53 protein-coding genes and 1 pseudogene (2 of these 54 running past the window's edge) are annotated in these 56,559 nt (G+C 72.5%); 23 read left to right on the forward strand and 31 right to left on the reverse strand.

From position 1 onward, the window contains the following. A protein-coding gene (locus ACIRL2_RS39720; protein ID WP_395869129.1) for an FAD-dependent oxidoreductase crosses the window boundary here: on the reverse strand, positions 1-275 show its 5' portion. It extends 913 nt beyond the left edge of the window; 275 of the gene's 1,188 nt are visible here — the first part of the coding sequence; the start codon lies at positions 273-275; its stop codon lies off the left edge, out of view. 192 nt (positions 276-467) lie between these two features. On the opposite strand from ACIRL2_RS39720, the gene ACIRL2_RS39725 reads away from it, so the two are divergent. Then, positions 468-1,676 carry an ATP-grasp domain-containing protein gene (locus ACIRL2_RS39725; RefSeq protein WP_402238961.1) on the forward strand — a complete coding sequence of 403 codons (1,209 nt, stop codon included), beginning with the start codon at positions 468-470 and terminating at the stop codon, positions 1,674-1,676. Positions 1,677-1,709: 33 nt separating this feature from the next. Further along, a complete protein-coding gene (locus tag ACIRL2_RS39730) occupies positions 1,710-2,498 on the forward strand; it encodes a family 16 glycosylhydrolase (RefSeq protein WP_395869133.1) in 789 nt (262 codons plus the stop codon). A gap of 34 nt (positions 2,499-2,532) precedes the next feature. Here the strand turns inward: ACIRL2_RS39730 and ACIRL2_RS39735 are convergent, their stop codons facing one another. The 7 genes from ACIRL2_RS39735 to ACIRL2_RS39765 form a co-directional block, all read right to left on the reverse strand. Continuing rightward, positions 2,533-3,372: a polysaccharide deacetylase family protein gene (locus tag ACIRL2_RS39735; RefSeq protein WP_402238963.1), complete on the reverse strand. Its 840-nt coding sequence runs from the start codon at positions 3,370-3,372 to the stop codon at positions 2,533-2,535. Next, entirely contained in the window at positions 3,369-3,713 is a 345-nt protein-coding gene (locus ACIRL2_RS39740) for a hypothetical protein (protein WP_402238966.1), read from the reverse strand. The genes ACIRL2_RS39735 and ACIRL2_RS39740 overlap by 4 nt, the downstream gene beginning before the upstream one ends. Then, positions 3,710-6,556, reverse strand: a complete 2,847-nt coding sequence (locus tag ACIRL2_RS39745; protein ID WP_402238969.1) for a glycosyltransferase family 2 protein — start codon at positions 6,554-6,556, stop codon at positions 3,710-3,712. Before ACIRL2_RS39745 ends, ACIRL2_RS39740 begins: the two co-directional genes overlap by 4 nt. Then, complete coding sequence (locus ACIRL2_RS39750) at positions 6,553-7,896, reverse strand: hypothetical protein (RefSeq protein WP_402238971.1); 1,344 nt, start codon at positions 7,894-7,896, stop codon at positions 6,553-6,555. The genes ACIRL2_RS39745 and ACIRL2_RS39750 overlap by 4 nt, the downstream gene beginning before the upstream one ends. Further along, a complete protein-coding gene (locus ACIRL2_RS39755; RefSeq protein ID WP_402238973.1) occupies positions 7,893-9,368 on the reverse strand; it encodes a glycosyltransferase family 2 protein in 1,476 nt (491 codons plus the stop codon). Before ACIRL2_RS39755 ends, ACIRL2_RS39750 begins: the two co-directional genes overlap by 4 nt. Next, complete coding sequence (locus ACIRL2_RS39760; protein WP_395869145.1) at positions 9,365-10,174, reverse strand: glycosyltransferase family 2 protein; 810 nt, start codon at positions 10,172-10,174, stop codon at positions 9,365-9,367. Before ACIRL2_RS39760 ends, ACIRL2_RS39755 begins: the two co-directional genes overlap by 4 nt. Before the next feature lie 328 nt (positions 10,175-10,502). Next, positions 10,503-11,807: a DUF5685 family protein gene (locus tag ACIRL2_RS39765; protein WP_395869147.1), complete on the reverse strand. Its 1,305-nt coding sequence runs from the start codon at positions 11,805-11,807 to the stop codon at positions 10,503-10,505. Between the two features lie 134 nt (positions 11,808-11,941). Here ACIRL2_RS39765 and ACIRL2_RS39770 point away from each other — a divergent pair, with 134 nt between their 5' ends. The 3 genes from ACIRL2_RS39770 (at position 11,942) to ACIRL2_RS39780 (ending at position 15,266) form a co-directional block, all read left to right on the forward strand. Next, on the forward strand, positions 11,942-12,484 hold the full coding sequence (locus tag ACIRL2_RS39770; RefSeq protein WP_395869149.1) for a hypothetical protein: 543 nt from the start codon (positions 11,942-11,944) through the stop codon (positions 12,482-12,484). Positions 12,485-12,631: 147 nt separating this feature from the next. Next, positions 12,632-14,368: a penicillin-binding transpeptidase domain-containing protein gene (locus tag ACIRL2_RS39775; protein WP_395869151.1), complete on the forward strand. Its 1,737-nt coding sequence runs from the start codon at positions 12,632-12,634 to the stop codon at positions 14,366-14,368. Positions 14,369-14,384: 16 nt separating this feature from the next. After that, a complete protein-coding gene (locus ACIRL2_RS39780; protein WP_395869153.1) occupies positions 14,385-15,266 on the forward strand; it encodes an acyl-CoA thioesterase in 882 nt (293 codons plus the stop codon). 13 nt (positions 15,267-15,279) lie between these two features. Here the strand turns inward: ACIRL2_RS39780 and ACIRL2_RS39785 are convergent, their stop codons facing one another. After that, positions 15,280-15,624, reverse strand: coding sequence for a YkvA family protein (locus ACIRL2_RS39785; RefSeq protein WP_402238978.1), 345 nt, complete (start codon positions 15,622-15,624; stop codon positions 15,280-15,282). 17 nt (positions 15,625-15,641) lie between these two features. Beyond that, positions 15,642-17,021, reverse strand: a complete 1,380-nt coding sequence (locus ACIRL2_RS39790) for an NADP-dependent succinic semialdehyde dehydrogenase (RefSeq protein ID WP_395869157.1) — start codon at positions 17,019-17,021, stop codon at positions 15,642-15,644. A 165-nt stretch (positions 17,022-17,186) separates the two neighbouring features. Between ACIRL2_RS39790 and ACIRL2_RS39795 the strand changes: the two genes are divergently transcribed. Next, positions 17,187-17,522 carry a glyoxalase superfamily protein gene (locus tag ACIRL2_RS39795; RefSeq protein ID WP_395869159.1) on the forward strand — a complete coding sequence of 112 codons (336 nt, stop codon included), beginning with the start codon at positions 17,187-17,189 and terminating at the stop codon, positions 17,520-17,522. Between the two features lie 23 nt (positions 17,523-17,545). Here the strand turns inward: ACIRL2_RS39795 and ACIRL2_RS39800 are convergent, their stop codons facing one another. Then, positions 17,546-20,551, reverse strand: coding sequence for an NACHT domain-containing protein (locus ACIRL2_RS39800; protein ID WP_402238981.1), 3,006 nt, complete (start codon positions 20,549-20,551; stop codon positions 17,546-17,548). 75 nt (positions 20,552-20,626) lie between these two features. Then, positions 20,627-21,316 (reverse strand): TetR/AcrR family transcriptional regulator, encoded by a 690-nt coding sequence (locus ACIRL2_RS39805; RefSeq protein ID WP_395869163.1) that lies wholly within the window; start codon positions 21,314-21,316, stop codon positions 20,627-20,629. 99 nt (positions 21,317-21,415) lie between these two features. On the opposite strand from ACIRL2_RS39805, the gene ACIRL2_RS39810 reads away from it, so the two are divergent. The 3 genes from ACIRL2_RS39810 (at position 21,416) to ACIRL2_RS39820 (ending at position 24,114) form a co-directional block, all read left to right on the forward strand. After that, a complete protein-coding gene (locus tag ACIRL2_RS39810; protein ID WP_395869165.1) occupies positions 21,416-22,075 on the forward strand; it encodes an FMN-dependent NADH-azoreductase in 660 nt (219 codons plus the stop codon). After that, complete coding sequence (locus ACIRL2_RS39815) at positions 22,075-22,395, forward strand: DMT family transporter (protein ID WP_395869167.1); 321 nt, start codon at positions 22,075-22,077, stop codon at positions 22,393-22,395. The genes ACIRL2_RS39810 and ACIRL2_RS39815 overlap by 1 nt, the downstream gene beginning before the upstream one ends. Positions 22,396-22,656: 261 nt before the next feature. Next, positions 22,657-24,114: a TerD family protein gene (locus ACIRL2_RS39820; protein ID WP_402238983.1), complete on the forward strand. Its 1,458-nt coding sequence runs from the start codon at positions 22,657-22,659 to the stop codon at positions 24,112-24,114. Between the two features lie 57 nt (positions 24,115-24,171). Here the strand turns inward: ACIRL2_RS39820 and ACIRL2_RS39825 are convergent, their stop codons facing one another. Beyond that, on the reverse strand, positions 24,172-24,861 hold the full coding sequence (locus ACIRL2_RS39825; RefSeq protein WP_402238985.1) for a hypothetical protein: 690 nt from the start codon (positions 24,859-24,861) through the stop codon (positions 24,172-24,174). 51 nt (positions 24,862-24,912) lie between these two features. Continuing rightward, positions 24,913-25,515: a TetR/AcrR family transcriptional regulator gene (locus tag ACIRL2_RS39830; protein WP_395869172.1), complete on the reverse strand. Its 603-nt coding sequence runs from the start codon at positions 25,513-25,515 to the stop codon at positions 24,913-24,915. A 135-nt stretch (positions 25,516-25,650) separates the two neighbouring features. Here ACIRL2_RS39830 and ACIRL2_RS39835 point away from each other — a divergent pair, with 135 nt between their 5' ends. Both ACIRL2_RS39835 and ACIRL2_RS39840 read left to right on the forward strand, forming a co-directional pair. Next, complete coding sequence (locus ACIRL2_RS39835) at positions 25,651-25,962, forward strand: 4a-hydroxytetrahydrobiopterin dehydratase (RefSeq protein ID WP_395869174.1); 312 nt, start codon at positions 25,651-25,653, stop codon at positions 25,960-25,962. A 148-nt stretch (positions 25,963-26,110) separates the two neighbouring features. Then, positions 26,111-26,653, forward strand: a complete 543-nt coding sequence (locus ACIRL2_RS39840) for a hypothetical protein (RefSeq protein ID WP_395869176.1) — start codon at positions 26,111-26,113, stop codon at positions 26,651-26,653. A 75-nt stretch (positions 26,654-26,728) separates the two neighbouring features. On the opposite strand, the gene ACIRL2_RS39845 is transcribed toward ACIRL2_RS39840, so the two are convergent. From ACIRL2_RS39845 to ACIRL2_RS39855, 3 genes and pseudogenes are all read right to left on the reverse strand, one after another. Continuing rightward, complete coding sequence (locus ACIRL2_RS39845; RefSeq protein WP_395869177.1) at positions 26,729-27,763, reverse strand: agmatine/peptidylarginine deiminase; 1,035 nt, start codon at positions 27,761-27,763, stop codon at positions 26,729-26,731. 157 nt (positions 27,764-27,920) lie between these two features. Beyond that, positions 27,921-28,133 (reverse strand): annotated as a pseudogene (locus tag ACIRL2_RS39850) (urease subunit gamma); the annotation flags it as partial. A 125-nt stretch (positions 28,134-28,258) separates the two neighbouring features. Further along, the gene (locus ACIRL2_RS39855) at positions 28,259-28,876 is read right to left on the reverse strand and encodes a TetR/AcrR family transcriptional regulator C-terminal domain-containing protein (RefSeq protein ID WP_395869179.1); all 618 of its coding nucleotides are present in this window, start codon (positions 28,874-28,876) and stop codon (positions 28,259-28,261) included. Between the two features lie 215 nt (positions 28,877-29,091). Between ACIRL2_RS39855 and ACIRL2_RS39860 the strand changes: the two genes are divergently transcribed. Together ACIRL2_RS39860 and ACIRL2_RS39865 are read left to right on the forward strand one after the other, a co-directional pair. Beyond that, the gene (locus ACIRL2_RS39860) at positions 29,092-30,594 is read left to right on the forward strand and encodes an APC family permease (RefSeq protein ID WP_395869181.1); all 1,503 of its coding nucleotides are present in this window, start codon (positions 29,092-29,094) and stop codon (positions 30,592-30,594) included. Beyond that, positions 30,591-32,183 carry an amidohydrolase gene (locus ACIRL2_RS39865; protein ID WP_395869183.1) on the forward strand — a complete coding sequence of 531 codons (1,593 nt, stop codon included), beginning with the start codon at positions 30,591-30,593 and terminating at the stop codon, positions 32,181-32,183. Before ACIRL2_RS39860 ends, ACIRL2_RS39865 begins: the two co-directional genes overlap by 4 nt. A 299-nt stretch (positions 32,184-32,482) precedes the next feature. Here ACIRL2_RS39865 and ACIRL2_RS39870 read toward each other — a convergent pair whose 3' ends face one another. Together ACIRL2_RS39870 and ACIRL2_RS39875 are read right to left on the reverse strand one after the other, a co-directional pair. After that, positions 32,483-33,142: an HAD family hydrolase gene (locus ACIRL2_RS39870; RefSeq protein WP_395869185.1), complete on the reverse strand. Its 660-nt coding sequence runs from the start codon at positions 33,140-33,142 to the stop codon at positions 32,483-32,485. Positions 33,143-33,216: 74 nt separating this feature from the next. Then, a complete protein-coding gene (locus ACIRL2_RS39875) occupies positions 33,217-33,717 on the reverse strand; it encodes a VOC family protein (RefSeq protein ID WP_402238991.1) in 501 nt (166 codons plus the stop codon). A 146-nt stretch (positions 33,718-33,863) separates the two neighbouring features. Between ACIRL2_RS39875 and ACIRL2_RS39880 the strand changes: the two genes are divergently transcribed. Further along, positions 33,864-34,856: a helix-turn-helix transcriptional regulator gene (locus tag ACIRL2_RS39880; protein ID WP_402238993.1), complete on the forward strand. Its 993-nt coding sequence runs from the start codon at positions 33,864-33,866 to the stop codon at positions 34,854-34,856. Between the two features lie 54 nt (positions 34,857-34,910). Here ACIRL2_RS39880 and ACIRL2_RS39885 read toward each other — a convergent pair whose 3' ends face one another. After that, the gene (locus tag ACIRL2_RS39885) at positions 34,911-35,420 is read right to left on the reverse strand and encodes an inorganic diphosphatase (RefSeq protein ID WP_395869191.1); all 510 of its coding nucleotides are present in this window, start codon (positions 35,418-35,420) and stop codon (positions 34,911-34,913) included. Positions 35,421-35,666: 246 nt separating this feature from the next. On the opposite strand from ACIRL2_RS39885, the gene ACIRL2_RS39890 reads away from it, so the two are divergent. Together ACIRL2_RS39890 and ACIRL2_RS39895 are read left to right on the forward strand one after the other, a co-directional pair. Continuing rightward, positions 35,667-36,449, forward strand: a complete 783-nt coding sequence (locus ACIRL2_RS39890) for an enoyl-CoA hydratase/isomerase family protein (RefSeq protein ID WP_395869193.1) — start codon at positions 35,667-35,669, stop codon at positions 36,447-36,449. Positions 36,450-36,626: 177 nt separating this feature from the next. After that, positions 36,627-38,087, forward strand: a complete 1,461-nt coding sequence (locus ACIRL2_RS39895) for an amino acid permease (protein ID WP_395869195.1) — start codon at positions 36,627-36,629, stop codon at positions 38,085-38,087. Between the two features lie 27 nt (positions 38,088-38,114). On the opposite strand, the gene ACIRL2_RS39900 is transcribed toward ACIRL2_RS39895, so the two are convergent. Further along, positions 38,115-39,107 carry a DUF5996 family protein gene (locus tag ACIRL2_RS39900; RefSeq protein ID WP_395869197.1) on the reverse strand — a complete coding sequence of 331 codons (993 nt, stop codon included), beginning with the start codon at positions 39,105-39,107 and terminating at the stop codon, positions 38,115-38,117. A gap of 154 nt (positions 39,108-39,261) precedes the next feature. On the opposite strand from ACIRL2_RS39900, the gene ACIRL2_RS39905 reads away from it, so the two are divergent. Continuing rightward, entirely contained in the window at positions 39,262-40,353 is a 1,092-nt protein-coding gene (locus ACIRL2_RS39905) for an FAD-dependent monooxygenase (protein ID WP_395869199.1), read from the forward strand. Between the two features lie 144 nt (positions 40,354-40,497). On the opposite strand, the gene ACIRL2_RS39910 is transcribed toward ACIRL2_RS39905, so the two are convergent. Continuing rightward, the gene (locus ACIRL2_RS39910) at positions 40,498-41,478 is read right to left on the reverse strand and encodes a zinc-binding dehydrogenase (protein WP_395869201.1); all 981 of its coding nucleotides are present in this window, start codon (positions 41,476-41,478) and stop codon (positions 40,498-40,500) included. Positions 41,479-41,678: 200 nt separating this feature from the next. On the opposite strand from ACIRL2_RS39910, the gene ACIRL2_RS39915 reads away from it, so the two are divergent. Further along, positions 41,679-42,395 carry a DNA alkylation repair protein gene (locus tag ACIRL2_RS39915; RefSeq protein WP_402238998.1) on the forward strand — a complete coding sequence of 239 codons (717 nt, stop codon included), beginning with the start codon at positions 41,679-41,681 and terminating at the stop codon, positions 42,393-42,395. Positions 42,396-42,480: 85 nt separating this feature from the next. Beyond that, positions 42,481-43,188 (forward strand): Type 1 glutamine amidotransferase-like domain-containing protein, encoded by a 708-nt coding sequence (locus ACIRL2_RS39920; RefSeq protein WP_402239000.1) that lies wholly within the window; start codon positions 42,481-42,483, stop codon positions 43,186-43,188. A 136-nt stretch (positions 43,189-43,324) separates the two neighbouring features. On the opposite strand, the gene lysA is transcribed toward ACIRL2_RS39920, so the two are convergent. The 5 genes from lysA to ACIRL2_RS39945 all read right to left on the reverse strand — a co-directional run bounded on the left by lysA (position 43,325) and on the right by ACIRL2_RS39945 (position 49,116). Beyond that, positions 43,325-44,650, reverse strand: a complete 1,326-nt coding sequence (lysA, locus tag ACIRL2_RS39925; protein WP_402239002.1) for a diaminopimelate decarboxylase — start codon at positions 44,648-44,650, stop codon at positions 43,325-43,327. Between the two features lie 37 nt (positions 44,651-44,687). After that, positions 44,688-45,371, reverse strand: coding sequence for an SAV_915 family protein (locus ACIRL2_RS39930; protein WP_402239005.1), 684 nt, complete (start codon positions 45,369-45,371; stop codon positions 44,688-44,690). A 219-nt stretch (positions 45,372-45,590) separates the two neighbouring features. Beyond that, complete coding sequence (locus tag ACIRL2_RS39935) at positions 45,591-46,400, reverse strand: aldose 1-epimerase (RefSeq protein ID WP_395869211.1); 810 nt, start codon at positions 46,398-46,400, stop codon at positions 45,591-45,593. 10 nt (positions 46,401-46,410) lie between these two features. Next, positions 46,411-47,952 carry a class I adenylate-forming enzyme family protein gene (locus ACIRL2_RS39940; protein ID WP_402239007.1) on the reverse strand — a complete coding sequence of 514 codons (1,542 nt, stop codon included), beginning with the start codon at positions 47,950-47,952 and terminating at the stop codon, positions 46,411-46,413. A 204-nt stretch (positions 47,953-48,156) separates the two neighbouring features. Continuing rightward, a complete protein-coding gene (locus ACIRL2_RS39945; protein ID WP_395869215.1) occupies positions 48,157-49,116 on the reverse strand; it encodes a hypothetical protein in 960 nt (319 codons plus the stop codon). A gap of 247 nt (positions 49,117-49,363) precedes the next feature. Here ACIRL2_RS39945 and ACIRL2_RS39950 point away from each other — a divergent pair, with 247 nt between their 5' ends. Beyond that, positions 49,364-49,792: an SRPBCC family protein gene (locus tag ACIRL2_RS39950; RefSeq protein ID WP_395869217.1), complete on the forward strand. Its 429-nt coding sequence runs from the start codon at positions 49,364-49,366 to the stop codon at positions 49,790-49,792. Positions 49,793-49,933: 141 nt separating this feature from the next. Here the strand turns inward: ACIRL2_RS39950 and ACIRL2_RS39955 are convergent, their stop codons facing one another. After that, entirely contained in the window at positions 49,934-50,851 is a 918-nt protein-coding gene (locus ACIRL2_RS39955) for a hypothetical protein (RefSeq protein WP_395869219.1), read from the reverse strand. Positions 50,852-51,039: 188 nt separating this feature from the next. Between ACIRL2_RS39955 and ACIRL2_RS39960 the strand changes: the two genes are divergently transcribed. Next, positions 51,040-53,415 (forward strand): transketolase-like TK C-terminal-containing protein, encoded by a 2,376-nt coding sequence (locus ACIRL2_RS39960; RefSeq protein ID WP_395869221.1) that lies wholly within the window; start codon positions 51,040-51,042, stop codon positions 53,413-53,415. An 84-nt stretch (positions 53,416-53,499) separates the two neighbouring features. Here ACIRL2_RS39960 and idi read toward each other — a convergent pair whose 3' ends face one another. After that, positions 53,500-54,051: an isopentenyl-diphosphate Delta-isomerase gene (gene idi, locus ACIRL2_RS39965; RefSeq protein WP_395869223.1), complete on the reverse strand. Its 552-nt coding sequence runs from the start codon at positions 54,049-54,051 to the stop codon at positions 53,500-53,502. A 221-nt stretch (positions 54,052-54,272) separates the two neighbouring features. On the opposite strand from idi, the gene ACIRL2_RS39970 reads away from it, so the two are divergent. Next, a complete protein-coding gene (locus ACIRL2_RS39970) occupies positions 54,273-54,854 on the forward strand; it encodes a hypothetical protein (protein ID WP_402239012.1) in 582 nt (193 codons plus the stop codon). A gap of 102 nt (positions 54,855-54,956) precedes the next feature. Here the strand turns inward: ACIRL2_RS39970 and ACIRL2_RS39975 are convergent, their stop codons facing one another. Both ACIRL2_RS39975 and ACIRL2_RS39980 read right to left on the reverse strand, forming a co-directional pair. Further along, a complete protein-coding gene (locus ACIRL2_RS39975) occupies positions 54,957-55,391 on the reverse strand; it encodes a chaplin (protein ID WP_402239014.1) in 435 nt (144 codons plus the stop codon). Between the two features lie 201 nt (positions 55,392-55,592). Further along, entirely contained in the window at positions 55,593-55,916 is a 324-nt protein-coding gene (locus ACIRL2_RS39980; RefSeq protein ID WP_395869229.1) for a chorismate mutase, read from the reverse strand. 273 nt (positions 55,917-56,189) lie between these two features. Between ACIRL2_RS39980 and ACIRL2_RS39985 the strand changes: the two genes are divergently transcribed. Then, positions 56,190-56,559, forward strand: the 5' portion of a protein-coding gene (locus tag ACIRL2_RS39985) for a hypothetical protein (protein ID WP_402239017.1). The gene runs 29 nt beyond the window's last position; the window shows 370 of its 399 coding nt (coding positions 1-370); its start codon is at positions 56,190-56,192; the stop codon falls past the right edge of the window.

A 56,559-nucleotide genomic window follows, 5' to 3' on the forward strand; every position in this document is an offset into this window, starting at 1 on the left:
CGACCGTAGGCCACGAAGGTCTCGCGCGGGACCGGCTGGTCACCCGTGGACGGCCGCTCGCCCCGGGCACGTTGGAAAGCGGCCAGGCCGTATCCGGGTCCGGGCGCGGAGATCGAGGACGCGTCGGGTCGGGATTTGAGCAGCATCCCGGCCGGCATGTGTCGCCGCCAACTCTCCATGGGTTCGCCGAACACTCGGGTGGTGACCCCGAGTCGGCGCAGGTGGGCGGCAAGCGAGAGGCCGTAGGGGCCGGCTCCGACGATGGCGACGGTCATGACGATGTCCTTCGGTGTTCGGTCTTCGGCATTCGTTCTCCGGCCTTAGTTCTTCGGCGTTCGGTACTCGGCGTTCGGTACTCGGCGTTCGGTACTCGGTGCACGGCGCTTGACGTTCCGTACGAATTGTTGGCTTATTCGGTGAAAAGTCGATTCGCGCTGCTAGAAAGGTCCGGACGGGGAGGCCACGACATGGGCGGGCGAGGGGTCGAACTGGATCGTTCGGTGCCGGCCTTGCTGTTCAAGGTCGGCCGCTATCCGCTGCATCAAGGTTCGGTGGGCGCGGTGCGCTCGCTCGGCCGCGCGGGGGTGGCGGTGCACGCGGTGGTCGAGGACGCCTTCACCCCCACCGCGCTGTCCCGACATCTGCGCCGGCGGCATGTATGGCCCACGACCGGCCTGGAGGACCCGGCGGCGCTGATCGACCGGTTGTTGTGGATCGGACGCCGGTTGCCCGCCCGCGCGGTGCTGGTGCCCACCGACGACGAGGCCGCGCTGCTCGCCGCCGGCGCGCAGGACCGGCTCGCGGAGTGTTTCCTGCTGCCGAAAATCGACCCGGACCTGCCCGCCGACCTGGCGGACAAGCGCGGGCTGTACCGACGCTGCCTGGCCCACGAGGTGTCCGCGCCGGATACCCGCTTCCCCATCGATCGCGAGCAACTCCTCTTTCACGCACGAGAGTTGGGGTACCCGGTGGTGGTCAAGAATCTGGCGCCGTGGGATCGACTGCGCGCCCCGGTGGTGCGGGGCACCACCCTCGTGCGCAGCGAGCGCGCCCTGCTCGCGTCGGTCCACGTGCCGCGCGGGGTGCTGTTGCAGGCGTACGTGCCGCGCGAGAGCGCGCAGGACTGGATCGTGCACCTGTACGCCGCGCCCGACGGCCGGTGCGCGCCGGTGTTCACCGGCCTCAAGCTGCGTTCCTGGCCGCCGCACGCGGGCGTGACCACGTACGCGCGGACGTTGGCCAACCCGGGGCTGGCGCACCGTTCCGCCCGGCTGTGTCGGGCAATCGGCTATCGCGGGCCGGCCGACCTGGACTGGCGGCTGGATCTGCGCGACGGGCGGTACAAGCTGGTCGACTTCAATCCGCGCGTGGGCGCCCAGTTCCGCATGTTCGAGACCGATCGCGGGCTGGACGTGGTGCGCGCGCTGCATCTGGACCTGACCGGACGGGCGATCCCGACGGGCGTCCAGCGCGAGGGCCGGCGCTACGTCGCGGAGCATCTCGACGCCGCGGCGTGGGTGGCCTACCGGGGCCGGGTCGGGGTGGCCCGGCCGCCCGGGTACCCGCCGGTCCGGGGAGGTCTGGAACCCGCGTGGCTGGCCTGGGACGACCCGCTGCCCGCCGCCGCGACGGCGGTCCGCGCGCTGGCCGCCGCCGTACGCCGGTGCGGGCGCTGAGGGCGTCGGGTGCCGACGACGCGGTCGCGATGGATGCGGCGGGCCCGGCGCGCGCTCGCGCCGGCGCTCGCGGCCGTGCTGCTCGCGGCCTGCGGGCCCGGTCCGCCCGCCGGGCGTCGGCTGTTGTTCGCCGAGGACTTCACCGGCTCCGCGCCGGCCGCCGGGCGCTGGGTGACCTGCTACGACTGGAACGTGGACGGCTGCACGAACGCGGGCAACCACGAACAACAGTGGTACCGGCCCGAACAGGTGCGCGTCGGCGGCGGGCAGGCGGTGCTGAGCGCGGTGCGCCGGCCCACGCGCGGCGCGGACGGCACCGTGTACCCGTGGGCCTCGGGCATGTTGTCCACCGGGCGGCCGAGTTGGAACGGTCGCCCGCGCTTCACCTTCACCTACGGCCGGGTCGAGGCCGAGCTGCTGATGCCGCGCGAGCCGAACTCGTTCCCGGCGTTCTGGCTGATGCCCGCCTCCCGGTACACGCCGCCCGAGCTGGACGTGGTCGAACTGATCGGGCTCGACGGCCGGGCCCGGTCCACGGTGCACTGGCGGGGTGCGGACGGTCGTCCCGACGCGTGGGTGCACGAGTCGCCCGCACGCGACTGGTCCGACCGCTTCCACCACTTCGCGCTCGACTGGACGCCGGATCGGCTGACCTGGTGGATCGACGGTGAACAGGTGTTCACGGTGACCGATCCGGCACGGGTGCCCGACGAGCCGATGGAGGTGCTGTTCACGCTCGCGATGGGCTACCCGGACCCGGTGCCCGACCACGTGCGCACCGCCGAGTTGCGGATCCGATCGGTGCGGGTGTGGGCGCGCTGAGCGTGAGCCGCACGGCGGCGGGCCGGTCACCGGGTCACCGGTTCCGGCCGACCACCGGGTCGCGGTGTGCCTGCCAGGGGTCGGGGTGTCCGCGCCAGCGCGCCCGGGTCTGCCGCCAGGCCCGCCAGCCCAGCGTGGGCAGTCCGTCCCGGAACGGCGCGACCCGCGTGCCGGAGCCGGCCAGCCAGGCGTCCAGGCGGGCCGCGTCGGTGTCCGCGCGCACCAGCAGTCGGGAGATCCGCCAGGGGTCGTCCGCACGCGAGCTGTGCGCGTCGCGCACGGCCATCGCGGTGCGAAAGCCCGCGTGCCGGACCGCCTCGCGCACGGCGGCGTTGTTGTAACCGAACGGGTAGGCGAACGAGGTGATCGGGCGCTCGAGTTCGGTTTCGAGTCGCTCCCGCGAATCGGTGATCTCGCGGTGCATCTGCTCGATCGGCAGGGTGTCGAGCTCGCGGTGTGTGCAGCCGTGCGCGCCGATGGTCAGGCCCGGCGCGTCGACGATCCGGCGCAGGCCGTCCCAGGTGAGCATCGCGGCGGGCGGCAGCGGTGGCCGCAGGGTGGGCCACAGCGCGTCGGTGGTCACGTACAGCGTCGCGGGCAGGTTCCGCTCGACCAGTTGCGGCAGCGCGTACCGGGCGAAGTCGGCGTATCCGTCGTCGAAAGTGATCAGCACGCTGTGTCGGGGCAGGTCGCGTCCGCCGTGCAGGGCCTCGGTGAAGCGGTCCAGGCCCACCGGGACCCGGCCGCTGGCCAGCACCCGGTCGAGTTGCCGGCCGAACTCGCCCGGGCCGATCGTGAACGGCGCGATCCACGGCGGCGGATCGTCGCGCACGCAGTGGTAGAGCAGCACCGGAACCGCGGTCTCGGATCTCATCGGAATTCCCTTCGGGACGCGTGGGTGTACGCGACGGCGCGGATCAGCGCCGCGGTGGTGGTCAGGCCCGCGAGCGTGCCGAGCACGCGGGGAGCGGAGAAGGCGCCGGCGAGCAGGTACGCCTCGGCGGTCAACGCGCCCAGCGCGGCGCTGCCGGCGACCGAGGTCACCGCCGTGGCGAGCGTGGTCGTACCGTCGCCGGCCACCGCGTAGCCGGGTCCGAGCGCGAGGAACGCGACCACCACGAGCACCCGCAGCGGGTGTTCGGCGGGCAGTTCCAGCGCCCCGAACGCGAGCCAGCCGGCCGCGGCGGGCAACACCGCGTGGATCGGGCGGGTCACCGGGCGGGGCCGCTTCGGACCGGGGCGCTTCGGGCCGGGGCGAAGGACGGCGGCGCGGCCTGCGACGGCGGCGCGGCCTGCGGTGCCACGGCCCGCTGCGGCGTCGTGCCCGGGTCGATCCGGTAGATCACCGCGTCCCGGTCGCGCAGGAGCACCGTGAAGCGCGGCGCGGTGGAGAGCGTGTGGTCCATCCGGTCCAGCGCGCCGGCCGGCAGCAGTCCGGTCTGGTCGCACTCGGCCCGCTGCCCCGCGGTCAGGAACAGGTACGCGGTGCTGCCCGGGTACTCGTCGGCCAGCGCGGTCAACCCGGCGACCGGATCGCGGACGACGCCCTCGCGCAGGGCCGGGGTCTCCATCGCGAACCAACGGTGCTGCTGCCTCTCGTAGTCGGCGTAGGCGCCGGGGAAGTTGTTGGTCGCCGCGACGATCAGGTCGCCGGGCGCGGACACCGACGCCAGCCACCGCCGGGCCGCGATCTCGCCGTCGACGAAGTGGTTCTGCCGCTCCTTGCCGTAGTAGCCGAAGACGAATCCGGTGAGCAGCAGCGCGAACACCACCGGCAGCAGGACCGCGCGCGGACGCGGCCGGCCCCGGTCGCCGAACAGCGGTGCCAACCACGAGGCGATCAAAAACGCGACCGCCGGCAGCGCGAACAGGTAGACCCGGAAGATGATCTCGCCGCCGTACGCTCCGGCCGCCAGCAGCGGTAGCGGCGCGATCGCCAGCAGCGTGGCGGGCGAACGGCGCAGCCGCGGGCAGCGGATCAGCGCGGCGGCGGCGAGCAGCACGACCCCGGCGGTCAGCGCGCGGTCCACCCTGGCGACCAGCACCTGTCCCGGTTCGGCGGTGCCCAGATTCACCATCCCGGCGTGCGCGTTGGCCTGGAAGTCGCCGAACTGGGCCCAGGAGGAGCCGAATTGCTCGAACAGAAAGGGCCGGGCGACGGTCAGGTTCCAGCCGAGCACGGCGACCGCGGTGAAGCCGAGCAGCGGCAACGCGACCGGGCGGTGCGCGCGGGAGCAGGCCAGCGCGCCGGCCGCGACCGCGAGCATCGGCGGGGTGAGTTGATGCGCCGTCACCACCGCGAGTACGAGCGGCGCACACAGTCCGAGAGTGACCGGCGGGCGCCGATCACGGTCCAGGACCAGCGCCAGAATCGTCACGTAGAGCACGAACGCGAAGGTCTGCGGCGCGAAATAGTCCTGACCGACCCACGCGGTGCCGAAGTAGATCCACACCGCCGCCCACAGGATCCGCCGATTGCGGGTGAACGTGCGGTACAGCAGGACCAACGGGCCGATCAGCAGCAGGTCGAAGGCGAGCGGCGACCACGCGGCCATGGTCAGCGCGTCCGGCGCGCCGATCGCCTCGACCGCCGCGGCGGCCTCGGCGAAGAAGCCCGGCCACTGGTGGTAGGGCGCCAACTCGCCCGCGTTCGGCAGGGTTTCACCGGTGCGCAGGAACTGGTCGACCACCTCGACGTGCTTCCAGGCCCACGCGTAGCGCAGGTGCTCGTAGAGCACGGCGGGCGTCGCGTGCAGCATGGTCACCAGGGCGCAGGTGTACAGCGCGTACCGCGGTGTCCGGGCGGCCCGATCGAGCAGCGTCGCCGCGAAGCCGGCCGTGAGCAGGGCAAGCGCGCACCAGTACAGGGTGGGCAGCACGTCCAGCAGGCCGAGACCGCCCATCCGGTCCACCGCGACGGGCATCCGCACCGCGAGCACCCACAGCAGTGCCGCGATCGGCAGCGCGAGCAGGCCGAACGCGCGGAAGGCGAGCGCCGGCGCGGTGGGTGGCGGGTCTTGGCCCAGTCCGCGCAGCCGCCCGGTCGCGTAGCCGAGCGCGGTGGTGAGCACACCCAGGACCAGGGCCGGGATGGTGGCCTTGGGCGGTGCGGCGTCCGGCGCGAACGGACGGACCAGGGCGCGCGGGATGGTCGAGGCCAGGTAGGAACGCTCGGACGCGAGCGCGGTGCCGGTGCCGGCGTGTCGGCTGACCGCCGCCTTGGACAGCCCCTCGGCCCAGCAACGCGCCCGGAAGTAGCGCCAGGTGGTGCGCGCGGCGGGAACACGGTGGCGGACCACGGCGGCCGGTTCGTAGCCGATCCTGCCACCGCGGTGCCGGGCCGCGGCGCGGATGCACAGCTCGGTCTCCTCGCAGCCCTGCGGGCGGGTACCGACCCGGCCCAGGTCGGTGCGGAAGCCGCCGACGCCGAGCAGGACGCTGCGCCGGAAGGACATGTTGGCGCCGATCAGGTTGCGCACCGGCGCGGCGTGTTCGGGCATGCCGCGATAGGTGCAGCCGACCACCCAGTCGAACTCGGCGGGGAACCAGGCCGGGCGTCCGGTGTCCCAGCTCGGCTGGATCCGGCCCCCGACGCCGAGCACGTTCGGGTCGGCGTAGCCGTCCAGCAGGCGCATCGTCCAGTCGGGTTCGGCCGTCGCGTCGTCGTCGAGGAAGGCCACGATGTCGCCGTGCGCGCCCTCGACGCCGGTGTTGCGGGCCCCGGAGAGGCCGCGCCGGCCCCGGTTGCGCAGCACGGTGACGTCGGGGAACTCGCGGGCCGCGCGGCCGGCGAGTTCGTGGCAGTGGTCGGCGACCAGGATGGTCTCGGCGGGTGGCTCGTCCTGGGCCCGGATCGAGGCGAGCGCCGCGGTCAGATCGTCCCAGCGGTCCATCGTGTAGGCGCAGACGATCACCGTCAGGGTGGGCCTTGGGGGTGTGCGGTCCGCCGGCGGGACGGCGTGGCGGGCGCTCGCCGCCCGGGCCCGGCGTACGGCCGCCTCCTCGGCCCGGATGGCGACCCAGGCCAGGCGCCTGGTTCGCGGTGGGGTCTCCGTCATGCGGGCCTCCCGGGAGTGGTGGGCAGCCAGACCCGGCGGGCGGTCAGCAGGGCGAGCGCGGTCGCGGTCTGCGCGGCCAGCCATGCGACGCCGGCGCCGAGTACGCCCAGGACGGGCAACAGGACCACGGTCAGGGTCAGTACGGCCGTCGCGAGGCCGGCCTGGATGGCGACCACGACACGCATCCGTCCGAGCACGCGGCATGCGCTGATCGCGGTGGACACCACCAGGTACGGGAGCGCGGACAGGGCCAGCAGTTGCAGGAGCGTGGACCCGTTCCGGGCGTAGCCCGGGCCGAACACACGCAGCACGAGCGGTGCTCCGACAACGAGAGCGGTGATCGCAAGCGCGAGCAGCGCTCCGGTATGCCGAAGCACCCGCCGACACCCGGCGGCCGGGCCGGCACTGTCGCCGGCCGCTTCGACCAACAGGGACGCGCCCATGTTGAGACTGATCAGGTAGAGCGTGTTGGCGACCACCCACGCGAGCGAGAAGTAGGCACTCTCCCGAGCGCCGGCATGCTCCAACACGATGATCGGCGGCAACGTGGTGGCGGCCGACCAGCACAACGTACCGAGGTAGTCGGACCCGGCGTAGCGCACGATCGAACGCCCGGACGGCACCCTGCCGCCCGCACCCGGGTCCGAAGCCGGGTCCGCGCCCGCTTCGCCGAACCCGGCTCCCGGCTCCGCCGGCTCGCGTCGCCGGGCCGGCAACAATCGCGCGAACAGCCAACCGTCCACCACGACCAGGGTGGTCACCAGTGCGAGCGTCCAGGAGATCAGGATCCCGAGGGTGGGCAGCAGGCCGGCCAACGCGGCGACGAATGCGATCTTGGCGATGGCGAAGCCGCTGTTCTTGCCCACCACCAGGCCCGGCCGGCGCAGTCCGGTGAGCGCGCCGTCCTGGAGCGCGAACAGCGCGTACGCCACGGTGGTCGCCACGAAGCAGCAGCCCGCCGCCGGTTCGCGCAGGAAGCCCAGGCCGGGCGCACACACCGGGATCAGCGCGAGGAAGCCCAGCCCCGCCACCAGCGTGGCGCCGAACGCGGCGGCGTAGGCGGCCCGGATCAGCGCGCGCCGGTCCCGGCCCGCCTGCGGCAGGAAGCGCACGAGTACGTTGCCCAGCCCGAGTTGGCCGAGCCCCGACAGCAACATGAGCGCGGACACGGCGGCATAGCTGCGGCCCACCGTCGCGTCGCCGTACCACCGGGTGGCCAGCGCCCAGTAACCCGCTCCGAACGCCGAGGTGACCAGCGAACCGACGGTCAGCACATGGCCGTTGCGCAGCAGCGGGTCCACCCTCGGGCGGATCGGCCGACGGAGTTGGGCCTGCGTCACCGGGCCCGCTCCGGGTGTTCCCACGGCGGGCGCACGCCATGCACGCGAACGCGCGCGTGCAGGTAGGCGAGCGGGCCGGCGGCCAGCGCGCGGCGCTCCAGCCCGGCCAGGCGGGCGGGCCAGGGGACTTCGGGACGGCCGGGCGCGCGGGTGCGGCTCAGTGCGTACCGCAGGCCGCCCGGCACCCGGCGGACGAGCGCGCCGAGGGCGCGGGGTTCGCGCAGTACGGCGGCGGTCAGGTAGGCGCCCAGGCCGGTGCCGTACCCGCGCACCTGGTGCGCCACCGCGGCAGGATCGGTCCGGTGCCGGTGCCAGATCAGCGCGCCGGGTTCGTAGCCGATCCGGTGGCCGCGCACGATGGTGCGGAAGAACGCGAGCAGGTCGTCGCCGCCGCGCGCGGGTGTGCCGACCCCGGTCGCCGGGTCGAAGCCGCCCATCGCGCGCAGCGTGTCGGCCCGAAAGGCCATGTTGGCGCCGGAGCCGAAGCGTCCGGCGGTGAACGGGAAGAGCGGATCCGCCGGCGGCGCCTGGGCGTCGTACAGCACCGGGTCGAATCCCTTGGCGTAGCCCGCGTGGTGGTGCAGCATCAGCTGTGCGGGAGTGCGCAGTTCGGCGGGCAGGATCAGCCCGGTCACGCACGCGGGCCGGCCCGCTCGGGTGAAGCCGGCGACCAGGCCGGCCACCCAGCCGGGGTCGGCCAGGACGTCGTCGTCGGTGAACGCGAGCAGTTCGCCGGTGGCGGCGGCGATGCCGCGGTTGTGCGCGAGCGCCAGGCCGGCACGGGGTTCGCGGACGTAGCGCACCAGGCCCGCGCAACCGCCGCGGACCACGCGCGCGGTGCGGTCGGTGGTGGGCGCGTTGTCCACCACGATCAGTTCGAGGTCGGGATAGGTCTGCCACAGCAGGGTGCGCAGGCACGCGGCGAGCAGTTCGGGCCGCTCCCGGGTCGCCACGATCACACTGACGCGCGGTGTCTCGCGGCGTCCGGGCGGTTCGGGGGCGTGGTCGGGCGCGGCGGGAGCACCGAATCGGGCGCCGGCCGCGGCGATCAGGCGATCCAGGGCCGCGCCGGGCACGTCGACACCCAAGGGGTCGGCCCCGCCCGGAACGCCCCCGGGCAGGTCGAGTTCCAGCAGGCCCACGGGTGTGCCGTGGTGCCGGACCAGCGCGAGCACCGCGCCGGCGGGGCAGTCGGCCGGCCGGCCGTCGGGAGTGCTCAGACGCGGCACGGCGCCGGCGGTCACGTCGAGCACCCGCACGTGTACGAGATGGCTCGGGTCGGCGGGCCGTTGTCCGGGGTCGGCGGCCGAGCGGCGCGGTGCGGCCGGGCGCGGGATGAACACGGGGGTCGGCTCGGCGGCCGGCTCCGGGTCGGACGTCGGATCGTTCCGCTCGGCCGGGCGCTGCCTCGGGATCAGCGGCAGCGGATTGGGGCCGGGCCGGCCGGGCTCAGGTTCGGGTCGCGGGGTCAAGCGTCCTCCCTCGGGCGGACCGGACGCGCGCCGCCGTGCTCACGCAGCACGGTGCGCAGCACGCGCTGTCCGTCGCGCAGTGCGTTGAGGTTGGATCGGCCGCTACGGCGCGGGAGTTCGAGGCTGGGCACCTCGGCGATGCGCAGCCCGGCACGAAGCGCGCGGACGATCATCTCGGCCTCGATCTCGAAGCCGGTCGAGCGCAGGTCGAGGTGCTCCAGAAAGCACCGCCGGAACGCGCAGAATCCGTAGCACAGATCGGTCAGTCGGTAGCCGTAGAGCCGGCTCACCAGCGCCATCAGCGCGTGGTTGCCCAGGCTGCGCAGCGTGGTCAGGTCGAGCGATCCGCCGCCGCCGACGAACCGGGAGCCCTTGACGAAGTCGTAGCCGTTGGTCAGGAAGTGCACGTAGTGCGGGATCTCCTGCGGCGACATGCTGCCGTCGGCGTCGATGGTGACGATGATGTCGCCGGTGGCGTGTCGGAATCCGGTCCGCAGCGCGCTGCCCTTGCCGGGGCCGGACTGTGGGATGACCCGGGCCGCGGGCAGATAGCGGCGGGTGATCAGCGAGGTGGCGTCGGTGGAGTCCCCGTCGATCAGCAGGACCTCGTCGACGCCTTCGGGTATCTGCTGGAGCACCCAGGGCAGGTTGCGCGCTTCGTTGCGGGCCGGCACGACCAGGCTGACCCGGTCGCGCGGCACCGGGTCCGGTACCGACTGCCCGGCGCGCAGCGGGGTGCCGCCGGGCAGTTCGGCGATCCGGGGCAACGGACGTGTCGCGTGTGCCGTGTGCGTCGTATCGTGCATGACCGGCCCCCTCCCGTCTGCCGCGCACCCCCGGGGGCACACGGCATCGGGCCGGCGAAACCGGCCCGAGATCGGTGACGCCGGGTGCCGATGGCACGACACCCGGTCATCGCTGATCGTGGTTGGGCGGCGAAAGCAGGGTCAATCGGACCGAAGATGCTTTGCCAAGACGTTACGGTTGGGCGTTTTTACCGTCGAATGCCAGTTCGGTGACCTTTTGCGGTTTTCCGACCCTTGTCCCCCTCGCCGTTCGGCGACTCTTCGCGCGTGTCGGGGTGTTGCCGCACGCGATGGCGGGCGTCCGACACACCCGAACGGCAAGAGCCGATCAACACGAGCAGTCGCACGAGCAACATTCGCCGCATTCACAGCAGTTGCTACAGCAGTCACAACCGTCGCAGCAGTCCCCGCAGTCGCACTTGTGGCAACACCCTTGTCGCTCCCGGCCGGTGCACGGATCCTCGAACGTCTCGCGGCAGCACCACTGGCACGTGCAGCACAGCCCGGCCCAGATCGCGCACGCGACGAACACGTTGTGGCCGCCGGGCGGCGGAGGCGGCGGGGTCGGACCACCGGGCGGACCCCACGGGCTGTTCGGGTCGTACGGGCTGCCGGGCGGCTGCTGATGCGGCGGTTGCGGGTAGGGCGGTTGCTGATTCGGCCACGAGCCCTCGGGTCGGGCGGCCAGGCGTCGTTCGGGCCGCTCGGAGTGCTTGGCGCAGCCGTTGCCGTGCTTGCCGCCGACCGAACACGACGGCGACTCGACCGGGAAGCCCGCGTGCCGGAAGGACCGGTCGATCGCCTCGTCGACCTCGTGTACCAGCAGCCGGTGGGCGAGCACGCCGTCGACGAAGTCGACCTCGGCCAGGGCGAGTCTGATCCCGGTGGCCGCGTCGCGACACAACCGGTGCGCCTCGTCCGGCCCGGTACCAGTGGCGAGCAGCGGGTTCCAGGCCCCGGCCGCGCGGTCGGCGTGGATGTCCTCCACCGCGTCGAGCAGGTGCGCGAGCCGACCGAACAACCGGCCCGCCTCGGCCAACGACTCGGCGTTGTCCGGCCGTTCGGCCAGCAGCGCGGTGTGCGCGAACGCGGCGGCGGTCGCGGTCTCGGTGGGCTCGGTCACGGTCAGCACGGACACGCCCGGCCCGGCCAGCGCCTCGACCTCGACCTGCCGGTCCACCGCCTCGACCATCACGGCCGTGTCGAAGCCCACGTCCGACGCGGCGTCCGCACCCTGGCGGGCCCAGCGCTCGGCGACCCGGCGCGCGCCGCCCGCCACCACGCGCCGCTTGTACACCCCGTCGCCGTCGTCGACGTGGTCGCGCATCTTCGCCGACGCGAGCACCAGCGACACCGCGCCGGCCAATCGGGCACCCTCGCCCATCGCGACCTCGGCCCGGCGCATCGCGCGCAGCGGGCACGGACCGGCCTTGCGTCGGCCCTCCGCCGCGGGTCGCGCGGACTGCCCCTCGACCAGGACCGAGATGATCAACCCGTCGTAGTTGGTGGCGATCCGCGCCGCCTGCCCGTGGTCGTCCCGCAACGCGAGACACATGCCGCACAGGTGCGCCATCCACTCGCTCTGCAACTTCTCCGTCAGTCGGTGCCGGCACGGCCGGATGATCCCGAACAACCCCTCGCCCCATTTCCCTGCGCCGTTCCGGTCCCCACAGGCGAATCAGCCTACTGATCACCCGTCAGCCCCGTTCGGGTTCCGGGCCGGGGTGGGGCCGGCCGGACAACCCGCGGCCGCTTAGGATCCGCCGCGTGACTGCATCGATACTGGTCGTCTGTAGCGGGAACATCTGTCGCTCCCCCGTGGTCGAGGCGATGCTGCGGCACCGACTGACCGGCTCGGCGCTGTCGGCCGAGGTGTCCTCGGCGGGCACCATCGACTGGAATGCCCGGCCGATGGCGGACAACAGCACACTGGTGCTGGTCGAGCACGGGATCGACCCGGGTGCGCACCGCAGCCGCAAGCTCACCGTCGACCTGCTGCGTACCGCCGACGTGGTGATCGGTATGACGCGCGAACACCAGTGGGCCATCGAGGCGCTCGCCGCCGACGCCCTGCCGCGCGCCTTCCTGCTCGGCGAACTCGTCCGGTTGGGCGAGAAGTTCGGTCCACGCGGCGAACTGCCGCTCGCCGACTGGGTGGCCCGGGTGGACGACCTGCGACCGGCGAACCGGATGGCCCGACCCGCCGACGAACTCGACGACCCGATGGGCGAGCCGATCGAGTCGTTCCGGGTGATGGGCGCCCGGGCGGACGACCTCACCGGGCGGCTGGCCGAGCTGCTCGTGCGGTGATCCGCGCGCCGCGCGATCCCCAAGATCATTCGAACAAATGATCTTTCCTCGCGTCACCACAAGGCCCCCTGGGCACACCGACTCTTTGGCTGCCTCGTACACTCGCGGTCCCGCCGAGGGGATCGGCGGCACCGGGTGGGGGTGGACATGCGCGACGCGGAGCACGACCGGAATGACCGCGAGTACGGCGAGTACGGCGGATACGACGACTACGAAGACCGGCACGACCACGAGGACGGGGACCGGCGCAAACACGGCTGGGTGTTCCTGGTACTGGCCCTGTTACTGGTGATCGGCACCGGTTACGGGGCCTACTCGTTCCTCCGGCAGGACGACCCGTCCTCGGCCTCCTCGGCGTCCGGATCGGCGTCCGCGTCGGCCGGCGCCGTCGAGCGCAGTCCACGCAACGCCGCACGACGCTTCCTCGGCGAGTGGCAGGCCGGCAACTGGACCGGCGCCGGCGCCCTCACCACCGACCCGACGGCGGCGGGCGCGGCGCTGGTGGGTCTGAACGACGGGCTCCGGGTGAGCGCTCGCCGGCTCACCGTGGGCGAGGCACAACCCGAACGGCCCGACAAAAGTGTGCCGGTGCCGTTCGAGGCACGGCTGACCCTGAACCACGCGGGCGAGTGGACCTACACCGGCACCCTCACCGTGGCCAGGACGCCGGGCGGGGGCCACCTGGTCGACTGGGCGCCGACCGCGCTGCATCCGGAGCTGACCGCGACCACCCGGCTCGAGTTCGTGCCCAACCAGGACGGTGTCGGCGGCGAGGTGCTGCGCGCGAAGGACGGCTCGGTGTTGTCGGCGGCGGAGAATCCCTCCCTCGCCGCGATCCGGACCGGCCTGGCGAGCAAGGCCCGGCCCGCCGAGCAGGCCGTGCCCGGCGGCACGGTGCTGTTGGTCGACGCGACCTCGAAGACCTCGCTCAAGCAGCTCGGCACGGTCGGCGAGGTGCAAACCGCGCCGCCCTCGGACGGTGGCGTGCGGACCACGCTGGACGCGAAGTTGCAGGCGGCGGCCGAGCGGGCGGTCAAGGGCGAGTCGCGGACCACCTCGCTCGCGGCGGTGCGGATCGGCACCGGCGAGATCCTCGCCGTCGCGAACAACCCGGCGGGCGGGCCGAACAACGCCTTCCTGGGCACCACCCCGCCCGGCTCGACGCTGAAGATCGTCACCGCGGCGACGCTGCTGAGCAAGGGCGTGGTCGGCCCGGACGACAAGGTCGGTTGTCCCGAGTCGGCGAACGCGGGCGGCATGCGGTTCACCAACTCCGAGGGTCGTTCGTTCCCCGAGGGCACCTTCAAGGTCGCGTTCGCGCAGTCCTGCAACACCACGATGGCGAACCTGTCGGCCAAGCTCAGCGGCGCGGACCTGTCCACCGTCGCGCACGACTGCTTCGGCATCGGCGGCGACTGGAAGACCGGGATCGTCTCGTTCGACGGCCGGGTGCCCGCCGCGTCGGACGACACCATGAAGGCCGCGAACATGATCGGCCAGGGCCAGGTGCAGATGAACCCGCTCACGATGGCCTCGGTGGTCGCCACCGCGAAGTCCGGCGCCTTCCGCCAGCCGCATCTGCTGCCGGACCAGGAGGGCCTGTGGCGGGCGCCGCGCGAGCTCTCGCCCGCGGTGAGCGGCCAACTGCGCACGCTGATGCGCTCGGTGGTCACCGAGGGCACCGCGCGCGACTCGCTCGGCGGGCTCGGCGGCGACGTGGGCGCGAAGACCGGTACCGCCGAGGTCGGCGGCGGCAAGCCGAACAACGGCTGGATGGTCGCCTACCGAGGCGACATCGCGGTCGCGGTCTGGGTCGAGGGCGGCATCACCGGCGGCCGGTCGGCCGGGCCGATCGTGAAGTCGTTCCTGGGTGCGACGGGCTGAGCGGCCGTAGTCCATCATGGGCAGCGTGACCGAACACGATCTTGCCGACGAGGGCCCTGGCCGGGCCGAGACCTTCCTCGACCTGCTGCGCCTGGAGCAGATCGAGGAGAACATCTTCCGGGGCTGGTGCCACGCCGGCGCGCCGCTGCGCGCCTTCGGCGGCCAGGTCGCCGCACAGGCCCTGGTGGCGGCGGGCCGCACGGTGGTCCCGGACCGACACGTGCACTCGTTGCACAGCTACTTCCTGCGGCCCGGCAGCACCACCGCGCCGATCGTGTACCAGGTCGATCGGGTCCGGGACGGGCGCTCGTTCGCGACCCGGCGCGTGACCGGTGTACAGCACGGCGCGGCGATCTTCACCCTTTCGGCGTCCTTCAAGGTGGCCGAGGAGACCCCGGAGCACCGTCGCGCGATGCCGGACGTGCCGCTCCCGGAGGACCTGCCGGACCCGTACGAGAAGTTGTCCGCCGAGGAGCGCGCGCACTACGAGGAGTCGCAGACCCGGCTGCTGATGGACCTGCGCTTCGTCCCGGAGGACAAGTCGCCGGGCACCCACATCGTCGACGGCATCCCGCACCAGCGGGTGTGGATGCGCGCCGCCAAGCAGTTGCCGGACGACCCGCTGCTGCACGTGTGCGGACTGACCTACATGTCCGACCTGACCCTGGCCGGCACCGCGGCCCGGCCGTACATCACGAATCCGGCCAAGCTCCAGATGGCCTCGCTGGACCACGCGGTGTGGTTCCTGCGCCCGTTCCGCGCCGACGAGTGGCTGCTGTTCGCCCAGGCCTCGCCGTCCGCCCAGGACGCGCGCGGGCTGGCCATGGGCGAGTTCTACAACCACGACGGCGTACTGGTGGCCTCGGTCGTCCAGGAAGCGGTGATCCGCCAGCGGTAGCGGCACGGGTCGGTCACGGCGGCGTGGGTTTTCCGGCCGGGCCGCGGTTCGGCCGGGTGAGCGCGTCCACGCCCAGTCGCGCGCCCGCGCGGACCCCGCCCACCCGGCCGAGCTCGCGCAGCGCGTACAGCAGCACCGCGATGTCGTCGATCAGGATCGGGTCGGGCAGCAGGTCCACCGGGCTGATCGCGTAGATCAGCGCACCGAGGAACAGCGCCCGGTCGCGCGTGGTCGCGTCCGGCCCCCGCACCAGCCGCCAGGTCCGCAGCAGCCTGCGGACCAACACGACCACGATCACGAGCGTCACGACGAAGACGACCGCCGCGACGCCGAGCACGATCCACACCCAGGTGTCCACGTGGGTCGTCTGCCCCGTCAGGCGCCGCCCACCCAGACCGTCTTCGCGTTGCAGAACTCGCGGATTCCCTCCCGGGCGAGTTCGCGCCCGTACCCGCTGGTCTTGATCCCGCCGAAGGGCAGCTCGGGGTAGGACGTGACCATGCCGTTCACGAACACCGCGCCGGCCTCCAACTCGGCCGCGCAGCGCTCCTGTTCGGCCTCGTCCTCGGTCCAGGCGTTGGCACCGAGGCCGAACGGGGTCGCGTTGGCGAGGTCGATCGCCTCGTCCAGGTCGGCGACCCGGTACAGCCCGGCGACCGGGCCGAACACCTCCTCGCGGTACATCCGCATGTTCGGGGTGAGCTCGGCGACCACGGTCGGCGGGTAATACCAGCCGGGACCGGCCGGCCGCTCGCCGCCGCACAACACCCGCGCACCCTTGGCCTTGGCGTCCTCTACCTGGGCGCTGACATCGAGTACGCCCTGCTCCTGGGCGAGCGGGCCCACGTCGGTGCCCTCGGCGGTCGGGTCGCCGACCCGCAGCGCGGCCATGTGCGCGGTGAAGGCCTCGGCGAACGCGTCGTACACGTCGGTGTGCACGATGAACCGTTTGGCCGCGATGCAGCTCTGCCCGTTGTTCTGGGTGCGCGCCTTGGTGGCGGTCTTCGCGGCGGCCTCGATGTCGGCGGAGGGCAGCACCAGGAACGGGTCCGAGCCGCCCAGTTCGAGCACCGTCTTCTTCAGCTCGCGGCCGGCGATCGCCGCGATCGAGCGACCGGCACCCTCGCTGCCGGTCAGCGTCGCGGCCACCACACGCGGATCGGACAACACCCGCTCGACCAGCTTGGACCCGATCAACAGGGTCTGGAAGGCACCCTCGGGGAAGCCGGCCCGGGTGAACAGCTCGCCCATGTACAGCGCGGTCCGCGGCACGTTCGACGCGTGCTTGAGCAGGCCGGTGTTGCCCGCCATCAGCGCGGGCGCGGCGAAGCGCATGGCCTGCCAGAGCGGGAAGTTCCACGGCATCACGGCCAGCACCGGACCGAGCGGCTCGTAGCGTACGTACGCCCGCCGCGCCCCGACCGCGCCGGCGTCGGCCGGCTCGTCGGCCAGGAACCCCGCCGCCCGCTCGGCGTAGAACCGACACAGCCGGGCGCACTTGACCACCTCCGCCTCGGCGGCGGCGAGCGTCTTGCCCATCTCCGCGGTCATCACCGCCGCGACGTCGGACTTCTCCGCGTCGAGCAGGTCCGCGGCCCGACGCATGGCCGCGGCGCGCACGTCGTACGAATCCCGCCGGTGCGCCCGGAACACCTCGTCGGACCGCGCCACGCGCGCCTCGATCTCGCGTTCACCCAGCTCGGCGAACTCCTCGAGCGTCTCCCCGGTCGCCGGATTGACGGACGCGATGGCCATGAGAGCCTCCAGATACGGCGGATGCGAAAGGCGAGGGCGGCGCACGCCGAACCCGATCGGCGCGCCCCCGCTCGACCCGTTACCCACAGCGCACCGGCTGACACAACACCCCGTTCGGCCCGGTGCGCCCGCCGCTTGTCACCGCGGCCTGGCAGCATGCCCGCCATGAAGGAACAAGCCATCCCGATCCTGCGCGTGGCCGACGCGGCCGAGTCCGTCACCTGGTACGCCCGGCTGGGCTTCGTCCGGGAATGGGAACACCGCTTCGAACCCGATCTCCCCGCCTTCGTCGACATCGCCAGGGGCGATGTGCACCTCTTCCTCAGCGAGCACACCGGCGACGCGACGCCGGACACGCTGGTCTACCTCCGGGTCGCCGACATCGACGAGGTGGCCCGGGAATTCGGCGTCCCGGTCGAGGAGGCGCCGTGGGCCCGGGAGGTTCACCTGAGCGACCCGGACGGCAATCGGCTGCGGTTGGGCACGCCGAAGGAGGAGTGAGGCCGACCCGGAAGCCGAGCGGGTCAGCCGGCCGATCTACCGACGAGTAGCTTGATCCGGCCGCTGTCGACATGCCCGGCGAGGGTGCCGAGATGCCGACGCTGGGATTCGTCGATGCGCAGCCAGGTCAGGGCCGGAAGGTCGATCAGGGGGGTCAGGTCGGTCACGGGGGCCCTGGAGACGCCCACGTAGGCGAGGTGTGGCAGGCCGGCCAGCGGGGTCAGATCCGACACACCGGATCCGTCGGCGAACACCTGCCTCAGAGCGGGCAACCCGCTCAGCGGGCCCAGTTCGGTGACCGGAGCGCCCATGATGTCGAGGCAGTCGAGATCGGGGTGCCTCACCAGCGCGGACAGGTCGGTGATCCGCGTGCCGCCCAGGTTGAGACCGCGCAGCCGCGGAAGGCCGGGCAGGGACCGAAGATCCTCCAGTTGCTCGTCGGTGAAGTCGAGATGCGTGAGCCACGGACACAGATCCCACGCGCTCGGCTGGGACAGGTGCTCCACGCCGAGCCACAACCGGTGCACCCCTGGCAGTTCCGCCAACGGTCGCAGGTCCGTGACGCGCGTGCCGTTGATGCCCAGGAAATCGAGCCGCGGCAAGGCGGCGAGGGCTCGGGACGGAATCTCCGTCGTCTCGGCGGGCAGCAGGATGGTCCTGACATCGGTCCTGCCCGCCATCGCCTCCAGGCCCCGCAGGTCGGGAACCCGAACGCAGCAATCCCCGAAGTCCACGTGCTTCAGCACCGATTCGTAGTAGCCCTGCCGGTCGGTCAGCCCACTCCACGCCCCGAGCAGAGCCAGCCGGATCCCGGGTGGCTCCCGATCACGAAAGCAGCTCAGCAGGGGGATCGTGGCGTCCCCGGCGATCTTGGTCACCGTACGAACGATGTGGCGCGCCTCCTCGTCCGTGACCCGCCGGCCCCGCACCAGGTCCGCGAGCAGGTCCAGGACGAACTCCCCCACACCCGCCAGATTCTCCGCGCCCTCCCAGTCTCGCGGGGGCAACAGCCGGGACGTCTCGACCCGGAACCGCTCCGCCCGCTCGGGATCCACCATCGCCGCCGTCGACACACACGCCGCGCCCAGCAGCCACAACCGATCGCGGTGCACCGGGTCCGCCTCCGCCCGCGCGATCAGGCCGTCCAGCAACTCCCGCTGCCGGGACGGGTCGTCCTGGGTTCGGCCGACCGCCATGATCAACACGTCGTGGTAGAGCGGATCGTGCGCGTGGTTGATCAGGTGGTCCAGGTGTTCGGCCCGGACGATCTCCAGTGCCGCCAGGTAGTCCTGGAAGCTCGCGTGGCCGAACTCGAAGACACCGAGCTCGGGTTCCTGGAGCAGCCCGCTCCGGGCGACCAGACTCGCCAGGACCTCCTCGGCCGTGTACGGCGGTTCGACGGTCTGCCGAAACCTGGCCAGTACGTCGGCCACGCACGCCGTCGCGACCCGTTGGGTGATCGATCGGCGGCCGTTGAGCGTCATCCACATCGCCAGGGCGGCCAGCACCTTCTCCGCCTGGGTCGGCTGGAGCCGGACCCGACTCGTGCCGATCCGCCGGGCCCGTTCGCGACCACCCAGCAGCATCGCCATGGCCGAGCGGTACAACTCGGTGCGGCCCTCCGGGAGGGCCTGGTCCGCGTACCGATGCAGCGCGCACATCAGCGCGCACAGCAGGGGGTTGGTCCCGAGCCGGGCCAGGTCCCGGCGGCTGTCCAGGGTGTGCTTGAGCCGCTCGGCGCACTCGGCCAGTTCGTCGGGTTCACCGAGTTGGGCCCGATGCCAGCGGTCCACGAACAGCGCGACCTGCGCGCTCGACATGGCTTGGAGCTCCCCCGCGACAAAGCCCGCCCGGCGCAGTCGCCGATGCCGCCGCTCGGACAACACCCTCGGTCGCGAGGTCACCACGTAGGCCGCGTCGGGGTAGTCCACGCACAACTGTTCCAGCCAGTCCAGCGCGTCCGCCCGGTGCCCCTCGGGCAGTTCGTCCACGCCGTCGACGAAGACCACCGCCCGCCCGTCGCGCATCCGGCGCGCCGCCCAGCCCGTGGGCTGCTCGCCGCCGAGCGTGGACCCGGAGGCGTCGACGAAGTCGGCCGGCGCGGGCAACACCAGTCGATCGTCCGCGACCATGGCGCGCAGCTTCAGCAGGAACGGCACCCGGCCGGTCCAGGAGGCCAGTCGGGCGGGCAGATCCCCCGAGGCCACGTGCACGGCGAGCCGGCGCAGCAGCGTGCTCTTGCCGGATCCCGCCACGCCCTCGATCACCATGCGATCGCTGCGCGCGAGGGCGTCCTCCAACAGGCTGCGCGCGGTGTCCGCCTGCGCGCCGTCGTCGTCCCAACGCCGCCGGGGCTCGCGACGGGTCTGCACGACCAGGCTCACGTAGGCCGTGGTCAGCTCGTACGTACTGTCCTGGGGGTCGAGTTCGGTGACCCCGAACAGCCGGGCCTGATCCAGCCTGACCCGCAGACCCGCGCGGTAGCGCCGGTCGAACGTGTCGTCGACGTCCTCCTCCGCCGGTACCCGGCGCAGCAACTCCGCCTGACCGACCGCCTGTTCCAGCACGGTACGGGCCAGGAACTCGGGCTGCTTGGTGAAGAAGTCCACGATGTGCGTACAACACTCGCCCAGAAGCGCGTCGTACAGCGGCGTCCCGGACTGCGCCGACCCCTGCGCGCGGGCGGCCAACCGCGACCGCAGCACGCTCGAGTCCAGGCCCGCGGCCTGGACGTCGTCCATGGTGACCGCGTCGCCGAGCGTGGCCACCACCGCCGCGACGATCAGTTCGCCGTCCGCCGGTTCCAGTCTGGCGAAGTCCCTTTCCACATCGGTCAGTCGCCGGGTCAGGGTGCGCGTCAGTCGTTCCACGTCGCCGGCGCCGACCTCGCGGCGTACCCGGCGGCGCGCGACTCGCCCACCCATCCGAACCGGTGCTTCGACCAGTCGCGCGCCCGGGGGCGCCGAGGTCAGTCGCCGCAGTGTGCTCGTGATCGCCGTCGCCAACAGGCGTCCCTGTACCGGATCCACCACTCGTCCCGCCTCCCGAGCCGACCGGATACTCGAGTATGTCGCGATCGGCGATGATCGAGTGGGGATATGCGATCAGACCGGCCGAGACGGTGCCCGATCGTGCTCGGACGATCCGGGGTCGACGTCCGGCTCCGCTCGTGATCGGTCCCGGTCCCCCGCCAAGACCCCCCTGGCCAGTTCCGCCAGCCCGCGCTTGATCCGCTCCACCGAGATGCCCAGTTCGCGCTGTCGCCGGTACACCTCCGGTGCCAGCGGCGCGAGCAGCATGTCGGCGAGCGCCTCGGGGTCCGCGCGCTCCGCCGCCAGGATCCGCACGTGCGTGTACCAGAAGCCGTACGCGCCGGTCCGGTAGCGCGCGCTGCCCGTCTCCGCGCCCAGGAGCAGGTGCACGTGCCGCTCCAGTAGGTCCACCATCGCCGCGTAGAAGGCCGCCAGGCGCTCGGCCGGATCGTTCTCGTCCGGGCCCAACGGCGGTGCGCCGCGCAGGATTCGGTGTTGCAGCGCGTGTTCGTGCTCGTCCAGCAGGGCGCGCGCGATCGAGGCCCGGTCGGGATAGCGGCGATACAGCGTGCCGCGGCCGATGCCCGCCGCCTTGGCGATGTCCTCCATGGTGACCTCGGCCGGATCGCCGGCCGCGAACAGTTCCTCGGCCGCGGCCAGGACCCGGGCCCGGTTCCGGGCGGCGTCCGCACGCTCCCGGGGCCGAGCCGCACCGTCCGCGGCGACCGGGAGGCCCGTGAGCAAGTCGGTGCGTTTCGTCATGATCCCCACCCTAATAGCAAGTGGACAGCATGTCCACTTAGCTGTTACGGTCCCCTCACTGAAGCGGACAACCCGTCCACTTAACCCTCGGGAGCAACCATGCCGCACCTTCTCCACCTCGACTCCAGCGCCCGTGCCGACTCCTTCTCCCGGACCCTGGGCGCGGCATTCGCCGACGCGTGGCGGAGCGCCCGGCCGGACGCCGAGTACACCCACCGCGACCTGACCGCGCGCCCGGTGCCGCCGATCGACCAGGCCTGGACCGAGATCTGCGACACGATGTTGCGCGAGGGCATCACCGAGATCGCCGACTACCCGCGAGCGGTCCGCACCCCCGAGCAGCGCAAGGCGTGGGACGTGGTCGAGCCGCTGCTGGCCGAACTGGTCGCGGCGGACGTCGTGCTGATCGGCGCGCCGATGTACAACTTCGGCGTTCCCGCCCAGCTCAAGAGCTGGATCGATCAGGTCACCTTCCCCAAGATGTCGCTCGCGCCGCGTCGATTCGTGGTCGCCTCGGCCCGCGGCGGCTCGTACCTGCCGGGCACCCCCCGGGCGCCGTTCGACCACCAGACGCGCTACCTCGTCGACTTCTTCACCGGGCACTACGCGATCTCGGACGCGATCGTGCTCGGTACCGAACTGACCAACTCGCTCGTGGACCCGGCGCTCGCCGAACGCCGGGACCTGCACCTGTCCTCGCACGCGGACGCGCTCACCCGCGCCACCGAGCTCGGACGCTCACTCGTGGAGGGGTACTGATGGCCTGGTTGATCCTGCTCGGAGCCGGCCTCGTCGAGGTCGTGTGGTCGCAGAGCATCAAGCCCACCGAGGGATTCACCAAGCCGGTGCCGACGGTGATCTGCTTCGTGCTCGGCGCGACGGCCGTCTACCTGCTGTCGGTCGCGATGCGCGACCTGCCGGTGGGTACGGCGTACGCGGCGTTCACCGGGATCGGCACCGTCGGCGCGATCACGCTGGGCATCACCGTTCAGCACGACGCGCTCAGCGCCGGACGCATCGCGGCGCTCGCGCTGATCGTGGGCGGCCTGGTGCTGGCCCGGCTGACCTCGACCGGGTGAGCCGCGACCACGCCGGCGGGCCGACGAAGCGGGACCGGGCCGAACGGGTAAAGCGCGAGCGCGCGTTGCTCCTCGAGTGCGCGCGGATGCGGGAGCGAGCCCACATCGCGGACGCCGGGCCTGATCCGCCGCTGACCGGGCCGATCGCGGGCGCGGGTCGGTGGGTCGACCAGTCGCGCGGGCTCGCTGCGGCGGGCCCGCGCGCTCGGTAACCTCGGAGGCGTCCGGCCCGGGTCGGATCCGCGAACCGGAGGAGTGCGCATGTCGGTGACCCTCGCGAAGGGTGGCAACTGCCCGTTGGCGGTGGCCGCCGTGCTGGTGGAGGTCTCCTCCCAGGCGTCCGTGGACGTCTCGGCACTGCTGCTCGCCGGGTCCGGAAAGGTGCGCTCGGACGCCGACTTCGTCTTCTACAACCAGCCGACCGGGCCCGGCGTCCGGCTCCGGTCGGGTGAGCCGGGGCGACCCGCGGCGGTGCAGGTGGACACCGCGGCGGTGCCCGCGGACGTGCAGACCATCGTGGTGGCGCTGAGCCTGGACGGCGGTCCCGGCGCTCCGGCCACCTTCGGCGGGACGGTGCCGCCCGCCGTGACCGTGCGCGACACAGCCGGCGAGGCGCTGGTCACCTTCACGCCGAACGGGTTGGGCCGGGAGACCGCGCTGGTGCTGCTGGAGTTGTACCGGCGCGGCGGCGCGTGGAAGGTGCGCGCGGTCGGCCAGGGCTACGCCAACGGACTCGCCGGCATCGCCACCGACTTCGGTGTCGCCGTCGACGACGAGCCGACCCCTGCGCCCGGACCGGTCGGCGCACCGACCCGGCCGCACCCGCGGCCCCAACCGCAGGCCCCGTCGCCGGCGGACACGCCGCCTCCGACCCAGGCCACGACGCGTCCCCCGGCCCCGACGTCCGAGGCCCCTCCGACGACGGCGACGCCGACCGCCCCGCTGTTGCCGCACGAGCCGCCCAGGCCCGCCCCGATCCCGCCGCCGATCCCCCGCCGCCCGGTGACTGTGCAGCCCACCCCGGCTCCGGCACCCGCCCCGCCTCTGCCGCCGCCCCCGCCCCCAGCCCCGGCCCCGACGCCTGCTCCGACCGCGGCGAGCACCGCCCCGCTCCCGGTCGGCGGAACCCGAACGGGCGGCCCGATCAACCTCGACAAGGGCCGGGTCAGCCTGCGCAAGGATCAGACGGTCTCGCTGGTCAAGACCGATGCGCCGCCGTTGACCCGGATCCGGATGGGCCTGGGCTGGGATCCGGCGAAGGCCGGAAGCAGCATCGACCTCGACGCGTCCTGCATCGCGTTCGACGCGCAGGGCAAGAAGGTCGTGACCGTGTGGTTCATGAAGCTGTCCGGCCTCGACGGCGCGATCGCGCACTCCGGCGACAACCTGACCGGCGAGGGCGAGGGCGACGACGAGTCGATCGTGGTCCGGCTCGACGCGCTCCCGGCCCGGGTCACCGGGCTCGTGTTCACCGTGAACTCGTTCCTGGGGCAGAAGTTCACCGAGGTCTCCCACGCCTTCTGTCGCCTGGTCGACGACACCACCAACGCCGAGTTGGTCCGCTTCGAGCTGTCCGCCACCGAGCCGCGCACGGCCGTACTGATGTGCAAGCTGGTTCGCGAGGGCCCGGCGTGGTCGATGACGGCGCTCGGGCGCTTCGCCGACGGGCGCACGGTGAACAAGCTGGTGAACCCGGCCCGCGAGGCGCTCGGGCACTGATCGAGGCTCGGTGGTCCACGAACGCGGACGGACGGGCCGCCGCCCACCCGCGCGGGATCACGGGCAGTGCTCGCCGTACTTGACCACGCCCACGTCCACCGAGTCCGAGACGGGTGCTCCCTGGGCCGGCCGCTGGGTGCACACCAGCCAGTGCGTCTCGATCAGCACCAGCCGACTCCCGCCCAGGTCCCGCGCCTTGACGTGCGTGTCACCGCGCAGGGCCCGGCGCACGACGGTGAGGCTGCGGCCGTTCAGGTCGGGCATCCGGCCGTCGACCACCTCGGGTTCGGCGGTCGGCGCGGTAGCGGCCGGGCACTTCTCGTCGTGTCGGACCACGCCCAGGTCGACCCGGAGTCCGGTGGCCAGCGGCCCCGGCCCGGGACTTTGGTCGCACACCTTCCAGTTGCTGAAGACGAACTGCCGGCGCCCGCGACCGCCCGCGTCGTGCGAGGCGACGAACCGGTAGCCGGCCCGCCGGGCGCCGTCCCACGCCTGTTGGAAGTCGGCGCCGACCAGGTCGGGCAGCACATGTTTGGGCACCGACGACGGCTTCGCCGGCGGAGTCGTCGACCGGGCCGGCGCCGACTCGGCGGGCGCCGCCGCCGTGGCCGCGACACGCGCGCCCTCGGCCGGCGTCGAACCGGTGCGCTCCGCACGGTCCCGATGGACCAGCCCGACGATCACCAGCACCGCGACGACCGCACAGATCACCCCGAGCCGCTGCCTCGGGTTGCGCCACCACGTCATCCCCCCACGATGCGGCCGAACGCGGCGAAATGGGAGCGATTCGCCCGCCGATCACCTGTTCGTGTGGTCTACACCCGATTCCGGAAACGCCTCACGGACCGCGAACTCGGTCGCCTGACGCACTATCTCGGCCCGCGAGGGGCCGGGCGCGCCGATCACGATCCGGGTGGCCAGCCCGTCCAGCAGCGCGTGCAGGCGCAGCACGTACCCGTCCGGGTCCGGGTGCGGCCCGATCATCGCGCGCAGGTCCGCCATCCACGGCCCCTCGATCTCCGTGCTCGCGGCCAGCACCTCCGGGTCGCCGAGCGAGCGCGTCCACACCTCCAGCCACAACGTCCAGCGCGAGTCGGCGCGCTCGTCGGGCAGGTAGAGGTCGATGTAGCCGGCGAGCCGTTCGGCGACGGAGAGGTCGGGCGCCGTCAGCAGCGCCCGCCGGCGCTCCGCGAAGCCCAGCTCGCTCCAGCGCAGCGTCTCCACGAGCAGTTGTTCCTTGGACCCGAAGTAGTACGCGACGTGGCCGCCGCTGATTCCGATCCGCTTGCCCAGGCCCGCCATGGTCAGTGCGGCCAGGCCGTGCTCGGCGATCGCGTCCATCGCGGCCTGGAGCACCACCTCCCTGGGCTGTTCCAGCCGCTTGCGCCGTGTCCCCGCCATGCTCAGCACCCCTGGTTCGTTCGATGGCGGACCTCGCCTGCCGCCATGTTAGAACGTCGTTCAATACCGCGTCCGGCGAACCGGCGCCGCCATACTGGCGGAAGGCAGCGCCCACCCCGACGAGAGGACCCAACCGTGGCACCCCAGCCGCTCACCGACGCCGAACTGACCAAGGCCCTCGCCGACCTCCCGGGCTGGCGGGTCGTGGACGGCGAGTTGACCGCGACCTACACGTGCGCCCGCGCGGACGTGCCCGCCTTCTACGCGACCGTCGCCGCCTCCGAGGACCAGGCGAACCACCACGCCCGGATCACCATTCTGTACGGCACCCTGTCCTTCGCCTTGACCACCCACGACGCGGGCGACCGGATCACCGCCCTCGACGTCGAGTTCGCCACCCGCGTGGCATCCTTCGCCGCCGCCCACGGGGCCGCCCTCAAGGACTGAGCGGGCGCGGGCGCCGTGCAGCGGGGCCCGCGGACGGCGGGCTTGGCGCGGGGCCGAGGGCCGCGACCGGGCGGTGGGCCACGCAGGCTTCACGCGGCGCTTTCCGGCCGTTCATCAAGACGACCGGAGCGGCGCCTAGCCTCCGAGCATGAGCACCGACGCATCGGCGTCCCATCCCGTCTCGACCACCGTTCGCGGTTGGCTCCTCCCGTTCGCCGGCGCCGGATCGGCCGGGTGGCTGATCGGGACGTACGCGATCCGCGCCGCCGCGCAGGGTTCGTGCGACGACTTCGGGCGACGCGGCTGCACGGGTGACGACTTCGGCCCATCGCTGGTCGGCCTGGCCGGTCTGGTGCTGCTGCTCGTCCTGATAGCCGGCGCGGTCGCGGCCACGGCCGGACGCCGCGGGATACCCGCGTTCGCCGGCTCCCTGGTGTTCGCGGGCACGATCGCGGTACTGGCCGCGCTCGTCGAACCGACGTCCGACGCCGGTTGGTACGTGCCGACCGCGACCGCCGCCGCCCTCGCCGTCCTGCTGCTCGCCCTCGCCGCGTTCGGCGCGGGCGAGCGGGGCACGGCACCGGCTCCCGCGTCGAACGCCGCCGGGCCGGCGGGGTCGGCCGAGCCGCTCACCGGCGCCGAGCCGCCCGGCCCCGGATCCCACGGCACCGCGTCGACCGAGCACCGCTGACCACGCACAGGCTTTACGACACCACCACCCGGGGGCGAAGGCGGCGGGGCGACGTCGTCGCCCCGCCGCCTTCGCTCACACCTTCGGCTGCTGCTGCGTGATGCAGTGGATGCCGCCGCCATTGGCGAAGATGTCGCGGGCGTCGACCGGTTCGATGGTGCGGCCGGGGAAGAGCTTGCCGAAGGTCGCGGCGTTCTCCTCGTCGCGCGGGTCGTCGAAGGCGCACAGGACCACCGCGCCGTTGGCGACGTAGTGGTTGATGTAGCTGAAGTCGACCCAGTCGTCGTGCGCTTCGAGCACGGTCGGCGCCGGGATCTCGACCACTTCGAGCGGACGGCCGTGCGCGTCGGTGGAGGCGCGCAGCAGCGCCACGTTCTCCTTGCCGACCTCGTGGTCCGGGTGCGCCGGGTCGGGCTGCACATGCGCGAGGACCAGGCCCGGGCGGGCGAACGACGCGACGATGTCGATGTGCCCCCGGGTGCCGTACAGCCCGTAGTCGCGGGTCAGACCGCGCGGCAGCCAGATCACCTTGCGCACGCCGAGGAACGCCTTCAGTTCGTCCTCGACCTGCTCCTTGGTCCACCCGGGGTTGCGGCCCTCGTCGAGTTGCACGGTCTCGGTGATCAACACCGTGCCCTCGCCGTCGACATGGATGCCGCCCCCCTCGTTGACCATCCGCGACGCGTAGCGCCGGGCGCCGGACGCCTCGATCACGTGCTCGGCGATGTCCCGGTCATGCTCCCACGAGGCCCACTCCTGCGCCCCCCAACCGTTGAACACCCAGTCGGCGGCAGCAAGTTCGCCCTGCGGCCCGGTCAGGAAGGTGGGGCCGATGTCGCGCATCCACGCGTCGTCCAGCGGCCGCTCCAGCACGGTCAACGGCCGATGCACGTACCGCGCGACGGTGTCCGACTCGCCCAGATCGGTGATCAGCGTCACCGGCTCGTAGCGGGAGATCGTCTCGGCCACCCGGCCCCACGCGGTCCGCGCCGTGTGCAGGTCCTCCTCGCCGAAGGTCTCGTTACGGCTGGGCCAGGCCATCCAGGTGCGCTCGTGCGGCACCCATTCGGCGGGCATCGAGAAGCCGTCTGCGGCCGGGGTGTTGGTCATCGGGAAATCCTTCGGGAAATCGGGTCCCACCATGGATCCACGAACGGATCCGCGGCGGGGCCGCGGGAACAACGGATCATCGTCGCCGGGCCGATACCGCGCGTGCCGCGCACGGCCGCTCGGCGGCGCCGGGTCGGCATCGGGTCGCCGCCCGGTCCGGCAACACGCCGGTCACGCCGAGGACCGAGTGCCCGGCCTCGATCGCGGCGGCCGACCGGGCACCATCCCGGGCCGCCTCGCACACGGTCTCCGCGATCGGCGCGGCGGCCTCGGGCACGTTAGGCCGCAGCTCCCGGGCCCGCCGCGCCCGAGCCGGCCCGGCGGCCGTGAAGATCGGCAACCGGTCCCGCTCGGTGGGCGTCCTCCGCATGCGTTCCTCCGTATTGAATGGCGTTCAAATCGCATTGAACGCCATTCAATACCGACTGTCAACGCCCCGGCGGGTGTCGGCCGACCCGTTCCCACGCCGGGCCCGCAGCCCTCGGCGCGGCTCGCTCAGCGGGCCAGGCGCGCCGCCAGACCGTCCAGGAGCAGCCGCAGCCCGGTCTCGAATCCGCGCTCGTCGAGCGTCTTCGGATCGCTCGCGGCCAGCGAATCGGCGAGCGAGGGATACTCGGCCCGGTAGTCCTCGACCGGCCGGACGAAGCCCTCGACGTAGGTCTCGATCACCGACCCGACCACGAGGTAGTCCAGCGCCGCGGACACCTCGGCCGCCTCGGCCGGGCCCAGACCGATCCGGACCAGGGTGCGGGCGGTGGCGTCGTACGCGGCCAGCGCCTGCTCGGTGGACACCGGCCGGCGGGCGATCACCGGCAGCGCCTCGGGATGGCGCAGGTAGGCCGCCCGGTAGCCTCGGGCGAACGCGGTGATGCCGACCCTCCAGTCGGGATCCTCCAGCGGTGCGCGGTCGATCTCCCGGGTTATCACCACGGTGATCGCGTCGAGGAGCTCCTCCTTGGACGCCACGTGGTTGTACAGCGAGGGCCCCTGGACGTCCAGCCGGGTGGCCAGGGCCCGCATGGTCAGCGCGCCCATTCCCTTCTCGTCCACCAAGTCGACCGCGGCCCTGGCGATCAGTTCGCGATCGAGTTTGGGGCGGCTGGGTCGACCCATCGTGCGTTCACCTCGTGCCGTTCGCGAGCACCGCCGTCGGTCACTCTGCGTTGCCAACCTAGCTCGAAGTCACCTCTTCCCCTACACCCGGTCGAAGGTTAGGGTCCTCAAACTAACTAAGTAAGTTTTAACGTCCCCGTTGCGAGGTCCCGATGAACCACGGCACTTCTCGCCCACCGACGCCCGCCGCGTCGGTGTCGCCCACATCGACCCCGGTGGTCGACCACGACGCCGAACAACTCGGCGCATTGGGCTACGAACAGGAGCTCAAGCGCAGTCTCGGCGTGCTGGGCAACCTCGCCATCGGCTTCGCCACCGTCTCCCCCGTCGTGGGCCTGTACGCCGTCGCGCAGGTGGGCACCACCATCGCGGGCCCCGCATGGGTGTGGGTGCTGCCGATCTGCCTGCTCGGCCAGGCGCTGCTGATGTGTGTGTACTCCGAGCTGGCCTCGCAGTATCCGATCGCGGGCGGCGCCTACCAGTGGGCCCGTCGCCTGGTCGGTCCCACGTACGCGTGGCTCGCGGGCTGGGTGGGCATGTGCGCGGTCGTGTTCGCCAACACCACGATCGTCTATCTGGGCGCGCCGTGGTTCTTCGCGCTCTTCGACGCCCATCCCACGCCGGGCCGAATCGTCGTGGTGGCCGCGATCTTCCTGCTGTGTTGTACCGCGATCAACGCCTTCGGCATCGATGTGCTGCGCTGGGTGCTCGCGGCCGGCATCGCGGCGGAGGCGCTCGCCTCGCTCGGGGTGGGTCTGGCCCTGCTGCTGCTCTTCCGGGAGAACGGCTTCGGCATCCTCACCGACACGATGGGCGCCGAGGCGCTCTCGGGCGGCTCGACCTTCTCCGCGATGCTCGCCGCGCTCGCGGTCGGCGGCTGGGCGTTCTTCGGCTTCGACGCGTGCGTGTCCTCCTCCGAGGAGACCAAGGACGCCGCCCGGCACGTGCCGAAGGCGATCTGGTGGACCCTGATCAGCGTCGGCGGCCTGGTCGTGCTGAACGCCGTCGCCGCCGAACTGGCCCACCCCGACCCCGCGAAGGTGGTCGCGGGAGAGGACCTGGACCCGGTCACCACCGCCGTGGTGAACTCGTTCGGCTCCTGGTCGGCCAAGCCGTTCGTGGTCGTGGTGATCATCGCGTTCATCGCGTGCGCGCTCGCTTCCCAGGCCGCCGCCGCACGCTCGGTCTACTCGGTCTCCCGGGACGGTGTGTTGCCCGGATCCCGGGCGCTGCGCGTGGTGAGCAAGCGGCAGGCGCCCATCGGCGCGCTGGTGATCACCGCCGCGATCAGTTGCCTGGCGCTGCTGCTGGCGCTGAACAGCGCCGCGATCGGCAGCCTGATCACCTTCGGCAGCGCAGCGATGTACCTCCAGTTCCTGTTGATCGCGTTGGCCGCGCTGATCGCCCGGCTGCGCGGGTCCTGGACGCCCGGCGGCCTGGTCCGGTTCGGCCGCTGGGGCACCCCGCTGAACGTGCTCGCGGTCGCCTGGCTGGCCTTCGAGTTCGTCAACATCGCGTGGCCGCGCGAGATCCTCGCCCCGCCCGGCGCACCGGCCTACCAGGTCTGGGCCGCCGTGCTCGGCATCGTCGTCGTGGTCGGCACCGGAGTGGTGTACCTGCTGGTCGCCCGCCCGCAGGACAAGGTGCGGGTGAGCGAGAGCTTCGCCGACCGCGGCGCCGACGAACCGACCCCGATTCCGCAGAGGAGCACCGTATGACCGCCGCGGACCTGGTGATCCTGGACGCACGCGTGCTGACCATGGATCCCACCGCACCCACCACCGACGCGCTCGCCGCGCGGGACGGGCGGATCGTCGCCCTGGGCGCCGACGCGCGCGCGCTGATCGGACCGCGCACCGACGTGATCCACGCGCCCGGGAACACCGTCACCCCCGGGCTGACGGACTGTCATCAACACCCGGTGCTGGGTGCGGACACCACCCGCGGCGCGAACCTGGTCGGCGCGCTCACCCTGGAGGAGACCCGGCGCCGACTCACCGAACAGGCCGCGCTGTGCGGACCGGACGACTGGGTGATCGGTTTCGGCGGCGAGTACGCGGCGTTCGCCGGCCGCGCCATCCACCGCGACCTGATCGACGACGCCGTGGGCGGTCGACCGGCGTTCGTGTGGATGTCGGACAGCCACACCGCGCTGCTGAGCACGGCCGCGCTGCGGATCGCCGGACTGACCGGCCCCCGCGAGTTCGCCGACCGCAGCGAGATCGTCTGCGACGAGCGCGGCCCCACCGGCGAGTTGCACGAGATGACCGCGTGCTTCCTGGGCTACCAGGCGGTACCGCCCATGCCGCGCACCGAACTCCTGACGCGGGTACAGAAGTTGTTCGCCGAGCAGAACCGACACGGGGTCACCGGCGTGCATGTCCTGGACGACGGGCCACGCACCGCCGACACCCTGGCCGGGCTGAACGACGAACAACGGCTGACCATGCGCGTGCGATTGGCGCCGTGGTGCCCACCCGGCGATGTGGACAACCTCACCGACCGGATCGGCGAACTGCGCTCCCTGGACGGCCTGGTGCGCCTCGCCGCGGTCAAGTTCTTCGCCGACGGCGCGATCGACGGCGGCGGCGCGTGGCTGCACGAGCCGGACTGCTGCGGCCAGTCGCACAGATCGCAGTGGAAGGACTTCGACCGGTACGCCGACGCGGTCGAGATCGCCGCCCGCGCCGGGCTGCCCGCCTGGACGCACGCGATCGGCGACCGCGCGGTGTCCCGGGCGCTGGACGTGTACGCCGAGCACGGCGCGCCGTTCGGCACCCGACACCGGATCGAGCACGCCGAGGTGCTGAGCGACGCCGACGTGCCGCGCTTCGCCGCGCTCGACGTGGTCGCCTCGATGCAGCCGACGCACATGGACTGGTCACTGCCGGACGGATCGGACAACTGGTCGCGCCGGGTGGGCCCGGAACGGGCCGAACGGGCTTGGCGCTACGCCGACATCCTGGCCGCCGGTGGCCATGTCGCGCTCGGCTCGGACTGGCCGGTCGCCGCGTTCGACCCCAGGCGCACGCTGGGCGGCGCGCAATTGCGCCGTCCGACGGGCGAGCCCGACCGCGCGGCGTACGGAGCCTCGGTCGGCATCTCGGCCCGGCAGGCCCTGGCCGGCTACACGACCGAGGCGGCCTACGCGGCGGGCGAGGAAGCGGTGGCCGGTCGGATCGCGGTGGGCTGCCACGCCGAGCTGACCATGTTCGGCGGCGACCCGCTCACCTGTGCCCCGGACGATCTGCCGGAGTTGCCGGTGACCGCGACGGTGGTCGCGGGACGGGTCGTGCATCGGCTCTAGGCCCTGCCCGGCGGATCTTGGTGGATCGGGCCGCGTCGTGAGCGCAGCGAGGAGCCCGAAGGGCGGATGCCGTGCATCGGCGTGCCGGAGAAGCAGCCGCATAGGGGTTCCATTCGGCTGCTTCTCCGGCGCGGCGAGGCCCGGTGCCAGGGTCCGGCGGACCCACCAGGATCCGCCGGACAGGACCTGGGCCCCTCCGGCGGACAGGGGCCGGCCGTATTGCCCACGGCGATCGCCGCCGCGACCGGCTGCCCGACATCGGGCCGGGTCGCGGCGGCTCGGCGCCGCGTGCGCCGTGCTCAGTCCCCGACCGCCCGCAACATGTCCGGGAGCGCGCGCATGTCGTCGAAGAGCACCGCGCCCGAGTCCGCCAGTCGATCCGCCCGGGTCAACCCGCCGACATAGCCGAATGCCCGCATCCCGGCCGCGCGGGCCGCCCGTACGCCGTAGGCGCTGTCCTCGATCACCACGCACCGGGCCGGATCCGCACCCATCTCCCGGGCCGCGTGCAGGAACAGGTCGGGCGCGGGCTTGCCCTCGGCGACGTCGTCCGCGCTGAACACCCGCCCCTCGAAGTGGCCGTGCAGCCCGACCAGCTTCAGGTTCCGCTCGACGCCGCCGCGCGGGCCGTTCGAGGCCACGCAACGTGGTTCCGGTATCTGCTCCAGTGCCGTGAAGATGCCGTCCACGGCGGTCAGTTCGGCGTCGAAGGCGGCCCGGTACAGGTGCCGGAACTCCTGGTGCCAGTTCGGGTCGAGGCGCCGGCCGAGGCGCTCCTCGACCAGTTCCGTGTGCCGCTCGCGCGAGCACCCCACGAAGTGCTCGACGATCTCCTCCTCGGTGAACGCGCAGCCCAGCGCGCCCAGCACCCGGGCGTCCACCCGAACCGCGATGCGTTCGCTGTCCACGAGCACGCCGTCACAATCGAAGATCACCAGATCGAACCCGGTCTGTGTCATACCGGGCAGCCTATGAAAGACCGATGCGGGCGGGCGGCGGCCGCGGACGGGATCACTCGGCGACTACGCGGTGACTACGCGCTCGGCTTCGCCTCGGGGAAGAATTCCGCGCCCTGGACGTAGGCCATCGCGGCGACGAACTCCGGGTCCACGAGCCGCCGTTCGATCTCCTCGGGGGTGACGTCCTCGATCCGGGCCTGAATCCACCACAGGTTGCCGAACGGGTCGCGGACCCGCCCGACCCGGTCGCCGAAGAACAGGTGCGTCACGTCCGTGACCGACGTGCCGCCGGCCGCCACCGCGCGGCGGTGCACCTCGTCGGCGTCCTCGACGTAGAGCCGCAGGAACGAGGGCGGCGCGGGAGTCGCGGGATCGATGTCGAACATCATCACGATCGCGTCGCCGATCTTGATCTCAACGTGGCCGATCCGGCCGTCCGCGACGACGAACCGGGAGCCGGGCACTTCCTCGGCACCGAACGCGACACTCAGGTAGTCGATCAACGCGGCCGTGTCGTGCGACAGGATCCACGGGGTGACGGTGGTGTAGCCGTCGGGAACGGTCTTGACGGTCATCGCGATGCCTCCGAAAGACGAGCGGGTGCGGGGGACCCCGGGGCGGGGAGCCGGGCGGCGCCGTGTGGTGCGCGCCGTCCTGCTGTCTTCGACGCTATTCGGCATATAGGTCGGATCCTGTCCTGAAGGGCCGGCATTCTCGAACCATGACCGCCGCCACCCCGGCCCGCCTGCTCGGGCTGCTGTCCCTGCTCCAGACGCCGCGCGAGTGGCCCGGGAGCGAACTGTCCACCCGCCTCGGGGTGAGTCCGCGCACCATCCGGCGCGATATCGAGCGCCTGCGCGAGCTGGGCTATCCCGTCGAGGCCACCCGGGGCACGGACGGCGGCTATCGGCTGGTCGCGGGCACCGCGATGCCGCCGCTGCTGCTCGACGACGAGGAGGCGGTGGCGATCGCGGTCGGCCTGCGCACGGCGGCCGGGAGCGCGGTGGCCGGGATCGAGGAGGCGTGCGTTCGGGCGCTGGCCAAGCTCGAACAGGTGTTGCCGTCCCGGCTGCGCGGGCGGGTGCGGGCGGTGTCCGGCGCCACCGTGCCGCTGGCGATGCCGGGGCCGACGGTGGACCCCGAGACGCTCGCCGTGCTCGCGGGCGCCATCGCGCGGCGCGAGAAGGTGCGCTTTCGCTACCGCGCGGCCGACGGCCGGGAAAGCGCGCGGCTGATCGAGCCGAACGCGCTGGTGCCGGCCGGGCGCCGCTGGTACCTCGTCGGTTACGACGCCGACCGCGCCGACTGGCGCACGTTCCGGGTGGACCGGGTGCGTGAGCCGCGTCCCACCGGTGCCCGGTGTCCGGAGCGCGCCCTGCCCGATCCGGACGCCGCCGCCTACGTGGCACGCACCCTGCACACCTCGGAGCCGGTCCACCGAGCCGACGTCACGCTGTACGCGCCGGTCGATCAGGTCACCGTGCGACTCGGCGACACCCTGACCGGCACCACCGAGGACGGCACCCCACGCCTGCGTCCGCTCGACGCCGACAGGTGCCGATTGACCGGCTACGTCGACACGCTCGACTGGCTCGCGTTCCGACTCTCCATGCTCGGCTGTGAGTTCGAGGTGCACGACCCGCCCGAGTTGCGCGAGCACCTGCGCGCGTTGGGCGGGAGGGTCACCCGCGCGGCGGGCGACCCTCCCGAGTGAACCCACCCGACGACCCTCCCGGGTGAACCCACCCGAAACCATCCGCCCGAATGCTCACCGACCCTCGAACGGCCAATCCCCGCTGTCCAGTTCGCGGCGCTGGTAGGCCGCCACGATCTCCTTCTCGGCCGCGTCCCGCCCCTCCCAGTGCGAGCCCTCCACCGATTTGCCGCGTTCCAGGTCCTTGTAGACCTCGAAGAAGTGGGCGATCTCGTTGAGCTGGAACGGTGGAACGTCGCCGATGTCCTGTATCGGGTGTCTGCGCGGGTCCCGAGCGGGCACGCACAGCACCTTCTCGTCCGGGCCCTTCTCGTCGGTCATCACGAACATGCCGATCGCGCGACAGCGGATCAGGCAACCGGGAAAGGTCGGCTCGTCCAGCAACACGAGCACATCGAGCGGGCCGCCGTCGCCGCCCAGCGTGCGATGCACGAATCCGTAGTCGGCGGGATAGGCGGTGGACGTGAACAACATGCGGTCGAGCCTGATGCGTCCCGTGCGGCGGTCCATCTCGTACTTGTTCCGACTGCCCGCGGGAATCTCCACGACGACGTCGAACTCCACGACGGCTCCTTAACGGCCTATGGATCAAGACCCGATATGCGCGGCATTCCGTATTCCTGACGTACCGTCGAGGACTTTCCCACGTCACCGGGCCGTTACGCACGTGAAGCACGGGACAACCGGGCCATCGGCATCCCTCGACCACCCGATCGCCCCGACCCTTGACTCGGTCAACTAAGTAAGGTTTCCTGTCCATCGACCCACCGCATTCCCGCCCCGCCTCCGCACACCCCATCAGGAGCAGCCGTGATCCGGATCGAGGACGCCGACCGCGTCAGGACCATCACCCTCGACCGCCCCGAAGCGCTCAACGCGTTCAACGAGGCGCTGTACGACGCGACCGCCGAGGCGCTGATCGACGCGGCGGCCGATCCCACCGTCGCCGTGGTGGTGCTGACCGGTGCCGGGCGGGCCTTCTCGGCGGGCACCGACCTGATCGAGATGGCGCAGCACAACAGCGGCACCAAGGTCAGGGGCAAGCACGGATTCGGCGGCATGGTCGATCGGCTCCAGGCGTTCCCCAAGCCGTTGCTGATCGCCGTCAACGGCCTCGGGCTGGGCATCGGGGCGACCGTCCTGGGCTTCGCCGACCTCGCGTTCATGGCCGACACCGCGCGGTTGAAGTGCCCGTTCACCTCGCTCGCGGTGGCTCCCGAGGCGGCGAGCAGTGTGACCTTCCCGGAGCTGCTCGGTCGGCAGAACGCGATGTGGGCACTGCTGAGCAGCGAGTGGCTGAGCGCCGCGGAGTGTCTGGAGATGGGCCTGGTGTTCAAGGTCTGCCCGGCCGACGAGCTGCTCGACGTGACAATGCGGCACGCGCGGATCCTGGCCGCCAAGTCGATTTCCTCGTTGATCGAGTGCAAGCGGGTGGTGCTCGCGGGGCTCGGCGACCGGATCGTCGATGCCCGCCGACGCGAGGACGCGGCGTTCGGGCGGCTGCTCGGCAAGCCCGCCAACATCGAGGCGCTGACCGCCTTCGCCGAGCGGCGCGAACCCGACTTCGCGGCGATCGACGCGCGCGAGGGCTGAGCACGCGACGCGGTGCCCGGCTCGGGCCCGGGCCGGGAGAGCCCGGGTGAAGCCGGGTCACCCGCCGTCCACCCGGGCTCGAACATCCCTGGGTTGTCCCGGTTTGCCGGACGCCTCCGGAACTGCGGAATACTGTCTGCTCCGCACGACCTCCAGTCCCCAGGATCAGCGCCACCCATGAGCAGCCCACACACCCCAGGCAGCGCCGCCGACACCGCCCCCGGCGGGTCCGAGACCGGCTCCGGCACCGACCCCGGCGGCGAGGGCACCCACCACCTCGGTCACACCCTCAAGCCCCGGCACATGACCATGCTCGCGCTCGGCGGCGCGATCGGGGCGGGGCTGTTCGTCAGCACCGGTGCGGGCATCCACACCGCCGGCCCGGGCATCCTGATCTCCTACGCGCTCGCCTCGGTGCTGGTGTTGCTGGTGATGCGGATGCTCGGCGAGATGGCGGCGGCGGTGCCGCGCAGCGGGTCGTTCTCCGAGTACGCGGGAGCCGCCTTCGGGCGGTGGGCCGGCTTCACCGTCGGGTGGCTGTACTGGTGGATGGTCACCATCGTGCTGGCCGTCGAGGCCTCCGGCGCCGCCGCCATCGCGCACGGCTGGCTGCCGGGCGTTCCGATCTGGGTGTTCTCGCTGGTGATCATGCTCGTGTTCACCGGCGCGAACCTGCTCACGGTGCGCTCGTTCGGCGAGTCCGAGTTCTGGTTCGCGACGGTCAAGATCCTGGCCATCGTCGGCTTCCTGGTGCTCGGCGTGCTGGCGATCCTGGGGTGGCTGCCGGACACCGACGCGCCGGGCCTGGCCAACCTCACCGGCAACGGCGGCTTCCTGCCCAACGGCTGGGACGGGGTGATCACCGGCCTGCTCGCGGTCGCGTTCTCGTTCGGCGGTCTGGAGATCGTCACGATCGCCGCCGCCGAGTCGGACGACCCGGCACGCAACGTGGCCCGCGCGGTGCGCACCGCGGTGTGGCGGATCCTGCTCTTCTACATCGGCTCGGTGGCGATCATCGCGACGCTGCTGCCGTGGGATTCCGACCGGCTCGGCAGCCCGTACGTCTCCGTCCTGGAGGACATCGGTGTCCCCGGTGCCGCGCATGTGATGGACGTGGTGGTCTTCACCGCGCTGCTGTCCGCGCTCAACTCGATGTTGTACGGCGCCTCCCGGATGGCGTTCTCGCTGTCCCGGCGCGGCGAGGGGCCCCGGCGGTTGTCCCGGGTGGCGGGCAACGGGGTGCCCAGGACGGCCGTGCTGGCCTCCTCGGCGTTCGGGTTCGTGGCGGCGCTGCTCAACGTGTGGTGGCCCGAGCAGGTGTTCAAGCACCTGCTGAACTCGGTCGGCGCGATGTTGCTCTTCGTCTGGTTCGCCATCGCCGCGTCGCAACTGGTGCTGCGCCGCCGGATCGAGCGCGAGGACCCGGATCGGCTGCTGGTCCGGATGTGGGGTTTCCCGTACCTGACCTGGTTCGTGATGCTGGCCCTCGCGGCGGTGTCGATCCTGATGCTCTTCGACCACACCGCCCGCCCGCAGTTGCTCTCCTCGGTCGTCGTGGTGGCCGTCGTCCTGGCCTTCGCCCTGGTCCGCGAGGCCCGCCGCCGCGACCTGCGCAGGCGCGCGAACACGCGGTTCTGACCCGACCCGGGCGGGCGAAGCCCCACCCTAGAGCCCGGCGCGGGCCAGCGCCCGGAGTTGTTCGCTCGTCGGGCACCAGTTGGATCGCATCTCGTCGGTCGGCCATCCCGCCAGGCTCGCGCTCGCGGCGAAGTTGGACTGGAGGTAGCCCAACAGCGTGCGCCGCGGGTCCTCGGCCACCCGGACCACGTCGTAGTCGAGGGTCGATCGTGAGCCGTCCGGCAGCCAGAGCGCCTCGCGCGGCGAGAGCGGTTGCTTCTCGACGCCGTCCGGCTTGGGCGCGGCGTACGAGTAGTAGGCCGGGTGCGGCACGTTCGGGTCGCCGGCCCAGAAACCGAACGAGATCACCTCGTGCGAGTACGCCTCCGCGGTGACCGGGTCCACGCCGCGCATCGGCGGCTCGACCCGCTTGCCGGAGAACCGGGTCAGCGCGAGGTCGAACGAGTGCCAGAAGAGCTGTACGGGCGAGGTCTTGCCGTCGAACCAGCCCATGAACTCCTCGAACACGTCCGCCGACCAGGTCAGGATCCGCCAGAACCGCCACGCGTACTCCGCCTGGTAGGTCGCGTGCTCGGTGTCCTCGCGGAACGGCACGGTCAGGTGCGGGACGCCGAACGGTCGCTCCAGCAGCGGCACGTCGATGCCCAACTCGGCCAGCACCCCATGCACCGCGACGTCGAACTCGGTCACGCTCAACCCGTCCACGAGCGCGATCTCGCGCACGTCGCCGCGATCGGTCCGAAAGACCACGCGGTGGTCGATGAAGTCGAACGCGATGTCGAAGGCGACGCCGGCCACGGTCAGCCGGCGGGTGGTGAAGCCGCGCGCGTCCACCGTGAAGGTGATGTTCCACCAGTGGTTCTGCGGGTGGCTCGCGGCGAGCTTGACCTTGCCGACGATCTGCGCGAACAGATGCAGCGTGTCGAGGGTGTGCACCCACGCGTCGTACGGGAGTTCGGGAAGCCGGGGCGGGTCGGCCGGCCCGGTGGCCTGCGCGGGATTGCTCGAAGGGGTACCCATGAGCCGATTCTCGCCCCTGCGGGCCCACTCCGTCCCGTTTTGCTCCGCCGTCCGGGCCGGCCGGGGCAATTGTGCGCCACCCCCCGAGCGGGTGAGCACGGCCGGAGCGTACCCTGCGTGCGACAACATCCCAACCACCTGTACAGGGGTACTCGTGCGCGTTGTCGTCGCCGGAGCCGGCATCGGTGGGCTGGCCACCGCCCTGAGTCTGCACGCGGCGGGGATCGCCGACGTGAGTGTGTACGAGGCGGTCGAGGAGATCCGCCCGCTCGGCGTCGGGATCCAACTACTCCCCGACGCGGTGCGAGAACTGGCCGAACTCGGCCTGTACGACGACGTCGCCGAGATCTCGGTGCCGATCGACGAGTCGGTCCACCACGACCGGCTCGGCGAGCGGGTCCGCTCCGAGCCGCTCGGGTCGGCCGCCGGGCGCGCGTGGCCGCGGCTGTCGGTCCACCGCGGCGAGTTGCAGATGCTCCTGCTGCGCGCCCAACTCGCCTGGCTGGGCGCCGAGTCGCTGCGCACCGGCCTGCGGCTGAGCGGCTACGCGCAGACCGCGGACGGGGTCACCGTCGAGTTCACCGACGGTGCGGGCGAGACCGTCACCGATGTGGCCGACGTGCTGATCGCCGCGGACGGGATCGACTCGGCGGGCCGTTCGCTGATGTACCCGAGCGAGGCGCCGCCGGCACCCGGCGGCCGGGTGCTGTGGCGCGGTGTGACGCCCGCGGCGACCCTGCACACCGGTCACACGATGGTCACCGTGGAGGACGGCGGGCGCACGTTCGTCGCGTATCCGCTGCGGGCGGCCGAGGGTGATCGCCCCGCGCTGCTGAACTGGATCGCCGGCCACCCCTCGGCGGGCCCGCAGGCGGGGCCCGGCGACTGGAGTCGGGCGGCCGAACTCGACACCATCCCGGCCCACTTCACGGACTGGGACTTCCCCTGGCTGGACGTGCCCGCGGTGATCGCGGACGCGGACGTCGCGTACGAGTACCCGATGATCGACCGGGTGCCGCTGCCGAGTTGGTCCGACGGGCGGGTCACGCTGCTCGGCGACGCCGCGCACGCCGGCTTCCCGATCGACGGCGTCGGCGGCGACGGGGCCTCCCGGGCGATCGTGGACGCGCGCGTGCTGGCCCGCGAACTGGCCGCGCACACCGATCCGGTCGACGCACTCGCCGGCTACGAGGAGCGGTGCCGCCGGGCGACCGGTACCGATGTCCCGGTGCCGGGTGGGAGTTGAGCGGGCCGTCGCTCATCGAAAGGAGTCCGGGCGGGCCTTCGCCCGCCGGAGGTCGACCGGCGTCGAGCGGGCCGGCGGTCGTCGACCGGGCGCCGGCCGGGGTCGAGCCGATCGCCGCTCGACCCCCGCCCGGCGCGCGTCGGGTCACGACAGCAGGACGACCTTGCCGACCGTCTGCCGACCGGCCAGCGCGGTGTGCGCGGCGGCCGCCTCCGCCAGCGCGAACGTGGTGACTGCGGGCCGCAGTTCACCGGCGGCGGCGGCCGCGAGCGCGGACTCGGCCAGGGCCTTGAAGCCACCCGGACGGTTGGCCATTCGCGGACCCAACGGGTTCTCCACGGCCACCCCGGCGGCCGCGGCGCGCGTGTCCAGATCGGCGATGGCATCGCCCGAGGACCAGCCGAACGTCACGAGTCGGCCGCCCTTCGCGAGCAGGTCGAGCGCGTCCCCGCCGATCTCGCCGCCGACGCTCTCGAGGACCACCGTCACCGGCCGCCCGGCGAGTTCCTCGCGTACGCTCGCGGCCCAGTCGGCGGCGGTGTAGTCCACCGCGATGTCGGCGCCGGACGCACGCGCGGCCTCGACCTTGGCGGCCCCGCCGGCCGCCCCCACCACGAGCGCGCCGAGCCCGTGCGCGGCCTGGACCAGCAGCGTGCCCAGACCGCCCGCCGCGGCGGTGACCAGCACCACGTCCTCGGCGGTGATCGCGGCAACGTCCAGGATGCCCAGCGCGGTGCGCCCGGTTCCCACCATCGCCACCGCGATCTCGGCCGGTACCCCGTCCGGCAGCGGCAGCAGCGCCTGGTCGTCGATGATCGCGAACTCCGCGTAGCCGCCGTTCCGGTTGCCCAGATGGGCCACCACCCGCCGGCCGACCAGGGCCGGATCCACCCCGGCACCCACCACGTCCACCGTGCCGGCCACCTCGCGGCCGAGGATGACGGGCAACTCCGGCTGCGGGAAAGGGCCTTGGGTGCGTCCCGAGCGCAGCATCACGTCGACCAGGTGGACTCCCGCGGCGGCCACCGCGATCCGCACCTCACCCGGCCCCGGTTGCGGAGTCGCGACCTCCTCGTAGCGCAGGTTCTCGGCCGGACCGAACTCGTTCAGGCGAATCGCACGCACAGGACACTCCGGGGTTTGCTGGGGCGACGGACAACGACTACGGGACGACGACCCGACGGGCCGGCCGATCCGGCGTGGTTGCTCCGCCGAATCGGGTGCGAACAGTCTCGAACCTCAAGTCGACTTCATGTCAAGCGACACGTCCGGGAATGCACCGAACGATCATCGCCCGATCGAGCGTCGAGCCGTACGGTGGGTGCGTGTTCGATGCCGAGGAAGCCGCCGCCGCACTCGTCGCCACGCTCGCCGCGCTGGGCACACCGGAGCGGGCCGGGGCGGAGAAGGCGTATCTGAAGAGCGATCTCGACTTCCTCGGCGTCACCGTGCCGGTGCTGCGCAAGACGGTCACCGCGACGGCCCGCGCCCGCCCGGAACCGAGCCGGAGCGAACTCCTCGCCTGGGTCGCCGCGTTGTGGCTCCGGCCGGTACACGAGAGCCGGTTCGCCGCGATCGAGCTGCTGCGGCTGCACCTGCGCGTGCTCACCCGCGCCGATCTGCCGCTCGTCGAGCGACTGATCCGCGAATCGGCGGGCTGGGTGTACGTGGACACCCTCGCGGAGAAGGTGGCCGGCGTACTGATGGGGCGAGATCCCGCGGACTTCGCCACCGCCGACGCGTGGGCCGCCGACGGGGACTTCTGGGTCCGCCGGGCGGCGCTGCTGAGCCTGCTCCCGGGCATCCGCGCGGGCGCTCCCGACCTGGTCCGGTTCGATCGCTACGCGGACGCGATGCTGGACGAGCGGGAGTTCTTCATCCGCAAGGCGATCGGCTGGCTGCTCCGGGAGATCGCCAAGCGGGATCCGGCGTACGTGATCGCCTGGACCACCGCACATCGGGCCCGGATGTCCGGGGTGACGCTGCGCGAGGCGATCCGCCGGCTGCCCGCCGCCGACGCGGCCCGGTTGCGCGCCGGCTGAGCGTTCGGCCCGCGCACGCGCGGCACCGCGGGTCGGCGCAGACCGGCGCCGACCCGGCCGCCGTCCGGCACGGCAGGATGTCTCGATGACGACTCATCTGGTGGCCATGGGCGGCGGCGGTTTCTCGATGAACGACGGGGCCTCCGCGCTCGACCGATACGTGCTCGACCTGGCGGGTCGGGCCCGTCCGAACGTGTGCTTCGTACCGACCGCCTCCGGCGACGCGGACGGCTACGTCGACCGCTTTCGGCACGCGTTCGAGCGGCTCGACTGTAGAGCCGGGCACCTGAGCCTGTTCCGGCGCACCGGCGCCGACCTCGCGGACGAACTCGCCGACCAGGACGTGATCTACGTCGGCGGCGGCTCCACCGCGAACCTGCTCGCCCTGTGGCGTCTGCACGGCCTCGACACCGCGCTCGCGGCCCGGGCCGCCGCGGGCGACCTGGTGGTGTGCGGTCTCAGCGCGGGCGCGCTGTGCTGGTTCGAGGGTGGCATCACCGACTCGTACGGACCGACGCTGCGCCCGCTCGCGGACGGCCTGGGCTGGGCACGGGGCAGCGTCTGTCCGCACTACGACGGCGAGGCCGAGCGCCGCCCGGCGTACCACGCGGCCATCGCGGCGGGTCTGCTCGCGGCGGGCCACGCACTGGACGACGGCGCCGCGATCCACCTCGTGGACGGCCGGGTGCACACCTTCGTCGCCGAGCGGCCGGACGCGCACGCGTATCGGGTCGAGCCCGGTCCCGACGGTGTCCACGAGTCGGCACTGCCGATGACCAGGCTCCGCGCATGACCGGCACGGCGGCGGGCGTGGCGGGTGTGACGGACGGGTGTAGCGGGTGCGGCGGGGCGGTGAACGCCTCGCGGGAGTGCGTTCGTACGCGGGGCGCCCCCGCCGCGCGCGGGGGTCGCCGATCAGGGGGCGCGGGTCAGGACTCGCTGCCCGTGTCTCTGGCCAGGAGGTCCTCGATCCCCTCGCGGCGGAGCAGCACGCGGCTTCGGCCGTCGCGGACCGCGACCACCGGCGGGCGGCCGACCAGGTTGTAGGTCGAGGCCATCGACTGCTGGTACGCGCCGGCGGCCGGCATCGCGAGCAGGTCGCCGGGGTGTACGTCCTCGGGCAGTTCGACGTCGGCCGCCAACACGTCGCCCGACTCGCAGTAGCGGCCCACGACGGTGACCCGCCGGGTGCCCGCCGCGCCGGGACGGCCGACCAGGCGCACGGTGGTGCGCGCGCCGTACAGGGCCGGTCTCGGGTTGTCCGCCATGCCGCCGTCCACCGCGACGAACACCCGGTGCGCGGTGCGCTTGACCACAAGCACCCGATACAGGGCCACGCCCGCCGGACCGGTGATCGCCCGGCCGGGCTCGACGATCAGTCGCGGTACCGGCAGGTCGTACAGCGCGCATCGGCGGTTCAGTTGCCGGCGCACGTCGTCCGCGAACGCCTCGATGTCCAACGGATGTTCACCGCCGCGGTAGGCGATGCCGTGGCCGCCGCCCAGGTTCAGTTCGGGCAGCACTATCCCGTGCCGGTCGCGCAGCCCGGCCAGGAACTCGACGAGTGTGGCGACGGCGGCCAGCCAGGGCCGCACCGAACCGATCTGCGAGCCCAAATGGCAGTGCAGTCCGGTCGGTTCCAGGTGCGGCTGGGCCATCGCGCGCAGCACCGCGTCCTCCGCGTCGCCCCGCGCGATGGACAGGCCGAACTTCTGGTCCTCGCCGCCGGTCCGGATCGCGTGGTGCGCGCCGGCCTCGATCCCCGGCACCACGCGCACCATCACCCGTTGCCGCTGTCGAGGTGCCACCAGCGCGGCCAACCCGGCGATCTCGGCCGGGTTGTCCAGCACGATCCGGCCCACGCCCAGGCGCAGCGCCGCACGCAGTTCGTCCGCCGACTTGGCGTTGCCGTGCAGGATGATCCGCTCGCCGGGCATCCCGGCCAGGGTGGCGAGGGCCAACTCGCCCGCCGAGCACACATCGAGCCCGAAGCCCTCCTCGCGCAGCCAGCCGACCAGGCCGCGGCACAGGAACGCCTTTGCGGCGTAGGCGATCTCGACCCCGGGCAGCGCGCGGCGGTAGGCCCGGCAGGTGTCCCGCACGTGTTGTTCGTCCAGTACGTACAGCGGTGTCCCGAACCGCTCCGCGAGTTCGGCCGAGGTCAGGCCACCGATCGTGAGGTCCCCGGCGTGCTCCCGCGTCGAACGCGGCCACACGGCCGCGTCCGATACCGGCTCCGCAAGCGTGACGGACATGGCAACTCCCTTGTACACGAGCATTGGTGACGGCAGATCAGCCGAGCAGGGACAGCACCACGAGGAGCACCGCGACGACGGCGGTGCGCAGCCCACCGAGCGGTTGCGGATCCCGGACGGATCGGGACGCCCCTGATACCCGGGAGGGGCCGACCGATACCCGGGAGGACCCGACGCCCGGCGCGAGTCCGCCGGCGCTCCGGCCGAGGGACGGCCGAGTGGGCGAGACCGCCCGCGCGGGAGCGAGCCCGGCGGCCGGCGGGCGTGCCGCCCCGGCGGCCGAGGCCCGGTCGATCGCGACGGGCACGACGGCCGCACCGACCACCCCGGGCGTACCGACCACACCGCTCATACCGGTCGCACCGGTCGCACCGACAGCGCCGTCCGCCGCCGAGTCCCGAGCAACCGCCCCGCCCACCGGCTCCTGGTGCCGCACCGGCGGCGCCGAGAGTCCCGGATCGACCAGCATGCGCTCGCCCCCGACCTCGTCGGCGAGCGAGCGCACCGCGCCCGCCCCGAGTCGGATCCACTCCTGATCGGCGCCCAGCACCGCCCGCAACCGCGCCACCGACGTGAACGCGACCACCACCCGGGCGCCCAGCGGATCCCGGCACAGCCGGACCACCCTGGCCCCGTCCACCGACCGCACCGGCACGATCAACACACGCCGAGCGGTGGTCGCGGAAGCGGGTTCCTCATCGGTGATCAACACATCCGACACGACAGCCTCCGAAGTCCGGCCCCGCAGCCGACCGCGGGTCCCGACTCCGACGCTACGACCGCGCATACCGGGCAACCCCGCCCCTACCGCGCCCTTGATCATCCGCGGGCCGTTGTTGACGCCCTCCTGACGCGCGCGAACGCAATCCCCGGAATCAGCCCGACCTCGCCCGACCGAGAGCCCCGTTTCCCCCGAGCCCGCAGGTCCCCGCTCCCGGCCCTACTCCGCCCCCGACCAGGCCCACCTCGTCGTCGCCACCAGCGGGTCCCCCGGCCGCACCAGGCGGGCCGCAGGGCCCGCCAGGCCGTTCGGCGGCCCCGTCTGGGGCTCGACGCACACGTGGGCCTGCGGCAGGTCGTACACCACCGTGTAGTCGCAGTCCGAGGTCATCCGCAGCCGCAGCGCGCCGGGCCACTCCAGCGTCGCGTCCACCCCACCGGGCGTCCCGTAGCAGTCGTCCCGAGGCCCCGGCAGCGGGGGTATCCGGCGCCCGGTGGGCAAGTAGTCGGCGCCGCGCTCCTCCTGCCACTCGGGGGTGAAGGACAACTCCAGCGGCCCGCCGACGCCCAGTCGCCGCCGAAACCACGGGTGCCACCCGGCCTGCGCCGGAAACGTCGCGGTCTCGGACTCGATCCGCAGCACCGTGACCAGCCCGTCGGGCGTCAGCGTGAAGGTCTGCTCGACCCGGCCCGCGAACGGCCACGGGTCGGTCAGCGCGAACTCGAAGACCGCCGACGCGGCATCCCCCGCGATCTGCTTCCACGCGCCGCGATAGCCGAGCCCGTGCAGCGCGTGCGGCGCCGCGTCCGCCGGGAACTCGTGTATCGCGCCGTCGAATTCGAACCGGGCCCCGCCCATCCGGCCGACCCACGGCACCATCGGATAGCTGCCCCACTCCGCGGGCCGCTCGCCCTCGGTCCGCAGCAGTTCGAGCCCGCGCACCCGCAACGAGCCGAGCCGGCACCCGGCGTCCGGCAGAATCAGCGCCTCGGCGCCTTCGGAACGCAACCACACTTCGCCGTCGATCATGGTCGGCAGATTACGCGTAGCGCTCCCGAAGCTGCTTCTTGAGCACCTTTCCGGACGGATTCCGCGGCAGTGCCGAGACGATCTCGATACGCTCCGGGAACTTCTGCCGCATCACTTCCCGAGTGCCCAGGAAATCCCGCAGAGTACGCAGATCAGGTGGAATCGACGGATCGCTCGGCACGATCACCGCGCACACCATTTCGCCGCGTTCGGAATCCGGCAGACCGATCACGGTGACCTCGGCGACGGCCGGATGCGCGTCCAGCAGGTCCTCGACCTCCTTGGCGCTGATCGTCTCGCCCTTGCGCAGGATGACGTCCTTGAGACGCCCGGTGACGTACACGTTGCCGTGCTCGTCCACTCGGCCCAGGTCACCGGTACGCACCCGCCCGGCCTCGTCGAACGCCTCGGCGTCCAGGCGCGCGTCCACGTACCCGCGCATCACCTGCGGCCCGCGCACCCGCAGTTCGCCCTCCGCGCCGACCGGCACCGGCAGCCCGTCCGGCCCGACCACGGTGACCTCGACTCCGCGGGTGGGCCGGCCCTCGGCCCGGGCCAACGCGTCGTCCGGGTCGTCCGGGCCCGCCATGGTCAGGATCGGCGCCTCGGTCATCCCCCAACCGGCCAGCACGCCCGCGCCGCCCAGTTCGCGCTTGATCGCCTCGTGCAGCCCGGGTGGCTTGGGCGCACCGCCGCCGGGACAACTGCGCAGCCGCGGGAAGAGCGGGTCGCCGGCGGGCCGGCGGCGCTGCGCGGCCAGCCACGCCTGATGGAAGACGGTGCCCGCGCCGGCCAGCGTGACCCGCTCGCGGCGCAGCAGGTCGGGCGTCTCCTCCGGGTGGAAGGCTTCGGTCAGGATCATCGTGACGCCGTGCGTGAGGGCCGCGGTCAGCCAGGTCGTACAGCCGCCGATGTGCGCGAACGGGAAGACCAGCGCGACCCTGTCCCCCTCTCGCGCGCCGATCCGGTCCGCCATGCCGACACCCGCGGCCATGATGCTCGCGTCGGTGTGCCGGGCGCCCTTGGGGTCGGCGGTGGTCCCGGAGGTGTAGAAGTACCAGCGCACCGGGGCGTCCTCGGGCGTGCCGGGCACCGGCGGCGCGGGCGGCAGGTGGGCCGGATCGCCGGTGGGCAACGGGCCGTCCAGGATCAGCAGTTCCAGACCGGGCACCCGGTCGCGCACCCGACGGGCCAGTTCCGGATAGTCGTACCCGCGCCACGCCGGCGGCACGATCAGCATCGAGGCGCCGGTCTGTCGGGTGACGAAGGCGAGTTCGCGTTCGCGGTGGATCGGCATCATCGGGTTCTGCACGACGCCGAGCCGGGACAGCGCGCCGACCAGGACCACGGATTCGAGCCGGGTGGGCAACTGCCAGGTGACCGTGTCGCCCGGGCCCAGTCCCTGGGTGTGCAGGAACGCCGCGAAGGCCTCGGCCGCGTCGCGGAATTCCCGGTGGGTCAACCGCCGACCGTGCTCGTCGACCAGCAGTTCGCCGTCGGGCGTTCGGGCCGCCCGCGCCTCGATGGCCGCCCAGAGGCTCGTGTGTGTCACCGTCGTGCCCTCCTCGCCCCGCCCGGCCCGTGCCCGGCCGGCATCGCCGCGCCCGTCCCGCATACCTATCAGGAACGGTCGCGACCCGACAGGGTGATCAACACCGGGCCCGACGGGGTGGGCGCGCCCACCCCCGTGCCGATCGCGCACGGCACAGGACTCACCGGTCGGAAAAGTCCGACGCGGCACGCGCGAGCGCGAGGCTCACAGATACAGGAAGTGCGGTGACACCACGATCACCGAGGGCACCAGCAGCGCCGCCGCGGTCAGCAGCCGCAGTCCCGCGGAGGCGACCGGTGCGCCCACGCGGACGCCCGCGACGGCCACCTCGGGGTGCGCGGTCGCCTGGGCCTGGTGCACGGCCAGTTCCTCCTGGCGCTGCTGCGGCCACGCGAAGCACGGGCAGAACGGCCCGCCCGCCTGCCCCGGCCCGGACAGCTTGACGATCGCCCGGCGCAGGTTGACCCGCGCGATCGAGCCGCGTACGTCCGCGTCCGCCGCCTTCTCCGACAGTTCCGCCGCGTGGTCGGCCCACTCGCCGAAGAAGCGCACCATCGGGTAGGCGTCGGCGAGCGTGTCCGCGCAGACCATCCACTGCGCGTCCCGCCGGCGCAGGTGCCCGGCCATGTGGGTCAGCACCGCGTTCAGTTCCTCCGGGCGGAGCAGGTCCAGGGCGCGGGTGGTGGCCTCGACGCGCGGCGGCCGGGACGGCAGCAGCACCAGGCGCGGCGCGTCGTCCTCGACGATCACCAGGCGCGGCCGGCCGCCTGCCTCCTCGTCCAGCAGTGGGGCGCAGTTCTCCAGCCGGTCCAGTTGTACGCGCAACGCGCGCCGGTAGTCGCGGGTCGCGCCCGCGCCCCGGCGCCAGCCGAACCCGACGATCAGCAGCGCCAGCAAGGCGACGACGATCTGCACGACCAGCGGCACGTGCGGCATGCCGATCCGGGGGGCGAAGCCGGCCGCGCGCATCGGGGCCAGCCACAGGTCGGGCGTGTAGACCGGCACGGCCAGCGCGAACGACGCCAGGACACCACCGGCCGCGGCCCGCCACGCGCGTTGTACGTGGCGCGGACCGAAGCCGCTGCGTTCGGCCCGGCGCAGGACGCGAGGCGCGGTCACCAGAATGGCCGCCGCGAAAGCCGTCAGCACAAGTCCGTACAACACGTCCTCGCCGTCCCTTTCTCGCCTCGTCGCTCCCGTGACCCGTTCGGCCCTGCAACGGTTCTAGGCGCCAAGTGGTTTCCGCGTCCAGGAGACAGGCCACATCGGGCGGGTGATTTATTCGGCCGACACCAACCACCCGGTGGTATTGCGGACCCGCGCGGACCCGGGTCGAATCGGCGGGAAAACCGAATCGAATCGCATCGTCCCATCTCCACGCGCGTAATTTCGAACCGACAGGAGTGCCTTCATGCACGAGTTCTCGCGTTCCGCTGTGATCGCCGCCACACCGGACAAGGTCTGGGCGGTCATCGGCGACTTCGGCGCCCTCGGCGACTGGCACCCGGTGGTACCGCCGAGCACGATCGAGGGCGGCGGCGACGCCAACACCCCGGGCGCGGTGCGGGCGTTCGCGATCGACGGCGAAGTGCTCTCGCGCGAGGAACTGATCAGCCACGACGCGGACGCGCACCGGATGACCTACCGACTGATCCAGGTCCCGCTCGCGGTGTCGAACTACGTGGGCACGCTCGCGGTGCACCCGCACCCGGACGGCAGCGAGGTGGTCTGGTCGGCCGCCTACGAGGGCGAGGCGGACGTGGTGGAGACCGTCGACGCGGTCTTCGCCGAGGGCACCTACGGCGTCGGCCTGGCCGCCCTGCGGGAGCGCTTCGCGTAGCGCCGCTCCGGGGCGGGTTCCGGCCGCGAACCGCCTCGGGTGCCCCGACCGGGCGTCGGGAGCGCCCGGGGCGGCGTCACCCCCGGGTCCGGCCGGGCGCCCGCGCACCGTCGTGACCGACCCTGCCCCGGTTGCCGGCGATCACGGCGACGGACTCCGGCCGATCGGCACCGAGTGCACGATCGTGTCACTGCCCGTGTCCACGATCGACGCGACGACGACGTCCCCCGATCCCGCGTTGAGGACCACGGCGCGGGTTCCGCCCGAAGTGACCTGGACCGCCGCCGCGTTCGGCGTGTCGACGCTCCCGATCGGCTCGCGCGTGGCCGGGTCCACGATCCGCAGGTCCCGTGCGCCGTCGGGCACCACGTACAGCCGGGAGCCGTCCGGGGAGACCGCGACGTCGGTGGCGCCGCCCTCGATCGTGATCGTGCCCAGGCAGCGCAGCGTGGCCGCGTCGAGGATGTACACGCCGCCGGCGCCGGCCACGTACACGCTCGCGCCGTCCGGCGAGCACACCACCGCCCGGGGCGCCTTCGCCGTGCCCACGACCGTGGCGCCGGTGTCCGGGTCGAGCACGGTGACCAGGTCCTCGGCGAAGCCGGCCAGGTAGAGCCGGTCACCGTCGGGAGCCGGCGTCACCGACGTGGCCGGGTGCGGCACCGGGAGGCTGCGCACCACCGTGTTCAGCGTGGGGCTGAGCACCTCGACGGTATTCGACGCGAAGCCGTGGTCGGCGGGCGGACAGGAGGCGAAGTACACGGCGGCGCCGTCGGGGGCCGCGACCGGCGAGCGCGGCCAGGCCGCGGCGATCCGGCCCAGCACCACCGGCGTCTCGGTGTCGATCACGGTGATCACGCCCCGCTCCGGGGAGGTGACGTACACGGATCCGCCGGCGACCGCGGGCGGCCCGAGCGCACCGGGAACGTCGATGGTCGCCACCGCCGTGCCGGTGACCACGTCCAGGACGGTGACCGTGTCGGACCCGTTGTCGGTGACGTACGACCGGAGCGTCTCGGTCGGCGGCGGTCCGCCGGGTATCGCGGTCGACTGGGCCATGGCATGCCTCCGGAGGCGTCGGGACGATCCATCGGGTGAGTGCGGTGGCGCTCGGAACAGACCAACAGCACCGGGACGCGCTGTCAATGGACGGATACGTGCAGCTACCGTGGACCGTCCACGCGTATCGCATGGTGAGACGATCGCCGTATGCTTCGGCCACCCCGATCGATCTTGAGGTGACGACCATGCATCGCAGCGACACGGACCACGCCGCGGCCGCGCTCGGTATCGACCTGCCCGTCCTCGAAGCCGTCCAGCGCCGCATCCTGTGGCTCGCGACACGCATCGTCGACTCCGCCAACCACGACCGGCCGAACGCGGACGGCATCAAGGTCGGCGGCCACCAGGCGTCCTCCGCGTCCTTGGTGTCCGCGATGACCGCGCTGTGGTTCGCCCACCTCGACGGCCCGGACCGGATCAGCGTCAAACCGCACGCGTCCCCGGTCTTCCACGCGATCCAGTACCTGCTCGGCAACCTGGACCGGTCCTACCTGACCACGCTGCGCGCCAAGGGCGGGCTCCAGTCGTACCCCTCCCGGACGAAGGACCCGGACCGCGAATGGGTGGACTTCTCCACCGGTTCGGTCGGGCTGGGCGCCGCCGCGCCGTTGTTCGGCGCCGCCGCCCGGCGTTACGTGGACGCGCACTTCGGAGCGCGCCCGGCGTCCCGCTTCGTCGCGCTGCTGGGCGACGCCGAGTTGGACGAGGGCAACATCTGGGAGGCCATCGCCGACCCGGCCACCCAGGGCCTGGGCAACGTGATGTGGCTGGTCGACTTCAACCGGCAGTCGCTGGACCGGGTCGTGCCCGGAGTGCGGATCGACCAGTGGCGCGGCCAGTTCGAGGCGGCCGGCTGGCATGTGGTCGAGGTGAAGTACGGCCGCCGGCTCCAGGCCGCGTTCGACCGGCCCGGCGGCGCGCCGCTCAAGGCGTGGATCGACGCGATGCCCAACGAGCAGTACCAGGCCCTGTTCGGCCTCGCCGACGCGGACGTGCGCGCGCACTTCCTGGACGGCGCGCCGGCCGACGTCGCGGACACCGTCGCCGACGTGCCGGACGCGGAGCTGCACGCGCTGGTCACCGATCTGGGCGGGCACGACATCGCCGCGCTGCTGGACGCCTACCGGCGCTGCGACGAGGTCACCGACCGACCCAGCGTGGTGTTCGCGTACACCGTCAAGGGCTGGGGGCTGCCGCTGGCGGGCAACCCGCGCAACCACTCCGCGCTGCTGAGCACCGAGCAGGTGGCCACGCTGCGCGCCGAGCACGGGCTGAGCGAGCGCACCGAGTGGGACCGCTTCGACGCCGCCACGCCCGAGGGCATCCTGGCCGGGCAGCGCCGCGAGCACCTGTCCCGCGCACCCCGGCCGGGCCCGCTCGGCGTCCCGGTCGCCGCCTCGACGAATCAGCGAATGAGCAAGCCGGTGTCCACCCAGGAGACCTTCGGCCGGGTCCTGGTCGACCTCTCCCGCGACCCGGCGCTGGCGCCGTACCTGGTGACCACCGCCCCCGACGTGGCCACCTCGACCAACCTGGCCGGTTTCATCAACCGCACCGGGGTGTTCGCGCCCACCGAGCGCCGCGCGTGGTCCGGCGAGGGCGCGCTGAAGTGGATCGAGGGCCCCGGCGGGCAGCACATCGAGCTGGGCATCTCCGAGATGAACCTGTTCCTGCTGCTGGAACAGCTCGGCCTGGCGGGCGACCTGTCCGGCCAGCCGCTGATCCCGATCGGCACCGTCTACGACCCGTTCGTGTGCCGCGGCCTGGACGCGTTCATCCACGCCGTGTACTCCGGCTCGCGGTTCATCGTGGCCGGCACCCCCTCGGGCGTCACGCTCGCTCCCGAGGGCGGCGCGCACCAGTCCACGATCACCGCGTCGATCGGGCTCGAACTGCCCGGCACCACGCTGATCGAACCCGCCTACGGCACCGCGCTGGACTGGCTGCTGTGCGACGCGGTGGGCCGGATCGCCGGCGGTCCGGACCACGGCGTCGAACCGGACAACGGCGCCTACTACTTCCGGCTGACCACCCGCCCGATCGACCAGGCGCCGTTCGAGGCCGCGCGAACCCGGCTCGGCGACGCGCTGCTGCGCCGCCAGGTGCTCGCCGGCGCGTATCGCCTCCTGGACGCGCCCGACCTGCCCGGCGCACCGACCGTGTACCTGGCCGCCTCCGGCGCCGTGTTGCCCGAAGTGCTGACCGCCGCACACGAGTTGCGCGACGAGGGGATCGCCGCGCACGTCGTGGACATCACCTCGGCCGACCGGCTCTACAGCGCGTGGCAGCGCACCCTGCGCCAGGGGGTGCGCACCGCGACCACGCCGTCCGCGCCGGGCGCGCTGCGCACCGCGTTCCCGCACCGGGCCCCCGTGGTCACCGTGCACGACTCGTCCTCGCACACGCTCGCCTGGCTCGGCTCGGCGCTCGGCGTGCCGAGCGTGCCGCTGGGCGTGGACCAGTTCGGCCAGACCGGCCGGATCGAGGACCTGTACGAACTGCACGACCTGCTGCCCGGTTCGATCGTCAACGCGGCGCTCGCGGCGCTCTCGCTGGCCTGAGCGCGAGCCCCCGCCGACCCGTCATCGGGACGGGACACGCGAGGGGCGGGCCCGGTGCGTCCGGACCCGCCCCTCGGCGTGTGCTCAGCGTGCGGCGAGCGCCGCGAGCGGCTCCCGGACCGGGTCGAGCACCGCGCTCAACCACGCGGTGTGCTCGTGCCCGGCCAACCACCCGTCCAGATCGGCGAGCGGCACGAACGCGACGTCGTCGACCTCCTCCGGGTTGAGGCCGAGTTCGCCGCCGACCATGCCGACGAAGAGGTGGTTGTACTCCTTCTCGACCAGGCCCGAGACCTCGTCGGTGACGTCGTAGGTCACCAGGCCGGCCGGTTCGAGCACGGTGGGCTTGACGCCGAGTTCCTCGGTCAGTCTGCGCAGCACCGCGTCCCGGGGCTCCTCACCGGGGAACGGGTGGCTGCAACACGTGTTGGACCACCGGCCCGGCGAGTGGTACTTCGTCAGCGCCCGGCGCTGCATCAGCACCCGGCCCTCGTCGTCGAGGAGGAAGACCGAGAACGCGCGGTGCAGCAGACCCGGCGGCTGATGAGCCTCCAGCTTCTCCGCGAGGCCGATCGTGTTCCCCTGTGGGTCCACCAACTCGACCATGACCCGACCGTCCGGCTGCTCCTGCGCCATGTGCTCTCCCTGCTGTTCGGCCTTGCCTGCACAGTATCCGGCGGGCGAGTCACGGATCGTCGATACCGCGCCGGCGCCCGCTACATCGTTGTCTGTACGCCGGGATCCGCCCTGCCGACGATCCCCGGGCGGCGCGCGCGAGAGAGGCTGGTGGGGTCCGTTCGCCGGCGCCTCGACCCCCTCGGGGTGCGCGCTCGGCCCACTCCGAGGAGGAGATCGCCGTGGTCGTCGCCATGATCGTGGTCTGCGAGGTGGGCTTCTGGGTGCTGATCGCCCTGGGCCTGCTGAGCCGCTACGCGCTGCGCCGCCGCCGGCTGAGCAACGTGTTCCTGTTCAGCACACCGCTCCTGGAGCTGATCCTGCTCGTGGTCGCCGTGGTGGACCTGCGCGGCGGCGCCACCGCCGGCGCGCGGCACGGGATCGCCGCGTTGTACATCGGCAGCACCGTGATGTTCGGCCATCGGGCGATCCGCTGGGTGGACCAGCGGGTGGGCTATCACTTTCTCGGCGGGCCGTTGCCGTGGCGACCGCCGACGCACGGCGTGGAGCGGATCCGCTACGAGGTGACCGAGTTCGCCCGGGTGGTGGGCGCGATGGCGATCGCCGCCGCGCTGGTCGGCCTGCTGATCCTGATCACCGGCGACGCGGATCGCAGCGAGGCGCTGGTCGGCACCTTCGGCATGCTCGGCGCGATCACCGCGATCTCCCTGGTGATCGCGGTGGTGGGCGCGGTCTCGGCGGTCGGCAAGCCGCCCAAGCCCAAGCCGGCGCCGCGCCGGCTGCGCGATCGGGTGTCCGCCTGACGCTGCCGAGGAGGCCGGCACCGCCGGCCCATGCCCGCGGGAAGCTCGCGGCCCCGGAACACGTGGGAGGTGTTCCGGGGCCGACGTGCCGTGGCGGGCGGTTCAGCCCAGCATCGCGCCGGCCAGGTTCGGGGCGCCGCCGACCCGGGCGGTCGGGTCCTGGCAGTCGTCGCCCGGCGGGGTGTGCGGCGGCGGCGGGAGCTCCGGCGGACAGTCGTCGGTCGGCGGGGCGTGGTGCGGCGGCTGAGCGGGGTGACCCTGGTGCCCGGGGGGCATCGGGGTGGCGTGGTCCATGCCGTCTTCGTTCAGGCAGGTGTTGCCGAACGTGGGGTTCAGCGCCGCGATGATGTTGACGCTGTTGCCGCAGATGTTGACCGGAACGTGCACCGGCACCTGGACGTTGTTCCCGGAGAGCACGCCGGGCGAGTCCACGGCGGCGCCGTCCGCATCGGCCGACGCGAACGCCTGGCCCCCCATCGCAACCGAACCGCCGAGAATGGCGGCGGTGACGACCGCACCCTTGGTGAGCTTGTTCACTGGTAGTTATTCCCATCGATCGATAGACGGTGGAACCGAAGTTCCGGGACGTCCAACGCGTGGGCGGGGTACCGGTGACGGGGGGCGCGCGAACTTCCCCCGTTAGTAGCAACCCGCGCGTGACGAAACGTCAGACGGCGCTACCGAAGGGGGATTTCGGGCAGTGTAGGCAATCGACTCAACGAGCCCGTCGGAGGTTGATCACGCGCGGGCGATTGCCTCGTGATGGTGAATCACTTCGGCGACCAGGAAGTTGAGGAACTTCTCCGCGAAGTCGGGGTCCAGCTTGGCGCTCTCGGCCAGCGCGCGCAGACGGCGGATCTGTACCGCCTCGCGGGCCGGGTCGGCCGGCGGCAGCTTGTGCTCGGCCTTGAGCACGCCCACCCGCTGGGTGCACTTGAATCGCTCGGCGAGCAAGTGGATCAGGGCCGCGTCGATGTTGTCGATGCTGTCCCGCAGGTCGAGCAGCTCGGCGGGCTTGCCGGGCGCCTCGCCCGACGTTTCGTCAGTGGTTCCGTTGGCCATAACGGGTGACCCTACCCGGCGACCTCGCACGAGCGGACGGACGGCGTTCGAGCACCCCGGGCGCGACCCGCCGCACACCCGTCGTGCTTGCCCCGTCCAGCACTCAAAGGAAATATCACCACCTGTCATCTCTCGTTCTGCCAGGTGTCACATCGCCACCTGCGGGGGACCCTCTGAGTACGGCTCGCGCCGTCGGCTGTCCCTGCCGCGACGCCCGGGCCGTTCGGCGGTGCTCGAGGGATGCGGCCGGGGCTGCAGTAGGGGGCGAACGACATGATGGAGGAAGTGCGTCTAACGCCGAGCGAGCGGCGGATGCTGGAGGAGATCGAGTACGAACTGCGCAAGGACCAGGAGCTGGACCTGGCGCTTCGTACCATGCGTCCTTCCCGCAACCGCAGGCGGACCGGCGCGCGCGGCCGTGTCGTTCCGGGCGCGGGCTCGATGCCGGCCTCGAAGCGGGCCCGCCGCAGGATGCGTCGGCCGACGCTCTCCGGCACATGGCACGTGCTGCTGCTGGTGGTGCTGTTCGCGGCGGTGTTCGCGGCACTGGCCACCACGTCCGGCGTCTACCTGGTGGTGATCGCCTTCGCGCTGATCATCATGGGCTGCACCACCACGCTGGTGTGGTTGTGCGTGACCTTCC

Source organism: Embleya sp. NPDC127516 (assembly GCF_044765325.1).
Taxonomy (GTDB): Bacteria; Actinomycetota; Actinomycetes; order Streptomycetales; family Streptomycetaceae; genus Embleya.

Coding starts and splice junctions, on each gene's coding strand:
- ACIRL2_RS39725 (WP_402238961.1), top strand. CDS start 468: ATGGGCGGGCGAGGGGTCGAACTGGATCGTTCGGTGCCGGCCTTGCTG.
- ACIRL2_RS39730 (WP_395869133.1), top strand. CDS start 1,710: ATGCGGCGGGCCCGGCGCGCGCTCGCGCCGGCGCTCGCGGCCGTGCTG.
- ACIRL2_RS39735 (WP_402238963.1), bottom strand. CDS start 3,372: ATGAGATCCGAGACCGCGGTTCCGGTGCTGCTCTACCACTGCGTGCGC.
- ACIRL2_RS39745 (WP_402238969.1), bottom strand. CDS start 6,556: ATGACGGAGACCCCACCGCGAACCAGGCGCCTGGCCTGGGTCGCCATC.
- ACIRL2_RS39760 (WP_395869145.1), bottom strand. CDS start 10,174: ATGCACGATACGACGCACACGGCACACGCGACACGTCCGTTGCCCCGG.
- ACIRL2_RS39775 (WP_395869151.1), top strand. CDS start 12,632: ATGCGCGACGCGGAGCACGACCGGAATGACCGCGAGTACGGCGAGTAC.
- ACIRL2_RS39780 (WP_395869153.1), top strand. CDS start 14,385: ATGGGCAGCGTGACCGAACACGATCTTGCCGACGAGGGCCCTGGCCGG.
- ACIRL2_RS39790 (WP_395869157.1), bottom strand. CDS start 17,021: ATGGCCATCGCGTCCGTCAATCCGGCGACCGGGGAGACGCTCGAGGAG.
- ACIRL2_RS39795 (WP_395869159.1), top strand. CDS start 17,187: ATGAAGGAACAAGCCATCCCGATCCTGCGCGTGGCCGACGCGGCCGAG.
- ACIRL2_RS39805 (WP_395869163.1), bottom strand. CDS start 21,316: ATGACGAAACGCACCGACTTGCTCACGGGCCTCCCGGTCGCCGCGGAC.
- ACIRL2_RS39810 (WP_395869165.1), top strand. CDS start 21,416: ATGCCGCACCTTCTCCACCTCGACTCCAGCGCCCGTGCCGACTCCTTC.
- ACIRL2_RS39815 (WP_395869167.1), top strand. CDS start 22,075: ATGGCCTGGTTGATCCTGCTCGGAGCCGGCCTCGTCGAGGTCGTGTGG.
- ACIRL2_RS39820 (WP_402238983.1), top strand. CDS start 22,657: ATGTCGGTGACCCTCGCGAAGGGTGGCAACTGCCCGTTGGCGGTGGCC.
- ACIRL2_RS39825 (WP_402238985.1), bottom strand. CDS start 24,861: ATGACGTGGTGGCGCAACCCGAGGCAGCGGCTCGGGGTGATCTGTGCG.
- ACIRL2_RS39830 (WP_395869172.1), bottom strand. CDS start 25,515: ATGGCGGGGACACGGCGCAAGCGGCTGGAACAGCCCAGGGAGGTGGTG.
- ACIRL2_RS39840 (WP_395869176.1), top strand. CDS start 26,111: ATGAGCACCGACGCATCGGCGTCCCATCCCGTCTCGACCACCGTTCGC.
- ACIRL2_RS39845 (WP_395869177.1), bottom strand. CDS start 27,763: ATGACCAACACCCCGGCCGCAGACGGCTTCTCGATGCCCGCCGAATGG.
- ACIRL2_RS39855 (WP_395869179.1), bottom strand. CDS start 28,876: ATGGGTCGACCCAGCCGCCCCAAACTCGATCGCGAACTGATCGCCAGG.
- ACIRL2_RS39865 (WP_395869183.1), top strand. CDS start 30,591: ATGACCGCCGCGGACCTGGTGATCCTGGACGCACGCGTGCTGACCATG.
- ACIRL2_RS39870 (WP_395869185.1), bottom strand. CDS start 33,142: ATGACACAGACCGGGTTCGATCTGGTGATCTTCGATTGTGACGGCGTG.
- ACIRL2_RS39875 (WP_402238991.1), bottom strand. CDS start 33,717: ATGACCGTCAAGACCGTTCCCGACGGCTACACCACCGTCACCCCGTGG.
- ACIRL2_RS39880 (WP_402238993.1), top strand. CDS start 33,864: ATGACCGCCGCCACCCCGGCCCGCCTGCTCGGGCTGCTGTCCCTGCTC.
- ACIRL2_RS39895 (WP_395869195.1), top strand. CDS start 36,627: ATGAGCAGCCCACACACCCCAGGCAGCGCCGCCGACACCGCCCCCGGC.
- ACIRL2_RS39900 (WP_395869197.1), bottom strand. CDS start 39,107: ATGGGTACCCCTTCGAGCAATCCCGCGCAGGCCACCGGGCCGGCCGAC.
- ACIRL2_RS39920 (WP_402239000.1), top strand. CDS start 42,481: ATGACGACTCATCTGGTGGCCATGGGCGGCGGCGGTTTCTCGATGAAC.
- lysA (WP_402239002.1), bottom strand. CDS start 44,650: ATGTCCGTCACGCTTGCGGAGCCGGTATCGGACGCGGCCGTGTGGCCG.
- ACIRL2_RS39935 (WP_395869211.1), bottom strand. CDS start 46,400: ATGATCGACGGCGAAGTGTGGTTGCGTTCCGAAGGCGCCGAGGCGCTG.
- ACIRL2_RS39950 (WP_395869217.1), top strand. CDS start 49,364: ATGCACGAGTTCTCGCGTTCCGCTGTGATCGCCGCCACACCGGACAAG.
- ACIRL2_RS39955 (WP_395869219.1), bottom strand. CDS start 50,851: ATGGCCCAGTCGACCGCGATACCCGGCGGACCGCCGCCGACCGAGACG.
- ACIRL2_RS39960 (WP_395869221.1), top strand. CDS start 51,040: ATGCATCGCAGCGACACGGACCACGCCGCGGCCGCGCTCGGTATCGAC.
- idi (WP_395869223.1), bottom strand. CDS start 54,051: ATGGCGCAGGAGCAGCCGGACGGTCGGGTCATGGTCGAGTTGGTGGAC.
- ACIRL2_RS39980 (WP_395869229.1), bottom strand. CDS start 55,916: ATGGCCAACGGAACCACTGACGAAACGTCGGGCGAGGCGCCCGGCAAG.